We start from the raw sequence: 55,037 nt of genomic DNA, 5'->3' as shown, positions 1-55,037 counted from the left end.
CTGTGGTTCGTGCCCTACTTCGACGGCTCCAGTTGGGACGGGCCGGCGTGGTCGATCAGCGCGGAGTGGCTGGCCTATCTGCTGTTCGGCGGTCTGATCCTGGTGATCTTCCGCATCGCTCGGTCGACAAGGGCGAGGGGCCTGATCGCGCTGGCCTTCGTTGCCGTGATGCCGCCGATCCTGCTTCTGCTGGCGTCGGGGCAGTTCTATACCCCGTGGAGTTGGCTGCCGCGGATCGTCATGCAGTTCACCGCCGGCGCCCTGATCGCAGCGGCGGTGCGCAAGCTCGACCCAAGCGATCAGGCTCGGCGCGCCGCCGGGTACGCCGCACTTCTGCTCGGCGCCGCGATCGTCGCGATCCTCTACCGACTCGATGCACACCCACTGCCCAAGATCGTCGACGGTGCCGGCCTGGTCGACGTGCTGTTCGTGCCGCTGCTGTTCACCCTGGCCATCGGCGCCGGATCGCTGCCCTGGCTTCTTTCGCTGGGGCCGGTCGTGTACCTCGGGCATGTGTCGTTCTGCCTCTACATGGTTCACGAGTTGGTGCACACCACCTGGGATTGGATGGTGCAGCAATTCGGGCTGACGCTGTCATCGGACTTCACGGGCAAGCTCATAATGGTTGCCTTGCTTGGCACCGCGCTGATCGGCGCGGTCATGCTGTACCACTTTGTCGAGGAGCCCGCCCGGAAATGGATGCGCAGCATGCTGAACGGCCCCACCGCGTCGATCCCGGATGCGACAGGCAGGTTGCACACCGTGTCGCGCCCGCGCGAAAGGTCCGAGGTGATGACGGCCCGCGCCGGGTGACGACGCTTCTCGCGCCCGTGTTCTCACGGTCGTACGCCGGCGCGGTGAGGAGCGCACTGACCGTCGCGGTGGCGATCGCCATTCTCGTGGTCACCGGTTATCAGCATCCGAAGCCGATGGAGCACAAGGAAATCGACGTGCTCAGCTTCGCGCTCAACCGCATCGCGGTGATCGGCGACTCGTACACGACCGGAGGCCCGGAAGGCGGGCTCGGCGAGAAATCCTGGACCACCCAGGCCTGGCAGATCCTGGCCGAGCAGGGATTGTCGACCACAGCGGTCGTCGGCGCCGAGGGTGGAGCCGGCTACGGCACCCGTGGCAACCGGGGCAGCCTCTTCGAGGATCTGACCGCCGCGACGGTCAAGCCCGACGACACGCTGGTGGTGTTCTTCGGTTCGCGCAACGATCAGAACGTCGACCCGACACAGTTGTCGGTGCTGGTCTACGGCACGTTCCTGTTGGCCCGGCGGATCGCGCCGTCCGCGCTCTTCCTCGTGATCGGGCCGCCGTGGCCGACGGCCGACGTTCCCGCCGCCGTCATGCGCATCCGTGACACCCTCAAATATCAGGCCGAACTGGCGGGCGCGACGTTCGTCGACCCGATCGCCGCCCGGTGGTTCGTGGACCGGCCCGAGCTCATCGGCCCCGACGGCGTGCACCCCACCGACGCCGGTCATACCTACATGGCGGAAAAGATTGCGCCATTGATCGGCGCGCAACTGCCGCGACGGGTCTGATCCGTCCTATCGTTGCTGATCGTGCGACTCGGTGGACGCCTGTACCAGCTGCTGACCCGCGTGATGTCACTGCGCATCATCGTGATCGTCGCGGCGCTGTCGGTGGTCGCGTTGGTGATCACGCTGGGCGCGTGGGTGTGGTTCGGCGTCACCAACGACCAGTACAGCCAGCTGGACCGTCGCCTCGACTCGGTGAGCAGCCTCGGCGACATCAGCGAACTGCTGCGCACCGCGCAACAGGCCGACGTCAACCCGCCCATCCCCGACGGCGGCCTGGTCCGCACGGCCCGCGTCGACGAGATCACGGTCTCCATACCGGAGAACATCGTGTTGCCGCGGTTCGACGTCGGTTACGCCGACACCACCATCGACGGTGTCGAATACCGGGTCCGGACGTTCACCGCCGGCGACGCGTTGATCGCGATCGGCGCACCGCTCGCCGAGACGCAACGCCGCATCGACGAACTGCACCGACGGGTGCTGCTGATCTGCGGGGGCGTGATCGTGGGCACCGTGCTGGTCGGGTGGGTCATGTGGTCGATCATGATCAACCCGTTCCGCTTGCTGGCCCAGCAGGCGCGCGCGATCAACGCCCAGTCCAAACCGGAAGAGGTTCAGGTGCGCGGCGTTCAGGAGGCCGTCGAGATCGCCGAAGCCGTCGAGGGGATGCTCGCCCGGATCGGTGATGAACAGCAGCGCACGCGTGCGGCACTGGAGTCGGCGCGGGATTTCGCCGCGGTGGCCTCGCACGAACTCCGCACACCCCTTACGGCGATGCGCACCAACCTCGAGGTGCTCTCCACGCTTCAGATGCGTGACGAGCAGCGCCAGGAGGTGATCGCCGATGTCATGCGCACCCAGAGCCGGATCGAGGCGACGCTGACGGCGTTGGAGCGACTCGCGCAGGGCGAACTGACCACCGTCGACGACTTCGTCCCCGTCGACATCACCGAATTGCTGGACCGTGCCGCACACGACGCGATGCGCAACTATCCCGGGCTGAAGGTGTCGCTGTCGTCGTCGACGACGGTGCTCATGGTGGGCCTGCCTGCCGGGTTGCGCCTCGTCGTCGACAACGCGATCACCAACGCGATCAAGCACGGCGACGCCACCGAAATCCAGCTCGGCGCGGTCGCTTCCGGTGAAGGCGTGCAGATCACCGTCGACGACAACGGTTCGGGGATCCCCGAGGAGGAGCGCGCCGCCGTGTTTGAGCGGTTCTCCCGCGGCTCGACGGCGGCGCGATCCGGGTCGGGGCTGGGGCTGGCGCTGGTCGCCCAGCAAGCCGAGTTGCACGGCGGCACGGCCGCGATGGAGGCCAGCCCACTCGGAGGGGCCCGGTTGGTGTTACGCCTGCCCGCGCCGAGCTGAACTGATTACGATCCGAAGATGGCCAAACTCGAGTTGTCGCGTCAGCTCACGTTGACTCCGCAGGAGGCATGGGAGCACGTATCGGATCTCAACTCGTTGGGGGACTGGATGGTCATGCACGAAGGCTGGCGCAGCGAGCTGCCCGACGAGCTGACGGTCGGCACCACGATTGTCGGCGTCGCGGGGGCCAAGGGGTTGCGCAACCGCGTCACGTGGACCATCAAGCAATTCGACCCGCCCAAGCTGATCGAGGTCACCGGAAAAGGTGTCGGCGGCACCAGGTACGGGCTCACGATGACGGTCGCCGAGGTCGACGCCGGTTCGGCGTTCACTCTCACCATGAACCTCGGGGGAGCGCCGCTGTTCGGGCCCATCGGCGCGACGGCGGCCCGCGCGGTCAAAGGCGATATCGAACGTTCGATCCGCAAATTCGAAGAGCTCTACGGCTGATCACTCCGGGCCGCCAAGCCGCGGCGCGTGGCGCGGTTGACCACGATCGCAGCGGGTACCACTCTTCGCGTGTCGCAGACCATGGAAATGACCGTTCTGGACCCCCGCACTGGCGACGAAGTCAGCAGGATTCCGATCACCGATCCTCGAGCTGCGTCCAAGCCGTGGGACGAGCCCGCGCAGCCGCGCCGGGGTGGGCGCGCACCCCCGCCGCCGAACGCGCGGCCGCGCTGACCAAGGCGGCCGCAGCGGTTCGAGCCGCGGTCAACGAACGTGAGACCGGCAAGACCCGCGACGACGCGTTGGGCGGAGTCGACGCGGGCGCGGGCACGCTGGTGCAGTACGCCGAACTCGGCCCGCGGCATCGCGGCCGCAGCCTGCACGGCTCCTGGTCAGCAACCGATCTGATGGTCCCGAACCGGGCGGCGTCGTTGCGGTACTCACCCCGTGGAACGATCCGGTCGCTGTGGCGGCCGGCCTGCTGGGCGCGGCGCTGGTGACGGGAAATACGGTGGTGCACAAGCCAAGTGAGCGGTGTCCGGCGACCGGTCGGCGGTTCGCCCAACTGTTGGCCGAGCAACTTCCCGACGGCGTGCTGGAAATCCTCGACGGTGACGGATCGGTCGGCGGCCAGCTTGCCTCGGCGCCCGACGTCGACGTGGTGGCGCACGGTTCGTTCTACCCGCCGACGGTGCTCGCCGACTGCACACCGGAGATGTTGGTGTTCTCTGAGGAGACCTTCGGTCCGGTGGCCCCGGTACGAGTGGTTCCGGACTTCGACACCGCGTTGCGTGAAGCGGCCGACGACCGCTACGGCCTGGCCGCGACCGTTCTGACCGCAGACATGGGGCACGCTCAAGAGGCGTGGCGAGCTCTACCGGTGGGCACCGTGAAGATCAACGATGTGTTCGGCGGAGCGCCCGGCGGGGCATCGCAACCGCGCCGCGCGAGCGGTAATGGCTTCGGCTTCGGCCCGGAACTGCTCGACGAGATGACCGCGATGAAGGTCGTACACATCTCGCCGCCGAACACCTGGGGCACTCTCGCGCGGCCCACCTCACAGCGAAACATTCTCCCAGGGCCCAGCTGTCAGCATCACCTTCGATGCCCACCTCACAGCGAAAAATTCGCTCCCAGCGACTTTTTCGCTGATAGGTGGGCGCTGCGCCGACCGAGTCCGCGAGAGGGCAAGGGTCCGCTGCAGGTCCGCGCGAGAGGGCACCGGTCCGCGGCCCCGCGGGGGGTCAGCGGCCCTAATCCTCCTTGCGGATCAACCGGCCCAGCGCCTCGCGATCGGGGGCCAGCAGCTCCTCGATCCTCGGCTGGTTGATGTCGGCCACGATGATCTCGCCGACCTCCTGGTACACGTCGGTGAAGATGCCGTGCGACTTCATCTTCTCGGTCTGATAGATGTTGTCCTCGGTCGGCGTGACGTAGTACATGATCTCCGGCTTGAACCGGTGGATCAGCCACAGGTGCACCACGCTCATCAGGCGCTTCTGGCGCAGCTTCTCGGCGAACGTGTTCTGGTCGCGCACCGTCAGGATGCTGCGGCCGTGCCGGTCCTTGATCGGGTCGACGATCACGTTGGCGAGTTTCTCGTCCTCACCGTCACGCTCACCGAAGATGCCCAGTTCCAGCACGTCTGACCCGGGCCGGGTCGGGCGCAACTGCACCCGCAGCCGCTCGTCGAGTTTGTAGTGCTCACCCCACATCGCCAGCCACTCCTCGAGCAGCTTCTTGGGCACCTCGGTCTGCACCAGATGCTGGTGCTGGGTCGAACCCTTGCCCATCGCCTTGGTGGTCGCCAGGCGGCCCGACGACGCGGCAAGCGCGGCATCGCTGCGCGGCCCGCCGACGAGCGTCTGCGGTGTGCGGTAAGGCGATTCGACCAGGCGCATCTTGCGCTGCAGCCGCGCAAGCGCGAGCATGCCGTCCTGGCGCAACGCGGTGGCGAACTCCTCGGACGCGACACCGTCGACCTGATGACCGCCGTAGGTGATGAAGTTGAAGACGAAACCCATCTTTCCGAGTTCTTCGGGAAAGACCCGCATCTCGTCATCCGTCATGCCGGTCGTGTCCCAGTTGAACGAGGGTGACAGGTTGTAGGCCAACATCTTTTCCGGGAACTCGGCGTGAATCGCCTCGGCGAACTCGCGTGCGTCGGCAAGGTCGGCGGTCTTGGTCTCCATCCACAGGATGTCGGCGAACGGCGCGGCGGCAAGCGATTTCGCGATCGCGTAGGGGATACCGCCGCGAACCTGGTAGTAGCCTTCCGGCGTCTTGGCCAGCTCGCAGTCCCAGCCGACCGCCGCCCCGATCTCCCTGGCCTTCTCGCGCGCGGTGTAGAGAGGGGCGCGCTCGGCGAACGCCCGCCACTCCGCGACGCTCATGTCGAGTTGCTCACCCTCGCTCTCGCGGAACTCGAGCAGCTCGGCGACCGCCTCGCCGTAGGTCATCAAGCCGGCGTCGAGCTGCCAGGCGTCGACGGCCTTGGATTCGACCCGGTCGAAGATCGCGTCGATCTCACCGTCGGGGCGGTCCCGGTACTCCGATGCGGCCTCGGCGACCGCATCGCCGATGCCGTGGTGATCGAGCCAGGCGTTGGCGGTGACGTACTCACCTTCGGGCAGCGCGTAGAGCAGATGGCCGTTGAGTTCGGTGACGCCCGCCTCGTAGAAGCGCCGCATCATCGCCAGATAGCACGACTTGTACGACGGCACCTTGAGGTTCGTCACGCCGAGCAGGAACGGCTGGTCGCGCTCGTCGGCTCGGCTGTCGATCAGGTTGGCCGCCTCGGCGTCGGTGCGGGCCACGATGATGCCCGGCACCCGCATGATGTCGAGCTGGAACCGCGCGGTGTTGAGCCGTTTGATCTGCTCGTCGGAGGGCACCAGCACCTTGCCGCCCTGATGGCCGCACTTCTTGGTGCCCGGCCGCTGGTCCTCGATGTGGTAGCCGGGCACCCCCGCCTCCACGAAGCGACGAATCAGGTTGCGCACGTGCGGATCTCCGCCGTGGCCGGTGTCGGCGTCGGCGATGATGAACGGGCGGAAGTCGACGGGAGGGGGCGCTGCCGCGAGTTGTTCGCTGGTCATCTGCAGCCGCAGGTACTGCTGGTTGCGGTCGGCGGTGAGCAGCGCTCGGACCAGCCCCGCCGCCTCCTCGGGCACCTGGCTGAGCGGGTAGCTGGCCAGGTCGGGGCCGGGGTCTTCGGTCGTCGACCCCTTCGCCGACGTCGCCCAGCCGCCGAGGTAGATGCCCTCGATGCCCATCCGCTTCATCGTCACGGCCTGGCCAGGCGAGTATGGGCCGAACGTGGTGATGCTCTTCTTCTGTGCGAACAGTTCGCGCAGGCGCTCGTAGAAGGCCGTGGCGGCCTCGCGCGCCACGATGTAGTCGGAGGGGATCGTGCCGCGCTGCTCGGCGACCTGACGGGCCGAGTAGAGGCGGATGATGCCGTCAAATCTCGGGCTGTCGAAGTACCGCTGCGTGGCAGCGACCTCCTGGTCGAACGGGGTCTGAGGCGCGGCGTCCGTTTCGATGATGGCCATGCCCCCACAGTACGACCCGGCCTTTGCCGGGGATGGCGTTATCAGCAGGGAGGCGTCACGTCGACGCCTCAAAGGTGTCCGCGATGCGCTCGGCGATCGCCAGCGCCGAGGTCGCCGCCGGTGACGGCGCATTTCGGAGCACCACGACGCGGCCGCGCACGCTGATCCGGAAGTCGTCGACCAGACCGCCGTCGGGGTCGAGGGCCTGGGCCCGCACGCCGGCGGTGCCGGGCACCACGTCCTTGTCACGCAACGACGGCACGTAGGCCCTGGCGGCAGTGATGAATCGCCGCTTGGACAGCGAACCGGACACCTCGCGGACACCCGTGCGCCAATGCCGCCTGGCGAACCGCCAGAAAGCGGGCGTCGAGGCGATCGCGCTCAGATCGCGCAGCGACACCGTGCCCCAGGTGTAACCCTCACGTGCCAGCGCGAGCACCGCGTTGGGTCCGATGAGCACCTGACCGTCCACGCGCGGGGTGAGGTGCACACCCAGAAACGGATAGCGCGGGTCGGGCACGGGATAGACCAGACCGTTGACGAGATCGCGCCGGTGCGGTTTCAGCGCGTAGTACTCGCCCCGGAACGGCATGATCACCGGATTCGGGCCGTCCCCGGCCATTTCGGCGAGCCGGTCGCTCTGCAGACCACCGCACACGACGGCCCGGTCGAACCGGGCCTGGTCGCCGATTCCCTCCGCACGGGTGCTGACCACCACGTCGGAGTCGCCCACCCGTAGGCCGGTCACCTCGTGTCCGAGAAGGACTTTCGCACCGGCATTCGTGGCGTCGGCGGCAAGCTCCCTGGTCACCTCCGCATAGTCGACGATCGAGGTCGACGGGGAGTGCAGCGCGGCGATGCCACGCACATTGGGTTCGAGCTCAAGCAGTTCCTCAGGTCCGATGATCCGCACCCCGGGGACACCGTTCGCCGACGCCCGCCGTTCGATGTCGGCGAGTCTGTCCTTCTCCTCGTCGGTGAGCGCGACCAGGACCTTGCCGCACGCGATCCGGCGGATGCCACGCTCGGCGCAGAACGCTTCGAGCAGGCCCACCCCGCGACGACAGAGCACGGCCTTCTGCGAACCGGGTTGGTAGTACAGACCCGCGTGCACCACCCCGCTGTTCCGGCCGGTCTGGTGCGACGCGAGACGGTTTTCCTTCTCGAAGAGCGTGACATCGGAGTCGGGACGACGCCGCACGATCTCGCGGGCCACCGCGACACCGATGATGCCGCCACCGACCACTGCGATCCGTTCGGTCATCGCCGGGCGCCACAACAAAGGGAGGTAATCACTGTTCGGTTACGGTACTGCATCTCATTGACGCTGAGCCAGGCGCGAATTGGCGTCACGAGCAAACCACGCGTACAAGTGATTACAGCGCCATCGGTATGCGCGCAGACGAAGAAAGAGCAACGAACCATGAGACGCATCTACGCCTTGGTGATCGGTGTCGCCCTGTTGGTGGCCATCCCTGGGGTGGCGGTCGCCGCACCATCCTCGCGGTCCGCGGCGAACCAGCAGGCGGTCGACCTCGTGATCGCGCGCGGTCTCGCGCAGCGCGGCGTCCCCTTCTCCTACGGCGGGGGAGACGCCAACGGGCCGACGAAGGGCAGCGGCACGCCCGAGAACGTCGCCGGACTCGACCGCGAAGGCCACATCGTCGGCCTGGATCCCGCGCTGAGCACCGTCGGTTTCGACGCGTCGGGCCTGATGGTCTATTCGTTCGCCGGTATCGGAGTCAAGCTGCCGCGGTCCTCGGGCGCGCAGTACAACGTCGCGCAGAAGGTGTTGCCGTCCGAGGCGCTGCCCGGTGACATGATCTTCTACGGCCCCAACGGGAATCAGAGCGTCGCGCTGTTCCTCGGCAACGGGCAGATGCTGGAGACAGCGGACACCGGGGTGACGGTCTCCCCGGTGCGCACCAGCAACATGGCGCCGTACCTGGTCCGCATCATCAAGTGAGCGATCGGGGCTGACCGCCGGCGATAGCGCGCAGCTTGTCGGGATTTGCGATGTTGTGGATGGTCGCGATGCGGCCGTCGTCGTCGAGGTCAACGGTGAGCGTGGCGATGATGCGTCCAGCGCCGCTCAGTACGATTCCGGGGCCGCCATTGATCTCCACGACTTCAGCTGTCATATCGGCGATTTCGATGCCTTCATAGGGGCGCTTGGCGGTGCCGGCGAGCCAGCGGGCGACGTTGGCCGCGCCGATGAGCGGTCGCAGCGCCTGGCGGACCTTGCCGCCGCCATCGGTCCACAAGGTCACCTCCGGCGCGAGCATCTCCAACAGCGCGTTGATGTCACCGCCGACGCTCGCGGCGAAGAATCGCTCGGTGACTTGCCGCTTCTTGGCCCGGTCGGCCTCGAACCGCGGTCGGCGGGCCTGGACGTGCTCGCGTGCGCGGTGGGCGGCCTGTCGCACCGCCGACTCGGAACGTTCGACGGCTTCGGCGATTTCGGCGTAGCTGAAGTCGAACGCCTCCTTGAGAACGAACACCGCGCGTTCCAGCGGGCTGAGGGTCTCGAGCACGACGAGCATCGCCAGCGAGACCGAATCGGCGGTGACGGCGTCGTCGGCGGCATCGGACGCGGTCAGGATCGGCTCCGGAAGCCACGGCCCCACATAGGTTTCGCGCTGCCGCTGTGTCGAGCGCAGCCGATCCATCGATAAGTTCGACACGATGCGTGACAGGTAGGCTTTGGGGTCGGATACCTGGGAGCGGTCGTCCGCCGACCACTTGAACCACGCGTCTTGGACCACATCCTCGGCATCGGCGGCCGAGCCGAGTATGCGGTAGGCGATCGCGAACAACAGGTTGCGGTGATCGGCGAACGTCTGCTGGTCATCGGTCACTTTGTCAACCTGCCCCCGCGGCGCCACATGGCGGCGCCGAACGCCGGGATCAGCTTCAGCAGGCGGTAAGTCGTCCAGGGGCTGGAGCTCACCGCCTCTTTATACGCGACGGCGAACCGGCCGGCCAGATAGAACCATCCGGGGCTGTCGTCGGCATGGGTGAACTGGATGACGGCGTCGTCACGTCCCAGGCTGACCGGCTGGTGGATGTAGCCGAAGCGGAATCGCTTGGGGCTCTTGCCCTTCAGCTCACGTGCGATCGACGCTGCGGTGTGCACACCGGTGGGGATGCCGCTCTGGCAGGTGCCGTGAATGATGCCGTATCCCTGCTGCACCGCGGCCGCGTCGCCGACTGCGTAGACGTTCGGGTGGCTGACGGAGCGCAGCGACTCGTCGGTGACGATGCGTCCACGCTCGTCGACCGTCAGCCCCGCCGTCGCAGCCATTGGTGACACCCGCACCCCGGTCGTCCACAGCACAGCCTGCGCCGGGACCACCTCGCCGTCGGCCAGCGCGACGCCGTCGGCCATCACCTTCACGATCTCGACGCCGGCGCGCACCCGGACGCCGAGGCGTTCCAGCCCGGCGTGCAGTCGTGCCCGCGCCTTCTCGCCCATCATTGCGCCGGGAAACTGGCGGCTCAGCAGAACAATGTCGAGCTCGGGATGTTGTTCGGCGATCTCGGCCGCGGACTCGACGCCGGTGAGCCCGGCACCGGCGACCACGACGGGGCCGTCGCCGATCCGCTTCAGGTGCTCGGCGAGCAGTTGGGCGTCCTGGGCGCTGTTGAGGGTGTAGGCGAACTCGTCGACGCCCGGGACGCCGTTGCTGTCGGCGACGGCGCCCAGCGCGTAGACCAGGGTGTCGTAGCGCAAGATCGTGGCGTCATCGATGCGAACGGTCTGCGCGTCGGCGTCGATGCCGGTCACCCAGCCGTGGACGAACTCGATGCCGGTGCCGGTGAGCCGGTCGGGTATCGGCAGGTTGTTCAGCTCCTGGCCGGAGGCGACCTGGTGCAGCCGCAGCCGCTCCGTGAAGCGGGTCTGCGCGTTGACCAGCGTGATGTGCACGTCGTCGCGGCGCTTCAACCGGCCCGCCAGCGCCGTGGCCGTCGCCATACCGGTGTAGCCGCCGCCAAGGATCACGATGTTCTTCATGGGTTGCTGCCTTTCTCGTCTGTCCTCACACACCCCAGACGTATGCAGCGACCGGATTTGTGACATCGGATCGCCGACAACTGATAGAGAAGACGGATGACCTCGACGTTGGAGACCTCGGCATCGGCCGGTGACATCACGGCGAAAGCGCGCGGGCTCCGTGATCTCGTCGCCCGCGAGGCCGGCGAGTCGGAGCGGTTGCGCACACTGAGCCCGACCGTGGTCGAGGCGATGTGGGACACCGGCCTGATGACGGCGTTCAACCCCGCTGCCGCCGGCGGCAGCGAACCGTCGTTCGCCGAGATGATCGAGACCTGGATCGAGATGGCGTGGCAGGACGGGTCTTTCGGCTGGATCGGCATCGCCAACCTGCCGTCGTCGTTCGCTGCCGCCGCGTACTTGCCGGACGCGGGCTTCGCCGAGGTGTTCACGGCCCACGAAAACCGGGTCACGATGGGCGGGCAGTTCTTCCCGAACGGTCAAGGCGCCGCCGTGCCCGGTGGTTACCGGCTGACCGGGTCGTGGAGCTTCGGTTCGGGGATCGGGCATGCGCAATTTGTCGCCGCGGGGTTCCTGCCGATGGACGGGACCGAGATGCGCTGGGTCAGCGAAGGTGTGCCTGACATGCAGATCGCCATCCTGCCGCGTCAGCAGGTCAGCTTCAACGACGGTTGGCACGTGCAGGGGCTCAAGGGGACGGGTTCCTACGACTACAGCGTCGAGGACGTGTTCGTTCCCGCCGAGCGCACGTTCGCGTTGTTCACTCGTGAGCCGTTGCGCGGATCGTCGCCCGCGACGCAGATGGGGATGATGCCCGTCACCGCCGCCGGGCATGCGTCGTGGGCGCTGGGCGTCGCCAAGAGCATGCTCGACGATGTCGAAGAGCTGGCCGCCACGAAGTTCCGGATGAGCGACATGGCGTCGCTGGCGAGCCGGCCGACCTTCCAGAAAGGGCTGGCCCATCACGTCGCGGCGTGGCGGGCGGCGCGGCTGCTGGTGCTCGATGCGTTCGCAACGGCAGAAGCCAGTGTGGCGGCGGGGGAGGACCTCACGCCGACCCTGCGCGCGGACATGAGGGTGGCCGCGGTGTACGCCACCGACGTGGCTCGTCAGTGCGCGGAGTGGGCACATCTGGCCGCGGGCACCAGTGCGATCCGCGAGGGCAGCCGCCTGGAACGTGCGTTCCGCGACATGTACACCGGCACCCAGCACGCGTTCATCAGCGAGAAGGTGGCGATCGACGCGGCTCAGGTGTGGCTCGGCATCATCGACGACCAGTTTGGGCTCTGATCACCCTGTGCGGGCGATGAATTCGGTGATGATGCGGCCGAGTTCGTCGCCCCGCTGCTCCTGAATGAAGTGGCCCGCACCCGTGACCGTCGTGTGCGGTTGGCCTTTCGCGCCGGGAACGTGTTCGGCGAAAATTTTGTCCCAACCGCGCGTCGCCGGATCGCCATCGGAGTACGCGGTGAGAAACGGCCGGCGCCACTGGCCGAGCGCGGCCATGGTCTCGCGACCGATCACGGCCCCGGGATCGTTGCGCGTCAACGGAATCAACGCGGTCATTTGGCGTAGGCCTGCGGTGTACGAACGGTCGGGGAAGGGTGCGTCGTAGGCGGCTCGCACGTCCGGGCTCAATGGACCGGCCACCGCGTCGAGGAAGAAGCTCGGAACGAGTTCCGGTGAGCGTTGGTAGTACGCCACGTAGTCGAGGAGGGTCTCCTGAAGGATGACCTGACCGTCGCCGACGGCGTGATGCGCCCATTCGAGCTTGCCCGCCAGGCCTGGGTCGCAGGTGTGCAGGATCGTATTGGTGACGACGACGCGGGCGAAGCGGTCGGGTTCGCGCGCAAGCACGCTGAGCCCGATGGGCCCGCCCCAGTCCTGTACGACCAGGGTGATATCGGTGAGATCCAAGCGGGTGATGGCACTGTGGATCCAGTCGACGTGCCGCTTGAAGGTGTAGGCGGTCGGGTCGGTCGGCTTGTCCGAGCGGCCGTAGCCGATGTTGTCGGGCGCGATCACGCGCAGACCCGCCCCGCACAGCACACCGATGACGTGCCGGTACAGATAGGACCAGGTCGGTTGACCGTGCAGCAGCACGACGACGGGCGTGTCGGACGGCCCCGCATCGACGTAATGCATTCGTAGCGGGCCCATTCCGCGTGTCTGCACGTCGACATAGCTGGGGGCGAACGGGTAGTCGGGCAGCGCGGCGAAACGGTCGTCCGGTGTTCGCAGGACATCCATCCCAGTCACCGAACAACCGATTCGAGGACGCCGTCGACGATCATGGTGCTCAGCGTCCTGCGGTCGAACTTTCCGCTGGGCAGGATCGGGATCTGGTCACTGGCGGCCAGCACCCAGCGGGTCGGCACCTTGTATGTCGACAGGTGCGCGCGGGCGTGGGCGGCCAACGTGTCGATGTCGACGCGTGCGGCGGCGGGCACGACGACTGCGCACACCTGCTCCCCGCGTAGGGGGTCGTCGATACCGAGCACGAGACACTGTGCCACGGCGGGGGATTCCTCGATGACCGCCTGGACCTCGAGCGGTGAGACGTTGGCCCCGGCGGCCTTGATCATGTCGGTGGTCCGGCCCACGTAGAACAGCCGCGGATCGCCCGGTCTGCGGTAGACGCGATCGCCCGTGTGGTACCAACCGTTTTCGTCGAAGGTCTCCGACCGTTCGCGTTTGTTGTAGCCGGCCATCACGCCGATGCCGCGGATCAGCAGTTCGCCGACCTGCCCGTCAGAAACCAGTGCGCCGTCGTCGTCGACGATGCACATGTCGGTGTATGCGAATCCGCCCGCGGTCTCGGACATGGTGCGATGCACGGGATATCCGTCGGGTACGTCGACCATCGCGATGTCGAGCGGGCCGTCGCGCAGCATCGGCGCGCAGGATAGATCGCGGCCGGGAAAGCTCGGATGCTCACGGAGCCGCTGGGTGAACGCGGGCCATCCGACGACTCCAGCGGCCCGCTCGCGTTCGATCAGATCGAGTGCGCCCTCGGCGTCCAGTTTCGGCATGACGAGCACCGTGACGGGTTCGTGCAACGCACCGGTCGCCGCGAGCAGCCCGCCGACCCAGAAGAACGGCATCGCACACAGAATCCGCACTGCACCTTCGCTTTTGGATACCGCGCGGATCGCGTTCGGCCATGTCGATGTCTGTCGCACGAGGGTGCCGTGCGTGTGCATGACGCCCTTCGGGTCCGCTGTCGAGCCCGACGTGTGGATGACAACGGCCAGATCGGCGGGGCTCACCTCGGCCTCCGCGGCGGCCAGCAGCTCGTCCGGTAGGCCGTCGGCGTCGCCGTCAAACCGCGTGGCCCAAGGGGGAACCGGGCCGTCGACGAACACGATCCGACGTAGGTACGGAGCGCCCGTCATGGCCAACTTTCCGCCCCGCTGGGTCGTCAACTCCGGCCAGGCCGCTTCGAACCGGTCGGCGACATCGATGCTCAGCACGCGCCGGGGAGCGACGATCAGCGCAACGTCGGCCAGCCGAGCGACTTTGGCGATCTCGGCCGGGGCGTAGAGCGTGCTCAGCGGCACGACCAGCGCGCCGATGCGGGAGGCCGCCAACCACCAGAGCATCCAGTCCACCCCGTTGGGAAAGAACAGGCCGATGCGGGTTCCTTTGCCGACGCCTTGCCCCAGCAGCCACCGCGCAATGCGGGCCGAGCGCTCGTGCGCCTCACGGTAGGTGAGTCGGTCCGTCGGGGTGACCAGATAGGTGTGGTCGCCGAATTCGTGGCATGCATGCGCCAGGAGCGCGGGAACGGTCGGTCGCGGCTGCTGCGTCACCCCGTGATTGTCTCCAACGCGCACTGGGCGACCGCACGAGGCGGTCGCCCAGCGGCGTCAGCGAGCTCAGGCGCCCAGCGTGGCCTGGATGTCGCCCTTCATCGCGGCCAGCTGCGAACCCCAGTAGCCCCATCCGTGGGTGCCGTTGGCGGGGAAGTTGAACGTGCCGTTGCCTCCACCGGCTGCCTGGTAGGCCTGCTGGAAGCTCTTGTTGCTGTCCAGCGTGATGGTTTCGAGGAACTGGCCGGCGATGTCGCCGCCGCCTCCGAGTTCGGACGGGACGCCGTTGCCGCAGTACACCCAGATGCGGGTGCCGTTGGCCACCAACTTGCCGACGTTGACCGTCGGGTCGTTGCGCTTCCAGGCCGAGCTGCCCGGCGGGCCCCACATCGCCGTGGCGCTGAATCCGCCCGCATCGCGCATCGCGACGCCGACCAGCAGCGGCCAGATGCCCTCGGAGAGGTTGAGGAAGCCCGACAACGATGCCGCGTAGCGGAACTGGCCGGGGTGGTAGGCCGCCAGGATCAGCGCCGCGCTGCCCGACATGGACAGGCCGACCACCGCGTTGCCGCTGGGCGAGACGCCCTTGTTGGCGGACAGGTACGCCGGGAGTTCAGACGTCAGGAAGGTCTCCCACTGGTAGGAGTAGCGCCCGCCGTTGCCGACCGCGGGTCCTTGCCAGTTGGTGTAGAAGCTCGACATGCCACCGACCGGCATCACGACCGACAAACCGGATTCGAAGTAGTTCTCGAACGCGGCGGTTTCGATGTCCCAGCCGCTGTTGTCGTCGCGCGCCCGCAAGCCGTCGAGCAGGTAGACCGCGTGCGGGCCACCGCCCTGGAACTTGACCGGGATGTCGCGGCCCATGGCGGCCGATGGGACCATCAGCGTTTCGACGGGAAGGCCCGGTCGTGAGTATGCCGCTGCGGTGGACGTGCCACCCACCGCCGCGACCAGGCCCGGTATGAGCAGGGCCGCCAGCGCGCCGGCCATCATGCGGCGCGCCCAACTGTGTCGCAATGTCATCGCTGTGAACTTCCTGGTCGAGGGATACCGCTGAGCGGTCATCGCGGATGGGCGGACCGGAGCCGGGTCAGGGCTGCCGGTTCAGGCGCTGCTGCTTCACACCTGCCGCGATACGGGACACCCGCCGCGCGTAGCCGCTGCTGACGGTTATGTCGGCACCGGCAGCGGTGCCGTTACCAAAGCGTGGGGTGCGTCACGGTTCCGCGGGCGGGCCGCGGTGGTGCCTATTTGCCGTTGGTCGACAGGCGCTTGCGGACGTAGGTCTTGAGTTCGGCAGACAACGCGTCGGCCGCGAGCAGCTGTGGAAGCAACGACGCGTCGGACATCCTTGCGCGGAACGCCAACTCGACGGTCACCTCGTGGTCGGGGCGGTACTCGACGGAGATCTCGTCGCCCGCGCCCACCGTTCCCGGTGAGATGACGCGCAGGTACGCACCGGGTTTGGCGGCCGTGGTGAAGGTCTTCATCCAGCGGTCGATCTGCAGGAAGGCCGCGAAGGTGCGGCACGGTGTGCGCGGCGCCGAAACCTCGAGCAGGAGACCGTCGGTGCCGACGCGCCAGCGTTCACCGATTCGCGCCTGTGTCACGTCGACGTTCGTCGTGGTGAGGTTCTCGCCGAACATGCCGTTGGTCAACCGGCGGTCCAGTCGACTTTCCCAGTCGTCGAGGTCTTCTCGCGCGTATGCGTAGACGGCTTGATCGTCACCGCCGTGCAGCTTCTTATGGCCGATGGTGTCGCCGACGAGTCCGCTGCCCAGGCCGCCGCGCATCGGTCCCGGCGCGCGCACCGCGACCCGGTCCGCCACGGCGACCTTGTCGATGCCCGTCGACCTCGAGGGCGCATCGGGATTGACCCGCACTCGCGCAACGTTCACCGACAGCACTTCTGCCACCCGGACAGGTTAGCCACGGAGCGGGCGAGCCGCCTGGCGGGATTTTGCACTCGACCCCTTCACAAAGTACTACTACCGAGCGTAGTATTTGCCGAGGTATCGACAACCAGAAGGGTGTCACCGTGAAGTGGAGTTTCGCCCAGGTCGGCCTGCTGGTCATCGCCGCGTTCCACGTCATACAGGCGGTGATCGGCTTCATGGTGGAGCCGAGCTTCGCCACGGGCCCGGGCGCACCGACTGCGCAGGTACTCGGAATGGATTACAACGGCTGGCACGCCGTCGCCGGTCTCGCCCTGTTCGGACCGGGACTGGTGTTCGCGTTTCGCAAGTCGTGGTCGGTGTTGTATCTGCTCGTCGCGGCGGTGGCGGGCGCGTTGCCGGGCATCTGGGCGTTCTTCTCCCGCCAGGTGGCGTACGTGTTCACGTTCCCCAACAACATCACCGACGCGATCGTGCATCTGGTCACCTCAGCGGTAATGCTGGCGGTGGCCGGTATTCAGATCCGCATGGACGGCGGTGTGCAGAACTCGCTTGCTGATCTGCGCAGGGGGTCGTGACCCGGCACCGCCTCCGCTAGTGTGCCGGCGGCGCTAGTTAGCTCCGTCCTTGTCGTCGGCCGAAGGGATTCCCTCGGGCGGCGGCGACGAATACGCGGGAGCCGTCGGCGGGACGCCTTGCTCCGCGCCCTCACCCTGGTTCGCATCGTCGGAGGCTTGTTCGGGTGAGCTCATCAGTTCTCTCCTAGTCCACGATGGTCTCGCCGAGCGATACCCGAACCCCTTGTCACGGAAACCGCGGAGTTGGGATCGGTAGCCGACCGAATTTCGTGTACTTGCCTCGACGACGGCCATCGAGCGCCGCACCGAGCAAGAGGGCGAAACATGACCACACCTCACACATCGAAGCGAATCCTCGGCGCGGCATTGATGTCGTTCGCGATCACGAGCGCCGGCTTCGGGTCGCTGGCGGACACGGCCCAAGCGCTGCCCGGCGGGCCGGCGCCGCAGCAAGCGTGGCCCGGATGTCCGGACGAGAATCCGTCGGGGCCCTGCCGGTGGTGCCCGGGTGATCCGCCGGTGCAGACCGGGAATCTGCGGGTGAATCCGGTGGTATGGGACAACAGCGTGTGCCACACGTATTGGTACGTCTACCACGGGCAGGGCAACGTGGCGCAGAACATCTTCGAAGGCGAGGCGCCACCACCACCGCCGCCACCACCGCCCGGCTTCACCCCGCCCCTTCCGCCGGGCTGGTGCTGGTCGCTGTTCATCCCCGGGCCGTGCCCGTAAAGCAGGATTCGCCCGGAGCTAGTATCGGCCGATGGGTGAGCCCCAGCTGACCGATGACGGCCACTTCCTCGTCATCAACGGTCGCCGGTGGCGCGCCACCGATCCGGCCATACCCGAGGATCGGCGCGCGGAGTTGACCCGGATACTCATGGCGTGGCGCCGAGAAGTGCGCCGCACCAAGGGAACTGCAGACGAGCAGACCGCGCGGGCCGGTGTGCACGCGGTCAAGGTCGCGTTGGGTGAGCGGGGCTCGCCGCCGTGGTGGGAGCAGACCGACGAGCAGCGACGCCGGCGGTGGCAGGCGAACGTAGCACCGCCAGAAGACGGCTGACACGGTCGTCCGTCAGGCGCGTCGCACCCCGGAGACCGCCGAGCGCGGCAGCCGTCCCGCACGCGAGTGACCGGTCAGGTGGTCGCCGTGCACCTGCACATCGAACTCGAGTTTGAGCCTCATCGGTTTGGTCACCGTCTGCCGCCATGTGACCCGTTGTCCGTCAACGTCTTCGACCAGAGTGATGTCGCTCAGCGGCACGCGTTCTGAGTTGCTCTGCGCGGTGCCGGTGATCGCACCGTTTTGTTCGACGAAGCTGTACACCACTTCCAAGGTTCCGACCGGTGTTTTGATGCGCACATCCCAGTCGCCGACGACGCTCGTCATGCCGAGGCTTTCGGTGCGCGCCCGGTGTCGGTCCAGACGGTGCCCCGCCGCTCGTAGGCGAACAACTCCTCGACGGCCAATGCGATGCGCGGACCGTAGCTTCGGTCGAGCAGATGGAGCGCGAGGTCCAGCCCCGACGTGACGCCGCCTGCGGTGACCAGGTCATCGTCGTCGACGACCCTGGCCGCCACCGGAATTGCGCCTGTCGCGTGGAGCACGTCCACACCGAGATGGTGGGTGGTGGCGTGGCGGCCGTCGAGCAGGCCCGCCATCGCCAGCGCGAGCGACCCACCGCATACGGTCGCGACCGTGATGCTCGGATTGGCGAAGGCTTTACGCATCATCGGCACCGCGGCGGTCTCGCCGAAACGGGCGAGCAGGACGGGGATGGTCGCGACGCCCTCATCGGGGTCGCCGTCGGTAGGGCCTGCCGCGCCGGGCACGATCACGAAACCCGGCTTGGCGGGGTCGAGTCGGGCGGTCGCATTCAACGTCAGCCCCCGCGAACCGCTGACTACCGGCCGCGGACCCTCGGCCGAGACGAACTCGACTTCCAGTTCGCCTGCGACGAAGTCGCTGCCCGCGACGAGCACTTCGTACGGGGCGACGGCGTCGAGTGGGTCGAAGCCGTCGAACAACACGATCTGTGCATGCATCGGCGTCATGGGATACTCGCGTCGCCGCGCAACGGCTGATCGCCCCACCCGGACGCGCGCACGAAATCGAAGAACGAGAACGACGACCCGTTGATCAGTTCGTGCAAGTGCGCGGGAAACGAGAACGGGGGAGCCTTCATCGGGTTGAGGCGCACATCGCGGGCCACGGCGTCGGCGATCGCGTACCCCAGGTCGTGACGTGGCCACGCGGCATGGACCCGGTCGGCGAAGCCGGGGGAGAGCAGGTGTGTGTCCATGCCGTTGATGTCGAGGGCGATTCCGTTGAAGACCACCGCCTGCTCGGGCCCGAACCGGTTCGCCAACCCGGCGCTGGTGTGAAGTGCGATCGCCTGCCACACCGTCGTGATCCGATCGCCCGAAAGCCCGTGTCGGCGAAGGAAGTCCGCCGCCGCATCGGCCCCCTCCACCTCGAATCGCTGATCACCCCTGCCGGCATCCGTGACACCCAGGTCGTGCAGGAGACAGGCGAGGAAGACGAGTTCGTCGTCGTAGTCGGTACCGCTGCGCATACCCTGGCCCGAGGCGATCTCGCGCGCGAACAGATAACTGCGGACACAGTGGTTGATGAGGAAATCCGGGGAGACGTCGATGACGTATCGCATTGCTTCCGAGCAGATTTCGGTATCGGGTAGGGCCCAGCTGTCCGTGTCGGCTTTCGCGTCGGCCAGCGTGGCCATGTCTTCGGTGCGCATGCCTTGACAGTGCCCGGTTCCCGACATGCCCGACTAGTGGCAAAGTAGCCAAGATTCAACGGAATCTGGCCACTCCTGCCTGACGGGATGGTCGGTGGCTGCCGACAGAATACGGCTGTGGCACAGACAGATACGCTCAGTTCGCTTCGCCCGCACCATGGGTGGCTATCGTGAGTTGGATGCAGGGCTGGACCGCCGCGGCGGCCTTCGGACGCTCGGACTGCGAGCGCATTGGCGACGCGATGCTTGGCCAACCCGTCCTCGCTCTCACCAGCCTGGCGTACGTGGCCGTGGGGATAGCCGTCCTGTGCTGGGCCCTAGGCGGTAGAGCGGTGCTGGCGGGAGCCGCAGGAGTGGCGCTGGTGGCTGTCGGCTTCGGCAGCTTCGTCTTTCACGGACCTCAACCGCACTGGGCGGGACCGGTGCACTACTGGCCGATTGTCGGCCTTGCGGCGGTGTGTGTGATCGGGGTGGTCGGCAGCGCGCGAGGGCGGCGCTCGGTGTGGGTCGCGGCTGCAGTGGTCTTCGCGCTCGGCCTGGCCGCCTATGCCGCCGGGCGCACGGGCTCGCCGCTGTGCCGGCCCGACAGCCTGTGGCAGTACCACGGCCTCTGGCATGTGTTGTCGGGCGCCGCAGCGGGATTAGCCGCCTGGGCCATGATGCCCGCTCGTCAGTATCGTTCACGTCGATGCCGTTAGATCGAACACCGCGTGGCCGCGTCCGCCGCGGCTTACGCAATGCGCTGCGCGGCCCGCGCGATCCGGCGCCGGTCGCGGGTCAGCGGCGCCGCCGTTCCGACGGGATGGGCGACCTGCACACCCGCAAGGTGCTCGATCTGACGATCCGCCTCGCCGAGGTGATGCTGTCTTCGGGCTCGGGCACCGCCGACGTCGTCGCGACCGCCCAGGACGTCGCCCAGGCATATCGACTGACCGACTGTGTCGTCGACATCTTCGTCACCACCGTCATCGTGTCCGCTCTGCCGACCGCGGACAGCCCACCCGTCACCATCGTTCGAGCAGTGCACGCCCGGTCGACGGACTACACGCGACTGGGAGAACTCGACCGGCTGGTTCAGCGGATCACCTCCGGAGGTGTGACGGTCGATCAAGCTCACGAGGCGATGGACGAGTTGACCGAGCGGCCGCACCCCTACCCACGGTGGCTCGCGACCGCGGGCTGGGCGGGTTTCGCTCTGGGCATCGCCATGCTTCTCGGTGGTGGCTGGTTGACCTGCATCCTGGCCGCAGTCACGTCGGGGGTCATCGACCAGGTGGGGCGACGGCTGAATCGCTGGGGTACGCCGTTCTTCTTCCAACACGTCGCTGGCGCGGCGATCGCGACCTCGGTCGCCGTGGCGGCCTTTTTGTATGCCGATATCGGACCGACGGTCATGGTGGCCACCGGCATCGTGGTGCTGCTGTCAGGTTTGACGTTCGTCGGCGCGATGCAGGACGCGGTGACCGGCTACATGCTGACCTCGCTCGCCCGGTTGGGCGAAGCGGTGTTGCTGACATCGGGGATCGTCGTGGGCATCCTCGCCGGCCTGCAGATCGCGGAGATCGCCGGCGTGACCATCTCGCTGCATGTCGATGCGACCGAATCGTTCATCGCGCCGAGCGGGGGGGTACGGATCGCGGTCGCGGTGTTCGGCGCGGCGCTGGCGGGCGCCTGCCTGACCGTGGCGAGCTATGCGCCGTTGCGGGCCATCCTCACCGCAGGGCTTGCAGCCGGACTCGCCGAGGCGGTCCTGATAGCCCTGGGCAATGCGGGGTTCGGTCAGGTGTTCGCGAGTGGTGCCGCGGCGGTGGGTGTCGGTCTGGTCGCCACGTTGATCTCGATCCGTCGGCAAGCACCTGCCTTGGTGACGGCCACCGCGGGGATCATGCCGATGCTGCCGGGCCTGGCGGTGTTTCGCGCGGTATTCTCCTTTGCCGTCGACGGCAACTTCGACAACGGCCTCCGGCAGATGATGTCGGCGATCGCGATCGCGCTGGCCCTGGGCAGTGGCGTGGTGCTGGGTGAGTTCATCGGCTCGCCGCTGCGCTACCGGGCCGGCCGGATCGGCGACTTCGTCCGCAAGGAAGGGCCACCCGGGCTGCGTCGTGCTGTCGGGCGCGTCGTGCACCTGCTGCCGGCCGAGGATCAGCCGTCGGAGATCATCCCGCGGACGCGCAGTGTCGCGCTGCAACCGAAGCCGACGGGGGACACACAGGAAGAAACCGAGGACAGCGACGCGTCGGACCGCGACGAGAGCCGCGAGCCGTAGTAGATACAGACACGCCCTGGGTTTGGCCGCAGCAAATGCTGGCTATAAATTCGAAGCATCGGATTCGCGACTACCGCTGGAGGCATGCTCATGAGGTTTTCCAAGACCACGCTGGCTGCCATTGCAGGCGGACTGACAGCGGCGACTCTAGGCCTGACCGCTCCGGCAAGCGCCCAGCCGTCTCCACCGCCGCCCCCACCGCCGATGCTGGCCGCGGAGGCCCCCAATCCTTATGCACCGCCTCCGCCCGGTGTGGCTCCGCCGCCGGCGCGGCCGATGGCCGGGGAACCGGTTCCGTCGTGGGCACCGCGGAAGCCCGCTGAGTTCTGGCTCGGCGAGCCCGTCGTGTGGCACTCGGGCTGGGGCGGACGCTGGGGCGTGTGGAAGAACGGCGCCTTCATCCACCTGTCGAAGAACCCGGTCACCGCCGGCGGCTGACCGCTACGGGTCAGCTCGAGGCGTCGAGGATCTTGATGGCGAAGATGAGTGAGTCGCCGGGTTGGATCCCCGCGGCGGGCTGACCTTCGGGGTAGCCGTCGGCAGACGTCATCGCCACGGCGACCGTCGACCCCACCTTCTGTCCGGCGATAGCCTTCTGGAAGCCGGGCACGACCCCGTCGAGCGGGAAGTCCACCGGCATGCCGCGCTCGTAGCTGTTGTCGAACACGGACCCGTCGCGTCCGTTGACGCCCATGTAGCAGACGAAAACGGTGGCCGTCTCGGAGACGACCGGTCCGTCACCGGGCTTCAACGTCTGCACCTGGGTCTCGGACACGCTGAACGGCGGCTGCACGTTGATCAGCGGTGCCGTCGAGTCGGTGGATCCGGTGACGGCTACGCTGCCCGTCTCGCCATTGAGGGTCCACTCGGGAGTGCCACCGAACTGCGGCGGGGCCGTCGGGCACATCGCGCTGGCGGGATCGCCCGTCTCGACGGGTGGGGGGATGAACTCGTCGGCCAGAGAGGACGTGCTCGTCGAGGACGTCGTAGTGGTCGATGACGCTTCCGTGTCCGAGCCGCACGCCGCAAGAGCCAGAACCATCGATGCGGTGCAGGCGAACAGTCCGACGGGAAGAGACACACGCGAGGATTTCACGGTCGCCACGCTACAGACAGCGGCGCTGACGGTGCTCCGGTGGTGCTTGGGGGTCTGACCGCGGATGTGCGTTGTGATACGGCTGGCACTGCGCGTCGCGGATGAAACGGCACTCTCGGCCGCTCTCTGTGCGACGGTAGGGATACAGCCTGCCGAAGAGGGGCGCGATGGCGACGCGAGCAGCGGTCGTGTGTGGAGCGAGCATCGGGGGACTGCTCGCTGCGAGAGTGCTGGCAGACGCGTACGACTCGGTGACCGTCGTGGAACGCGACAAGCTGCCCGTCGACGTGTCGCATCGGGCGGGCGTGCCTCAGAGTCACCACCTGCACATGATGACGAGTGCGGGTTTGAAGATCCTCGAGGAGATGCTTCCCGGCGCTACGACGGAGTTGAAAGCGGCGGGCGCACCGATCATCGACACGCACACCCTGTCGGCGGTGTACGTCGAGGTCCGTGGGCATGCGCTGTGTCGGACGGCGGCATTGGCCGACCCTGACGCCATGCCTGTGCAGCCGGCCAGCAGGCCGCTGCTGGAATCAGTTGTCCGCGAAAGGGTTCACGCACTGCCCAACGTCACGGTGCTCGACGGCCACGACGTCGTCGAGCCCGTGTTGAGCGATCGTGCGGTACGCGGTGTTCGTATCAGCGACCGGGCTGGGTCACGGCGGCAGACGTTGCCCGCCGATCTCGTGGTCGACGCGTCGGGGCGCTCGGCGCGTACACCGGCCTTCCTTGCGGCGCATGGCTTCACACGTCCCGTCGAGCGGTCGTATCGGGTGCAGCTCAGCTACGCCAGTCAGTTGTTTCACATGACGCCGGGGGCGCTGGACGACAAGGTGGTTTTCGTCAGCCCGACGCTGCAACGCCCAACTGGCGTCGGAATGCTCGCCTACGAGAACGACACGATGATCGTGACGCTGATAGGTGTCGCTGGGCACAGGCTGCCCACCGAGCTGCCGGAGGTGTTGGCCGCTGTGGCCGAATGCGTGCCCCCGCATATCGGCGAAGCGCTTCACGACGCCGAACCGCTGGGGGAGACGCATCATCGCCAGTTTCCGACCAGCGTATGGCGCCGCTACGACAGGGCGTCCTCATTTCCTCAGGGGCTGTTGGTGATTGGGGACGCGGTATGCAGCTTGAACCCGATGTACGGCCAGGGCATGACATCGGCGCTGATGCAGGCTCGCAGCCTTCGACAGACCCTTGCCTCCAACGGTGAACCGTCGAGTCAAGACTATTTTCGCGATGTTGCACGGCGGCTGGCTCCTCTTTGGTGGGCCAACCGGCTCAACGACTTCGGCTTCACCCCGGCGAGCCGATGGAGGTCATGGCCGCAGCGTGGGTTCAACAGCTACACCACCGCCTACATGGCCGCCGCATCGACTGACATGGCGCTCACCGAAACGTTCCTGCGCATGCTGCAAGGCGTGGACCCCGGGACGAGCCTCGTGCGCCCCAGACAAGTCGCGCGGGTCGTCGGTCACGCACGGCGGCGCTCTCGTCAGTAGTCCCACACGGTGGGCACGCACCGGAAGACGTCGCCGGCGGTCGCTACGTGGCAGACCGACGGGAACGGCAGGTGAGTGGCCACCAGGGACTCACCGGTCGCGGCCAGTTCCCGGAGAAGTTCGATCCGTACGCGGGCCGACTCTTCTGGGTCGTGTTCGAAGCCGTTGTGCCACTCTGGGTTATCGAAGCCCGGGGCGAAGACGGCGTCGCCGGCGAACGTCAGCCGGTCACCGCCCGAGTCGAGGCGGACGATGGCATGACCCGGCGTGTGACCTCCCGTGCGGGCGACGAGCACTCCGGGCGCCAATTCGTACTCCGACTCGAAGGTCCGCATGTGACCGCGGTACTCATCGAGGAACCGCCCGGCGATCGACCGGAGCGCGTCCGGAACGGGAGCGGGCATGTCGGTGTGGGAGAAGTCGGGCGCCTCCCAGAACTCGGCCTCGGCGGCCGCAACGTGGACCTGCAGGTCGGGACGCAACCGTTCCTTCAGGCCCTTCGTGAGCAGCCCGCCCACGTGGTCCATATGCAGGTGGGTGAGCACCACGTCGGTCACCGCCGAGGGGTCGATACCGGCGGCTTCCAGACGATGGACGGTCTGCCCGGCCCGCGGAAAGTCCGGGAACTCTACGCCGAGCCCGGCGTCGACCAGGATGGTCCGACCAGCGGTGCGCACCACGACAACGTTGAGGGGCCAGGCGAGGACGTCTCTGGGAAGGAACCGGTCGTCGAGCCAACTCCCGAACTCGGTCGGGTCGGCGTTGGTCGCCATCGTCCTGGCCGTGATCGGGAGCACCCCATCGCTGATCACCAGCACCTCGATGTCGCCGACCTGCACCGCGTACCGCGATGGAACCAACTCGTCGAAGTTCGTCGTACCCAAGTCCGAGATGCTGTCCACGCTCATGGCTGTCCTCCTGATGGCGTTGCCGATGACAAGGCGGATGACCTGTCTGGGTTATGGAACGCTTCACGACAGCGGGATTTATCCATGCCGAGTAGCCGGCCGAGTTCTTTGGCGAGCGCGGTGAGGCCGAACGCCACCCGCTACGCGCCGCAGCTGTGTTCGATCACAAAATCGCGAATGCAGGCGTTGACCTGATCAGGCACCTCGGCGGGCAGGGCGTGTGACGTGTTGAGCCACAGGCGGTACTGCCAATGGGGAACGACCGAGCGGATCCGCTGAACCGCCTTGGTCGAATCGTGAACTGTGTCGCTGGCCAGGAGGACCTGTACGGGAACGCGCACGGCACGTAGCAGACGGTCGCTCGCGAACCTCAACGCCGGTGTGCGGACCGGCGGTCCAAAGGTGGCGAAGCCAGACGCGAACAGCCCGGCGAGCGTGTCGATTGGGCTTCCCGGTTCGGCGTGGCCGGTCACCCATACTGCAGCACGTTGAGCGCGCACAGAGTTCGGCCGCCCCAGCAGGACTGCGAGGTTCCGCCAGAACTTCGCGGAGAGCCGTGCGACCGTGCTAGCCGGATCGACCAGCGTGACCGTCGCGACCCGAGACGGAAGTCGTGCGGCAGTATGCGTGGTGAGCCAACCTCCATACGAGTGACCCACCAGATGCACATCATGCAATCCCAGCCCTTGCAGGACCGCGTCGATGGCGAGTGCGCAATCCGCCGGTGTCAGCATTGTTTTCGACTGAACGCTCGCGCCGGGTTGGCCCAGCATGTCGATCGTGTACACGGAGAAGTCATCTGCCAACGGCGCGACTTGTTCCCACCACATAGCCGAGGTGAGGTAGAAGCCGTGGATCAAGACGACGGGTACACGGCCGCGCGAGCCATGTTGGTACACCCGCACGGTGCCGAATGGTGTCCACACATCGTGAACCCCTTCCGGACGCGGGCTCAGGGCACGGGCGTCGTCGTAGACCGCAAGATAGCGTCGCCGCGCATCCGCGTTCCTGAATCCGGCGTCCACCAGAGTCAAGAGAATAGGGATCAGCGCGGTGCGGTGACGACGAGCTCGTGATCGCCTGCCGCCCAGGCAGATTCGAATACGTCGGTGGTCACATGCTCGCCGCGCGTGTCGTCGCCGCCACTGTCGCCGAGATAGACGGCGTCGTTGTCGTAATCGATGGCGGCGACGGTGACCAGGTGACCGCATCCTGTCCGGTCACCGTCTCCATCCCAGATGGTGGTGGAGTTCACGCACACAATCGCCTGTCGCCCGTCGCCTAGATAGTCCGCCAACGCGTCCATACCGGTGGCGAGTCCACCCTTGGCGGCCGTGTCGTCGTTGGTGTAGTCGGCTTTGATCCCGTAGTGCTTGAGCAGGAGCAGGAGGTCGGTCGTGCAGGTGCCATGGCCGACACCGCCATCACTGGGATCGATGCTTTCGTCATACACCGGCTCACCCGGGTCGCAATCGCTTGGCGTCTTAGCGGCGAGGTCGATGATCTCCCGCTCGGTGGGCGGCGCCCCGGTCAGCTCGCCGACCACCATGCGGGTGGCCATCAACCCGCAGTCGCTTTCGGTTTGTTCCTCCCAATAGTGCAGGGCGGCCGCAGGATCTCCGTAGACGCCGCCGGTGATCTCGGGCTGGCCATCGCCGTCCTCGTCTTTGACGATCGGTTGAGCCTGTTGATCTTCTGGATTCGCCTCAGCTTGTCGAGCCGCCGTTGATTCGTCGGCCGTTGCCGCCGGGGTCTCCTCGGGCTCGGTTCCACCACCGCAGCCGGCCCCGGCAACGATGGTCAAACTGGCGATAACGGTTGCGGCGAACGCCTTCCGGCTTCGCGCGCGTTGCTGGCGAAGTTGCACTTCGCGAAGCTAGCAGATGCCTGTGAGTTTCCTGGGCATTATTGACGTGCCTGTTGCGGACCTCGAGGTAACCATCCGCAAACGGCAACGTACCTATATCTGGTCGTGTCTCGCGGAAGAGGTGGAAGTCATCAGGCTGTTATCACGAAGACGACGTGCGCCCTCGGGCTTCACCGCGCCCGCCCGACGGGGGTCGACGATCGTCCGTCGACAGCGCCGTGATTCGTGGATAGAGGATCGCTGGGCCAAGCCATCGAGCTACGAAGCCACGCAGTGCGGCACCCTTACGAATCGGCTGCCCAGGATCGGTCAGCATGGACTGCACTGTGCGCAAGGTCATCTCGGCGAGATCTTCAAGAACGGCGCTGTCAAAGCCGTGAAGCTGCCAGTCCACATCGAGCCGGCGAAAGAATGACAGGCAGAATGCCTTTGCGGTATCGGAGGTCAACGAGGTGACAGCTTCCCCGTCCTGCCGCCGGCTCAGTAGGTTTTCCAGCTGGGGATCGCCGGTGAGGGTTTCGACCGCGAACGACACGCATTCGACGAGTGCCGTGACGGGGTCGTTGACACCGCTGACGTGCTCGACAACCTGATCGATGAATCCGTCGACGGCACGCATCGCGCTGGCGATGAGTAACGCGTCAGCATTGGGGAAGTAGCGGTACACCGTTTGGCGTGTGACCCCGAGCCGGCGAGCGACGTCGGCAAGGCGTATCGCTGGTCCGTGCTCAGCGACCACTTCGTCGACCGCGTCCAGGATTCGGGCAATCGCTTCCTCGTCTGAGCTGGGTGTCGCGCCTGCCCAGCCGCGGCTACGCATGCGCGGTCGCAATCCTTGCGCTGGTGAATTCGATCTGAAGCGTTAGCGGACCAGTCATTCCCAACAAGGATTTCCACGGCGCCGGACCAACGCGGCGGGGTGCATCGAGACGGCGGGTGAGGACCACAAGTGCCTCCGCCAGCTCACGGCGCGCAAGATTGGCCCCCAGACAATAGTGGGCACCGCCGCCAAAAGTCAGAATTGGCGGTACGTCTCTGCGGGTGATGTCAAACCGCTCAGCATCGCGATAGATCGCTGGGTCACGATTGGCTGCAAAGGTATTCACCAGTATGAAGGTCCCTGCCGGGAACAGGTAGCCGCCAAACTCGACATCCTCGGTCGCGGCCCGCGGCACGATACTGGCCGCCGGTGAGTGGCGCATGCTCTCCTCGACAGCCTGCATCGCGAGCTCCGGTTGCTCACGAAGCGCCATCCACTGATCGGGGTGCTCGCAGAGCACCTGGACCGAGGCGGCCAGTTGATTGCGCGTGGTGTCCGTTCCCGCCATCAGGAAGCCGGCCACCAACATCCGGAGTTCGTCGAGATTCAGCCGGTCTCCGTCGCTTTCGGCGCGAATGAGTTCGGAGAGCAGATCATCGGTGAGGCTGTGTCGACGGGCGGCGACCATGTCGTCGACGTAAGCGTCCAATTCGCCCCACGCCCGCATGATCGCGGACTCGTCGAAGTTGGCGTCGGGCTGGAAGGTGAGGGCCTTGAAAACCTCTTCAGTCCAATCTGCGAACAGGTGCCAATCCTCCCGAGGTGCACCGATGAGCGCGCACATGATCGGAGTGGGGTAGGGACGCGCAAGGTCGGTCACGACGTCGCAGTGTCCGGCGTCCGCCACCCGGTCGATCAGCGCGTTCACCACCTCCTGGATGGTGTCTTGAAGCCGCGACGTCGCGCGCGGAGTGAACGCTTTCGACACGAGTTTGCGTAGACGTATATGAGGTGCGCCGTCCAGTCCCAGGAGGCTGTTCGCCATCTTGTCGAACAAAGGACCCGACGTGATGCCCTGTGAGGCCAGAGTGATGCCGGGCGGAAGCCGAAATCTGCTGTCGCGCAGGATCTCGCGGGAAAGTTCATATGACAGGATTTCCGGCCCGAAGGGACCGATGGCGATGGGTGCACGTGCCTGCGCCGCTCGGACATCGTCGAGGATGTCGTGCGGCGTGGCAGTGAGACCGTAGCTGAAGGCGGGAAGGGCCGCGTCGAAGACATTGGGAGCGCTGGTCACGGTCATCAGAAGCGACTTTCCCGAGTTCTGGACGTTTCGCCCCAAAGCGTATGACCATTAACGGGCCGGTGTCAACGAATGGGGGCAAAATGCGAGGCAGATAGCGACTCCGAAATAGCTAGATCATACGAATTAAACGCAAACGTACGCAGCGCCCAGCGGCGGCAGGCTCTCCAAATGGCCTACAGCCACTGACTCGAAAGACGTGTCGGCAACCTTGCGTAAGCGGTCACGATTTTCGCCCATGGGCGGACAATTGATCCATGTCCACTGCGGTTTGGATCGCGATTGCAATATTCGCAGTCGGGGCTGTCGTCGGCGGGTTGTTGCGGATTCGCGCCTGGCTGCAGAAGCCGGCACCACCCGAGGTGATCGAAGCCGCACACCGTGACGACGACGAAGGCGACTGAAGGTCACGACTCAAGCGAATCGGTCGCGGCTGTCCGAGGCCAGTTCGGTGGAACACTGCGGCACGAGTGGGACCGGCTTATTTCAGGATCGCCCGCGCTGCGCGCTCTGCGATCAGCATGACCGGCGCGTTGGTGTTCCCGGACGTGATGGTGGGCATCGCCGACGCATCGGCCACCCGTAGGCCCGCGACGCCACGCACGCGGCAGTCGGTGTCGAGCACCGTGGCGGCCGACCGTGGCAGACCGCGTGTATCAAAGGCACCCATCGCGCAGGTGCCCACCGGGTGGAAAATGGTGGTACCCAATTCACCCGCCGCCGCCAGTAGGTCTTCGTCGCTCACCAGTTGCGAGCCGGGAAGCATTTCTTCCGGACAGTAGCGGGCTAGGGGAGGGGCGGCCATGATCTGCCTGGTCATCCGAAGGCCGCGCACGGCGACTTCACGGTCGGCATCAGTGGACAGGTAGTTGCAGATGATCTTTGGGTGGGTCAGCGGATCTGCACCGACCAGGCGCACGTGCCCGCGCGAGGTGGGTCGCAGGTTGCAGACCGAGGGAGTGATGGCGCCGAAGGGGTGCAGGGGTTCCCCGAATTTCGGCAACGACAACGGCTGCACATGCCACTCCATATCCGGGCTGGCCAGCGCGGGCTCGCTCTTGGCGAAAGCCCCCAGTGTGGACGGCGGCATCGTCATGGGTCCCGATCGCAGCAGCAGGTACTGAATTCCCATGCCCGCCCGGGTGATCCAATTCCGGTACAGCGTGTTGACGGTTCGTGCGCCCCGAATGCGGTACACCGTTCGAAGCTGCAAATGGTCCTGGAGGTTTCCGCCGACTCCTGGCAGATCAACGACCACCGGCACGTGATGCTGGGTGAGCAACCCGGCCGGGCCCAACCCCGAAACCTGCATCAGATGAGGCGAGCCAATGGCGCCGGCGCTCAGGATCACCTCCCGACGGGCTCGAACGTCGACGATCTGGCCGTCTTTGAGCAGCCGTAGGCCGGTGACGCGGTGCTGCGCCGCGGTCCAGGCGCCGCGACGCTGATCGTTGCTGACCTGATCGTCCATTAGCAGCTGGAGAGCCTGAGTCCGCGTGTAGACGGTGAGATTGGAGCGGTGGGTGACGGGGTGCAGGAAGGCATCGGCCATCGACCAGCGCCGGCCGCGTCGTTGATTGACATGAAAGTAGGCGCTCCCGGAGTTGTCGCCCCGGTTGAACTCTTCGATCGGCGCAATACCCAGTTCGGCTGCGGCGGCCTGCCAGGCGTCCAGAATTTTCCAGCGCACCCGCGGTCGCTCCACGCGGATCTCACCGCCGGCGCCATGCCACTCGTCGGCTCCGCCGAAGTAGTCTTCCAACTCCTTATAGATTGCGAGTGTTTCGCCTGGACCGTCTGGGCCGCCCCAAAGCCAGCGCTCGTCTGCGGTGGCTTGCGCCCACAACTCGTAATCGCTTGCCTGCCCGCGCATATGGATCATGGCGTTGATCGACGAGCAGCCGCCGATCACGCGACCCCGCGCGTAGATGATGCTGCGGCCGGCCAAGCCTGGGTCGGGCTCCGTCGTGAAGCACCAGTCGGTGCGGGGGTTGCCAATGGTGTACAGATAGCCGACCGGCACCTTGATCCAGAACCAGCTGTCCTTTCCGCCGGCCTCGATCAGGAGCACCCGGTGATCGGGGTTGGCGCTGAGCCGATTGGCGAGCAGGCAGCCCGCGCTGCCCGCTCCCACGATGACGAAGTCGAACTCGGCATCAAGTCGAACTCCTTGGTGGCCCCAGGATCTCACCGCTACCACATTAACGGGCAAGGTGATTTTTTCGCCCTCATCGTCGGGCATGGCCGCGTTGTCCTTGCGTAGCGTCAAATTGGTGCGCTGACGGATGGTGCCGCGGCCTTAGCCTTGAGTCACGGGCGAGAGGGCAGTCAACGGTTCATTGCGACGGACCTACGAGGCGGTGGTCTCCGCCGATGTCGGCCCGTTCCGACGCGCACGCGGCTTTGGCATATCGGACTGCAGTTTCAAGCGGGAGCGGGGGCCGCTCTACGACATGATCCACCTTCAGCCCGACTGGCACAACGGCACGAGGTCGTGGCACGGGTTCTTCGTCAATGTCGGTATCGGATCAGTCGAGGTCGACGCCGCATGTCCTCGATACGAGCGAGTGAGACATCCGCTCAAAGGTTCGCTGCTGCAACGTCGTTGGGAGCACTTGGTACCCGATCTGCCATACGAAGTGCGGTTCGACCGTCGCACCGAGATGCGGCAGTTCGCCGGCGCGCTCTGCGACGGCTTCGACTTGGTACTGGTCGAGCTGGAACGAATAAGCACCACAGAGCAATTGGTGCGATACGCAGTCGACAACAACTTGCTCATCGAATATGACAAGACCTGCCGGTACCTGGCTGCAACTGGTGACATCGACACGCTGACGGAATACGTGACAAGGCTGCACGATTGCTTCGGACATCAAGACCGTTGGTCGATCTTCAGCGGCAACATCAGCGCGGCTGCTGGGTGCTGGGCGGAGGAACTGCGGAAGCGAGGATTGCTGCACCCGATTACCTCCAGTGGCGGGCATGAGCTGTCCTGATGGCGGCGGTCCCTCTGGAACCAGCGGTTGTCTTACAAAACGTCGTACACTGTGGCTATGGCTGACACGATCACCTTCCGGCCGGACGACGACACAGCCAAGGCGCTGGAGGTTTTGACCAGGGACGGCACGGCTGTGTCCGCAGCCGTTCGATCTGCCCTCATCGATGCCGCACGTCGAAAGGCCAATGCGGCGATTCGCGCCGAGGCGGAAAGGCTCGCCGACGACGAATCCGACCGCGCTGAGGCCACGCAGGTACTGCGCGACATGGAGACGCTGCGTGCGTGGTGAAGTCTTTCGGTTACACGCCCCGCGGGGGAGTCGCGGTCACGAGCAGTATGGTTCCCGATACGCCGTAGTAGTCCAGTCAGATCACGTGCCGCTGTCGACCTGGCTGGTTGCACCGACGTCCACGTCGGCTCGTGCCGCCAGCTTCCGACCCGAGGTTGAAATCGCCGGCGTGAACACCCGAGTACTTGCTGAGCAGACCGCGGCGGTCGACCCGGGTCGGCTTGGCAAGAGCGTCGGGTTCCTCAGCTTCGACGAAATGCGCCGCGTTGATGCGGCCCTACGTGTCGTTCTCGGTCTATGAGCTCTGCGCCATCACCCTAATCAAATAGTAGGCGGCGCAAGTGAAGACGCCGCCGACGAAGCACGACGAACTTACTGGTAACCCGCCATAATCGATCCTGCGGTATTCGTCCCGGGTGAGGAAACGGCATGATGGCGGAAGCGTTGGGACGGTTGTCGAACCGCGTCGGCGCCGACGCGTCCTACGCGGTATTCGACGAAGTATGGGCCTGCAAGTACGAGATGGCGGCACTTAGCCGCTGCGGGTTATCACCAAACGCACCGAGACCTGCATTGCATGACGGACAGAGAAGCCCCCGGATTTCGCCGGTGATGTGATCATGATCTACGGCGAGCGGAACCTTCGCCAGTGGCCTGCCGTCGCTGCGAGGTCGACCACCGACTCTGTTCAAGTCGATTTTGATCTCGTCGCGTCCGCAGATTGCGCAGCGATAGTCCTGCGTTGCCCGCAGTAAATCGTACTGCTCGGGCGTGATTCGATACTTCGCCCACAGGTTGGCGCGCCGGATCTCCGCCGGATCTTGCTTGAGCCTGCGAGCCCGCTGGTAGCACGCCATACACAATGGATCGCTCTCTCGTGTACGCGCGATTCGACTTCGCGGTTTGACTTTGCCGCACCCAACGACCGGAGAACAGCGCAGCATTTCTGGCTCGGACGAAACCGTCGACGGGGGCTGATCCACAGGGAGAGTCTGGCAGTACGGTACGACATCCAACTTGACATAGTGTGGCTTATCGGCGTTTTACTAACCAGGCCGATGCTTGCCGGGTCGATTACTCGCTGCGGCCGGCGTCCCGGAGCACTCCCGGCGGACCGCTCCGTTCCGGCCAACACGCCGCGCGGCGACGCCTTAACTGGTTGATACCACGCGCCAGGTGCGTGCGATCAACCCGTTAGCGATGTCCACACCAGGCCCGGTCATCGCGCCGCTTCGTGGCGTCGTCAGATAGGACGGCTCGGACCTCCATCGGGTGTCTCCCGGCTTCCCCGCCGCGCGATGTCATTTCGTCACTGTGACGATTTCATGCCGCCTAGCCGGACCTGGAAAGCACTCGCTCCGAGGCGATTTCGAGCATGCGACCCGCCAGACTGATAGCAACCAAAAAGTCGGCCATCGGCACACATCCAGAAGGGCGCGCGTCATCAGGCTCGTGCTATCGCCGGCGCCACCAAAACAGCGACCTCGCCCCCTGGGCCCTCCCCGCCTCTCCCCGCGGAACGACCATCGTTATGTCACGTGACGATTTGCGCACTCCCCGCCTGTCCATCGCGCGAATCGTTCGTGGCAAATACCGGACAATGCGGTCACCGTGCGGGATCGTTGTCACATGAGCCCCAAGGTTCCCACCCCTAAAGAAATCAGAGAAGCGGCGCAGGCGGCCGCTGAGACCGCCCAGACGGTCGCCACTGAGGCGATGCGCATCCCACCCGCATCGCTACAGATGATGGCCCAAGTGCCGGACCTCATCGAGAACATGGCCGCGGCGACGGAGCGCCTCAATGCGGCGATCGACCGTGCGGAACGCTATCTCGCACTGGCCGATCCGATGATCCGGACCATGGACGCGATCGTGCCCCAACTTGAGGCGCTGATCGCCACCGGCAACGACGTCTACAACGCCGTAGGCCGAATCCCCGGCGTTGCGACGGTGGGCCGGTTCGCGTCTCGGACCTCGAACCCGCCGGCAGACAAGAAGCCCTCCGGTGGACGCACCCGCAAGAAACCCTGACGCAAGCCGCCGAGTGATCACTCGTAGTTGACTTCACCGCGCGGAAACGGCCGCCCTCGGAAGTCGATCTGCGCGGTCGGGTTCGCCACCGCGGTCACCATGCCGGACCCGAAGGCGCCCTGCCGGTCGAACAGCGTCGCTGTACCGACCGAGATTCCGTCAGCCACCCAGTGCGAGTCCCCCTGCACGAGAATCCACTCGTCGAGCGGCAAGCGCGACAACGATACCGTGAGGTCACCGTTGATATAGCCGATCCCCTCGGTGCCCAAATTGGTCACCAAGCTCGTCGACTCTGCTACGTTGACGGCTCTGATGAAGGGTGAGACCGGCTCTCCTGCAATGATATTCGGGCTCGTATAGAAGAACCGTTTGCGGGAAGTGTTTTGGTGAGCCTCCGGCGACCGCGTCCAACCGCCATCATCGCTGCCGATGAACGGTACGAGATCCCCATCCGGGGTCGGCAACTGCGGTGCATCGACCGGCGCGATCCACTCCTCACCGGGCGGCGCAGCCGATCGTCGGTACTGCACCAGCGTGGCACGTGCGACCGGCCGACCATCCTGCACCACTTCGCATTCCGCATTGCGTACGCGCCGACCGTCACGGATCACCCGCACCTCAACGGTCGTCGGCAGGTTGCGCGCCGCCCGGAACAAGTCGACGGTGATCCGCGTCGGCATGAAGTCCGGCGAACCGCACTCCTTTTCGAGCGCCTGCGCCGCCAACCCGACGATGGCCGGTCCGTTGAGATGATCATCACCCCAATGGCTCTGGGCGAAGATCGACGGCATGAATGCGCCGTCCGCCGTCGGCGTGAAATACGCGGGGTCAGTGCTCATCTGCGGATCTTCGCACAGGACGCCAATGGCGCTTCGGCTAGGTGTTGCGACCGCCGTTGACGCCGATGATCTGACCGGTGATGTAGCCGGCTTCCTCCGAGACGAGAAACGCGCACGTGGCCGCGATGTCCTCGGGCTTACCCATGCGGCGCACAGGGGTCGCGTCGATGGTGGCCTGAACGTCGCCGAGGTAGCCCCGCGCCTCTGCCGCTCGCAGCATCGGCGTGTCGATGAAGCCCGGCGGCACGGCGTTCACGGTGATGCCTGCCGGACCGTATTCGAGCGCCAGCGTCTTCGTCAGCCCGTTCACCGCCGATTTCGCCGCCACGTAGTGCGACATGTACGGCGCACCGGAGTGTGTGCTCGACGACGAGATGTTGACGATCCGACCCCAGCCGGCGTCCACCATGTCGGGCAGTACCGCCTGCACACAGTGAAAGACGCCGTTGAGGTTGACGTCGACCACGCGCTGCCACTGCTCGAACGTGATGTCGCCGAACCGCGAGAAGCCGTCCAGGCCCGCAGCATTGACCAGAATCGCCACCGGTCCGAGCTGGCTACGGACGGTCGAAAGCGCGGCGTCGACCTGACCGCGATCAGTGACGTCGGCGGTGAAGGTGGACTCCTCGTCGCTCGGCGCCAGGTCGAGCGTGGCGACGCGAAAGCCGTCGGCGCGCAAGCGCTTCACGATCGCGCGTCCGATCCCCGAGCCGCCGCCGGTGACGACCGCTGTCTTCATTCACTTATCCTTTCGTAATCTCTTGTCAGAGAACGCGTTATGCCGATCAGTGGAGCATCCGCAGACCAAGGAGTTCTGACGCGCGTCCTAAAGGTCTAGCAGACGCGCACTCGGCGCCGGAGGTCGACCGCGGCCTCAGGGACGACGGCCCAAGACCGCCCACACGTCGCGCCGTCCCGCCTTGTGCGCGCCGACCGTCACGTCCGCAAAGCCCGAAGACCGACACAGCTCCGCGAACGCGTCAGCCTGCTGGCGTGTCCACCCGTGGCTGGCCAGGCCCGTCGCACCCGGCTTCGTCTGTCGCTCGACAGCGAGCAGGCGGCCACCGGGGACCAGCAGTCGGGCCGCCTCGTTCAGCCCCGCATCCACGTCTTGCCAGTGGTGCACGGTCGCCAGCGACCACACCACGGTCGCCGACTGGTCCGAGAGGGGCACGCGCTCGGCGGTGCCTGTCGTCCACGCAACGGAACCGTCGGGGGTGAACATGCGGGCGAGCCGCAGCATCACGGGCGCCGGATCAACGCCGGTCGCGGCCGCACCGCGACGGACGGCCTCCCGGACCGCGGACCCGGGCCCACACCCGATGTCGACGACGGTGTCCGCGGCCGACACACCGGTGAGGTCCGCCGCCAGGCGGGCAGTCGGCCGCCCCATGAGCATCAAGACCAGCCCGACCAGCGCGCCCATCGGGCCTGCGAAGCCGGGATGGTCGGCGTGGTGGTTGACGGGCAGATTCTCGGCGGCGCTCACGACCACTAGCTTGCCGCTTCAAGTCGGCTTGAAGTCAAATGGCGGCATGGACGCGATTCCCATCGGCGAAGCGGCCGCCCGGTTGCAGATGGCCTCATCGACGTTGCGCTACTACGACGAGCGCGGTCTGGTTCGTCCTCAGAAGCGGCTGGACGGTCGGCGCATGTACGGCAACGACGACCTGCGCCGCCTGGCGCTGCTGAAGATCTTCAACAAACTGGGGCTGCCGCTGGACACCGCTGCGGCCGTCCTCGACGCCCCCAGCCCCCAGTGGCGCGAACTCGTGCGCCAGCAGATCGGCCAGCTCGACGAGGTGATCGCCCAGGCGCGCGGGGCTCAGCAGTTCCTCACGCATGCGCTGCTCTGCCCCGCCGACCACCCCGCCCGCCAATGCCCGACGATGACCGGGGCGTTGGACCGGCTGGTCGACGGCGCGTCGGTCGAGCAACTTGCCGCCGAACACGCCGATCCCTGACCGTGCGAGCAATACGTGCGGCTCGATCCGGGTATATGAGGCCGTACCGGGGAGGGACCACACTCATGACTGAGATGAACTATCTGGAGTTGCACGGCGACCGCGTCGCGTACCGAGACGTCGGCAGCGGTGCAGAAGCGCTGCTGCTGATCCACGGGATGGCCGGAAGCTCCGAAACGTGGCGGGCGGTGATCCCCCAGCTGTCGCGGCGATATCGCGTCATCGCGCCCGACCTGTTGGGGCACGGCCAATCCGACAAACCCCGCGGCGACTACTCGCTGGGCGCGTTCGCGGTGTGGCTGCGCGACCTGCTCGATGAACTCGGCGTGTCCAAGGCCACCGTCGTCGGCCAATCGCTGGGCGGCGGGGTGGCCATGCAGTTCGTCTACCAGCATCCCGACTACTGCCAACGCCTCGTGCTGATCAGCAGCGGCGGGCTGGGACCCGACGTCGGCTGGACGCTTCGCCTGCTCTCGGCGCCGGGTTCGGAATTCCTGCTTCCGCTCATCGCGCCCCGAGCCGTCTTGGCCGCGGGTAACCGGCTGCGCAACTGGTTCTCCACCGCGGGCATCCAATCGCCACGCGGCGCGGAGATGTGGAGTGCTTATTCCTCGCTGGCCGACGCCCAGACACGCCACGCCTTCCTTCGGACGCTGCGCTCGGTCGTCGACTATCGCGGCCAAGCCGTCAGCGCCCTGAACCGGCTGCACGTCGCATCGGAGATGCCCATCATGGCCATCTGGGGTGACCAGGATCGCATCATTCCGGTCGGTCACGCGTACGTGGCGCAAGAGGCACGTCCCGAATTCCGGCTGGAAGTGCTGGAAGGCGTCGGGCACTTTGCGCATGTGGAACGCCCCAGTGAGGTGGTGGACCTGCTCGACGATTTCATCACCACGACCGCGCAACCGACCGGGCAACCCGTCACCCACAGCGAGTCGTAGCCGCGTCCCCTGCACCGCCCGGTACAGGTACCTCCGGAACGCGCAGACATAATCGACGAAACGGAAGGTCATCTAAGGATCGGAGCGGCTGTGGTCGGGACCGGTGCGGCGCAGTCGCCGGCGATCGGTCGCGAACGCTCCCCTCGCCTCCTGGTCGCCGGGCTGTCCATCGTCGTGCTGACCGTCGCGGTACTGCAGACGGCCGTGGTTCCGGTTTTGGGCATCATCGCCGACCAACTCGACGCATCCATTGTCGGCGTGAGCTGGGCGGTCACCGCGAACCTGCTGGCCGCCGTCGCGGCCACGCCGCTGCTCGGCCGGCTTGCCGACCTTCACAGCAAGCACCGAGTGCTGCTCGGCGTGCTTGTCGTCGTGCTGGCCGGATCACTGCTCGCGGCCGTCACGTCGTCCCTCGAACTGCTCATCGTCGCCCGCGTGCTTCAGGCCGCCTCCTTCGCCCTCTACCCGATCAGCATCGCGATCCTGCGCGAGGAACTGCCTCCCGACCGTCTGATGTCGGCGATGGCGGTGTTGTCCGGGACGTTGGGCTTCGGCGGCGGAACCGGCCTCGTCGTGGTGGGCCTGCTGATGACCGGTGACGCGGGCTATCACCGGGTCTTCTGGTTGACGACCGCGTTCACGGTCATGGTGATCGCGATCGTGCTCCTGGTGGTGCCCCGACGGCCGCGCCACGTCGCCGGATCGATCGACTGGCTGGGAGCGGCCGGTTTGGCGGTGGGGTTGTCGGCGCTGCTGTTGGCGATCAGCCAGGGCCAGACGTGGGGTTGGGCATCGCCTGCCACCGTCGGCTGCGTCCTCGGTGCAGTGGCGGTGCTGGCGGGCTGGTGGTGGTGGGAGCGTCACATCAACCGCCCGCTGGTATCGACGGCGATGCTCACCCGGCGCCCGATCCTGCTCACCAACGTCGCCACGATCTTCGTTGGCATGGGCCTGTACTTCGCGTTCCTCGGGTTGACGCTCTTCGTTCAAATACCGCGTGAGGCAGCGGGTTACGGCTTCGGCGCGACGGTACTGGAAGCCAGCGTCGTCTATCTGCTTCCGGGTGCGTTCACCGGGTTCATCGTCGCCTTGGTCAGCGGTAGGTTCATCGACCGCTTCGGCGCCCGGCCGGTGCTCCTCGTGGCGGCGGTCGCCGGTATCGCCGGCTTCCTGTTCGTCGCGTTGGCGCACTCGCACACGTGGCAGATCATCGTCGCGAGCATCCTCGCCAACGCCTACATCAGCCTCGGCTACGGCGCGCTGCCCGCGTTGGTCGTCAGCGAGGTGGACGCCGGTGAGACGGGCGTGGCCACGAGCATGAACGCGATAGCCCGCACCATCGGCAGTTCGATCGCGGCTGCGGTCGTCGCCATGTTGCTCAGCCGGTCGGTGCCGGGAACGGGCGTGCCGATGGAGAACAGCTTCTTCGCGATCTTCCTGGGCGGCGCGATCACGTCGATGCTCGCGCTACTGCTGATCGCCATGTCGCGTCCGTCGTCACGGCCGATGGATTCCGTGGAAGCCCGCTACGAAACGCGTGCCATGAACCACGAATGGGGCTGACGCCGCCCAGCCAGCGACGTCCGTTGGTCAGTGCAGCGCGGCCAGATTGCTGACCGACTTGCGCACATCGGATTCGATCACCTTGGCGACCAGATTGCCGATGCGCGTGTTCAACAGCCCGCCAGACAGGTCGGCGACCACCTGAAACGTCGACCCCGGATTGTCGGCGCGGACGCACAGCGTCAGCCCGATGCGAATGCCCGGGCGGCCTCGGCCGACCATCTCGACGACTTTGGGCTCGTCGTAGCGCGTGACTTGCCAATGGATGGTGTTGCGGAATCCCTTGACCTTGATCAGCGACGAGACGCATGTCCCGACCTCGATGTTGGCGGGCACCTCGCTGCGCCACCCGCCGAAGATCGTCAGCCACTCGTCGAACCGGCTCAGGTCCGAGGCCAACTCCCACGCCTTGTGCGGGGTCAGGTCCGACGACACCGCAACGTCCACTGCTGCCATGACTAGTGCCGTACCCCCCGAACCGGGGCAGGTAAACGGCGTTTCGCCCGATCATGGCGGCGCCGACTGCGAAACTGATCACGACACCGGTTCAGCGTCGGCGCCGCCTGCGGTCTGCCGGCCGAGCCGACGACTGCGCCGGTGACGCGAATCTGGTGCCCGGCATCACATCAGACGAAGGATTCCATTGTGAATATGTAAATTCCCTGCGGAATCGCTTGCGAACGACCGCTCGATCCGCGATTGTTTTACCCACAGCTCAGGGGGCTGCCCGTAGGAGGATCCGCACTGACCGGCACACACACCACCGCCGTCGACCGATCATCGGGACACAGCGAGGCGGCCCGCCCGTCGGGCGCCCCGGTCATCGAGATCGACCACGTCACCAAACGCTTCGGCGACTACGTCGCCGTGGCCGACGCGGACTTCTCCATCGCCTCGGGCGAATTCTTTTCGATGCTCGGACCGTCGGGGTGCGGCAAGACCACCACCCTGCGCATGATCGCCGGGTTCGAAAGCCCCACCGACGGTGCGATCCGGCTCGAAGGTGTCGATGTTTCGAAAGTTCCGCCTCACAAACGCAACGTCAACACGGTGTTCCAGCACTATGCGCTGTTTCCGCACATGTCGGTGTGGGACAACGTCGCATACGGTCCCCGAAGCAAGAAGCTGGCCAAAAGTGAGATCCGTAAGCGGGTCGACGAGCTCCTCGAGATCGTCCGGTTGACCGATTTCGCCGATCGCCGTCCGGGCCAGCTCTCGGGCGGGCAGCAACAACGCGTCGCGCTGGCGCGGGCTCTGGTGAACTATCCGAGCGCGCTGCTACTCGACGAACCGCTCGGCGCGCTGGATCTCAAGCTGCGTCAGGTGATGCAGTTCGAGCTCAAACGCATTCAGCGCGAAGTGGGGATCACGTTCATCTACGTGACCCACGACCAGGAGGAAGCGCTGACCATGAGCGACCGCATCGCGGTCATGAACGCCGGCAACGTCGACCAGATCGGTACGCCGACGGAGATCTACGACCGACCCGCCACCGTGTTCGTCGCGAGCTTCATCGGGCAGGCCAACCTTTGGGCGGGCCGCCAGACCGGAAGGGCCAACCGGGATTACGTCGAGATCGAGGTGCTGGGCTCGACGCTGAAAGCGCGGCCGGGCGAGACGACGATCGAACCCGGAGGCCACGCGACGCTGATGGTGCGGCCCGAACGGATCCGCGTGTGCATGGATGCTCCCACCGGTGATCTCGTCGGCGTGCGCGCGACGGTCACCGATCTGACCTTCCAGGGTCCGGTGGTTCGGCTGTCGTTGGCTGCGCCGGATGACTCGGCGATGATCGCCCACATCGGCCCCGAGGAGGATCTGCCGCTGCTGCGCCCCGGCGACGAGGTCCACGTCTGCTGGACACCGGACGCCTCACTCGTGTTGCCTGCAGCCGACATTCCCACCGCCGAGGATCTCGAGGAGATGCTCGACGATTCCTGATCGTCACCCGTGGCGATCCGGCACCGCCCCGAGCGGCGACTCGGAAGTTGTCGGCCCCTCCCCTCCCTCCGACGAAAGGCACAGCCGCCCATGCCCTACGAGATGGATCCCCGCCTCTCCCGCTTCGCCGCCAACCGCACGTCGCGCCGCCGCTTCATCGGTGGAGGCGCCGCTGCGGCCGCCGCCGTGGTGCTCGGCCCGTCGTTCCTCGCGGCGTGTGGATCAGACAGCAGCACTTCCGACACCACCACCCAAGAGGGCGGACCGGCGAGCGGCACACTGCGGATCTCGAACTGGCCGCTGTACATGGCCGAGGGGTTCATCGCCGCCTTCCAGCAGGGCTCGGGTATCACCGTCGACTACAAGGAAGACTTCAACGACAACGAGGAATGGTTCGCCAAGGTCAAGGAACCGTTGTCGCGCAAGCAGGACATCGGCACCGACCTCGTGGTGCCCACCTCCTTCATGGCGTCACAGATCCGGAAGCTGAACTGGGTCAACGACTTCAGCGAAGACGGCATTCCGAACAAGAAGAATCTGCGACCCGACCTGCTCGACGCGCAGATGGATCCGGGCCGCAAGTGGAGCGCGCCCTACATGACCGGCATGGTCGGCCTGGCCTACAACCGCGCCGCCACCGGACGTGACATCACCACGATCGACGATCTGTGGGATCCGGCGTTCAAGGGCCGCGTCAGTATGCTTTCCGACTTCCAGGACGGCCTGGGCATGATCATGCAGTCCCAGGGCGGAGACCCCGCATCGCCCAACACCGAATCGGTGCAGAATGCGGTGAACCTCGTCCGCGACCAGAACGACCGAGGCCAGATCCGCCGGTTCACCGGCAACGACTATGCCGACGACCTGGCTGCGGGCAATGTCGTGGTCGCGCAAGCCTATTCGGGCGATGTGGTGCAGCTACAGGCCGACAACCCCGACCTGCAGTTCGTGGTACCGGAGACCGGTGGCACCGACTTCCTCGACACGATGGTCATCCCCTACACCACGCAGAACCAGAAGGCCGCCGAAGCGTGGATCGACTTCGTCTACGACCGGGCCAACTACGCCAAACTCATCGCCTTCACGCAGTTCGTTCCGGTGCTCTCGGACATGACGGCAGAACTCGACCGGATCGACCCGAATCTGGGCAAGAACGAGCTGATCAATCCCCCGCGATCCACCCTCGACCGGATCAAGGCCTGGGCTCCGCTCGAGGACGAGCAGAAGCAGCAGTACGCCACGATGTACGCCGAAGTCACCGGCGGTTGATAGATGGCGGGAGTCGCCAGTAGCGGCCGACAGCGCAGCAGGATCGCACCGTATCTGATGATCCTGCCGGCGATGGCGTACTTGGCGGTGTTCTTCGTCATTCCGTTCATCTCCCTGGCGCGGATGTCTCTGTCGAAGGCCAGCGGCTCGATTTTCCTTCCGACACTGACGTTCTCATGGGACTTCGGGAACTACGCCGAGGCGTTCAGCAAGTATCAGGAGCAGATACTGCGGTCGTTCGGCTACGCGACCACCGCGACGGTGCTGTGCGTGCTGCTCTCGTTCCCCTTGGCGTATGTGATCGCTTTCAAGGCCGGGCGTTTCAAGAACCTCATCCTCGGACTGGTGATCCTGCCGTTCTTCGTGACGTTCCTGATCCGCACCATCGCGTGGAAAACCATTCTGGCCGACAACGGTTGGGTGGTCGGCGCGCTGGACGCGATCGGGCTGCTGCCCGCCGACGGGCGGCTGTTGTCGACCAGTTGGGCCGTCATCGGGGGCCTCACCTACAACTGGATCATCTTCATGATCCTGCCGCTGTACGTCAGCTTGGAGAAGATCGATCCCCGACTCATCGAGGCCTCCAAGGACCTGTACTCGTCCAACACCCGCAGCTTCACCAAAGTCATCCTGCCGCTGTCGCTTCCCGGGCTGCTGGCCGGCAGCCTGCTCGTCTTCATCCCGGCCGCGGGTGACTTCATCAACGCCGAGTATCTGGGCAGCACCCAAACGACGATGATCGGCAACGTGATTCAGCAGCAGTTCCTGGTCGTCAAGGACTACCCGGCAGCGGCGGCGCTGAGCATGGTGCTGATGGGCATCATCCTCGTCGGTGTCCTCCTTTACACCCGGGCATTGGGCACGGAGGAACTCGTATGACCGTCCAGGCGATGGACGCCGCGACCAGCCTCACGCCGGCCAAGAAAGTCAAGGGATCGCCGCGATGGGGTGATTGGCTGCTGCGGGCCGTCGCGGGACTGGTGCTGCTGTACCTGTTCCTGCCCATCTTCGTGATCGTACTGTTCTCGTTCAACGACCCGAAGGGCAAGTTCAACTACAGCTGGCAGGGTTTCACCCTGGACAACTGGGCCGATCCGTTCAAGTATCCCGCGCTGACCGAGGCGCTGAAGCTGAGCATCAACGTCGCCGCTGTCTCCACCGCGGTTGCATTGGTGCTGGGCTCGCTGGTGGCGATAGCCCTTGTGCGCCAACGGTGGCGGGGCCAGCGCGCGGTCGACACATTTCTCGTGCTGCCGCTGACGGCACCCGAGGTGGTCATGGGTGCGGCGCTGTTGGTGCTTTTCCTCGACCTCGGCTGGGCCACCGGCTATGTGACGATCGTGCTGGCGCACATCGCGTTCGAGGTCAGCTTCATCGCGATGACAGTGCGCGCCCGGGTGCGCGGATTCGACTGGACGCTCGAGGACGCGTCGATGGACCTCGGCGCCAGTCCGACGCGGACCTTCTTCCGGGTGACGCTGCCGCTGATCGTCCCCGGCATCGTCGCCGCGGGGATGCTGTCGTTCGCGTTGTCGCTCGACGATTTCATCATCACCTACTTCGTCAGCGGTTCGACGGTGACGTATCCGCTGTATGTCAACGCGGCGGTGAAGGCCGCGGTGCCGCCGCAGATCAACGTTCTCGCCACGGCGATCCTGGTGATCAGCCTCGTCCTGCTGGCAGCGGGAACCCTGTACCGGCGCAAGCGGATCGACGTCTAGCGCACGCTACGCGCCCGGGTGCGCCGAGTTCTGCACCAGGGCTGCGAATCCGGCGTAATCACGACCCTCGTGCAGAACTCGGCGCGAACTCACGCGCCGACCTCGGCGGGCAGCGGGGGCTCGCGAGCCCCGGCGCGGGCGGCGCCCATGCCGGCGGCCACGACGAAGCACATCCCGAGCACTCCGAGTGGCCTGGGCACCTGATGCAGGATGATGAGGCCGATGGCCATTGCGAAGCCGGGTTCGAGAGCCATCAGCGTGCCGAACGCCGCGGTCGTGAGTCTGCGCAACGCCAGGAGTTCCAACGCGAACGGCACGACCGGCAGCAGGATCGCCAGTCCGATACCGATCAGCAGGATCTCAGGAGACATTCGAGGCAGCACCAGATGGCCGACGGCGAGCGTCGCCACCAAACCAGCGACCGGCATCGACACCGCCAAACCGGACATGCCCACCACCTCGTCACCGACCCGCTGGGTCAACAGGATGTACGCCGCCCAGCAGGCGGCCGACGCCAGCGCGTAAAGGACGCCGACCGGATCGATCTCGCCGGCCCACGGTTGTGTGAGCAGCACGACCCCCGCCGCGGCCAACCCCGGCCACAGGAGGCGGGTCCTTCCGGTCCCGTGCGCGACCGCGACGGCCAAGGGACCGAGGAACTCGATCGCGCTGGCAGTGCCCAAGGGAATGCGGGCGAGCGCCGCCATGAACAATAAGGTGATGGCGGCAGTGACGACACCGAGCAGCACGCACATCCGAAAAGTCGCCCAGGTGAACGCGCTTGGTCGCGGCCGCACGATGACGAGCATCAGCACACCTGCCCATGCCAGCCGCAGCCAGGCCGCGCCTTCGGCGCCGATACGGTCGATCAGCGTCACCGCGACCGCCGCGCCAGTCTGCACGGACAGCATCGCCGCAACCGCCATCAGCACCCCGCTGCGGGTACGGCTCACCATTCCTGCATTGAACGGGATGTGGAGCGGTCGCGTCCACGGTATTTCGTTCGGCAGCCAGCCGTGGCTCTGCTACAGGCGAGCGAGGCTGAACGGGTAGGTGATGGTCCCGCCCGGCGCGCCGTCACAGCCGGTCGCGAACGAGGACTCGAGGATGCCCGATCGGGTCACGGCGTCCCATGAGTAGACGTCGCGGGTCGGGATCACCGGACCGTAGTAGACGTTGCCGCAGCGCAGCCCGTCCGGAACGTCGACGGTAAGGGTGTACCGGCCGGCTGCCAACTGGGCGTCCCCGCTGTACGCGAACGCCTTCGCGATGGGTTGCGGGATGGCCTGTACGTGCACACATTCGCCGGGGCAACGCGACACTGCCCACAGCCAGGTGTGGAAGTCGTAGCGCCCGTCGATCACCAGATGGAAGTTTCCGTACACGGTCTCGGCACGACCGACTCCGGGGACGGTCAGCAGCGGGAGGGCCAGCATCACCACCACCAGCGCGGCGCGAACGCTGACCCCGGAGCGACGTTGCGCAGGCACGTCTCCTTGATACGTGATGTCGGCGACGGCGGGCCGCGGCGGTGCCACTCAGCGGGATCGCCTGTTCCACTGAGCGGGCGTTACCCGATCTCGGTGCCAGAACCGATTTAGGTTGACCTCGCCACGATCGTGAAGGAGTCGGCGATGCGGATACCCGGTGTCGCGGGATGTGTCGTCATTGTCGCTGTGACAGGGATCGGGTTCGCCGGTGCCGCCAACGCCACCGAGGACCAGTGGGGACTCAACGGCAGCTATACCGCCACCTCGAACGGTGAATACGCCAAGACCAACGAGGTGTTTCGCGACGAAGCCAGCTTGCGAAGCACGTGGACCATAACGACGACGTGCAGCTACCCGACCGAGTGCACGGGCACCGTCCTCAGCGATTTCGGTTGGACGGCGCCGATCTACAAGACGGGTGGCGTCTGGTACGTCAAGCACACGGTCCAGGACTGGATTCCATGTCCTGACGGCACCACGGCCCCGGGCCTCCAGGTATTCCGGTTCGTCCCCGTCAACGAGGACGGCAGCATGACCGACCCCGCGTCGACGACGTTGGCCGGTGAGGATCAGACGACCGGCCCGAGCGGCGCGTGCGGCGTCAGCAAACCGGTGTTCATCACCATGCCGTTCAAGCTCGTCAAGAACGGCGACTGACCGAATCACCCACTCGGGACCAGGAGGTCCTGCCACTTCCGCGCACCGGCGGGCGCCACCAGATCGGCTTGCCGGAACACCTGCCCGTCGGGTGTCGCGTACTGACCCGTCTGCGGGTCGTAGGGGGCGAAGGCGACGGACGGCCCGCCACCGGAGCTCGAGGAACTCGGGGCCGCGGCGGGACCTGGACCGCCGGACAGCGGCGGCGCAGCTTCGCCTGGTTGGGCGGGCGGCATCGGCGTGCCCTGCACCGGACCGTAGATCCGCTCGTCGAAGTCGACGCGGTCGTCGGGCGCGACGCCCTGGGCGATCAGGCCCGGATCGATCGGGTACGGGCCCAGCGGATGCTGGCGCATCGCCAACGGCGCGAACGGCTTGTCGCTCTGGCACATTTCGACGGTCGGCGCGCGCTTGCCCGGTTGCGCCAGGCACGGATAGTTACGCGCACCGCGCACCCCGATCGGCGAATCCTGCGGCAGTTTGCAGTACAGGCCGTCGGGTGTGTCGACGATCGTCTCGTCCTCTGGTGAGCGCCACTGGTTCGGCGGTAGGAATCCGACCGTACACGCGGGCGGGTCGCTGATCACCAGCGTGAAATCCCCCAGCGCCATGCCGGTGGGGTTGTTGCGCGCCACGCCGACGGTCTGCGTGGCCGCCACGTAAGGGGGAAACAGTACCAGAAGTTGTTCCAGCGCAGCATGATACGTCACACCGACCTCGCCGACCGATGTCAGGTTGGCCAACAGCACGGGCAATGTGGCCTTAACGTCGTTGAACAACCGCGAGGCCTCGTCCGCCGCGCCGGGACCGGTCTCCAGGATCGTGCGCATCTGCGCGTCATCGGCCTCCAGTTGACCGGTGATACCCGCCACGCTGCGCGCCCAACTGCGGATGGCGTCGGCCGATTGCGCCTGACCGTCGAGCAGCGGGAGGCTGTCGTCGATCAACGCCCGCGTCCTGTCGGCGATCGCGTTGCCGTCACCGACGATTTTCGCCGACGAGTCCATCAGCGAACCGAAGTCGTATCCGGCCCCGTCCAACGCCTTGAACGACTCGTCGAGCAGACCGCTGATCTTGTCCTTCGGAATGCTGTCGACCAGTGCGCTGACCTGATCGAGCATCGGGCCGACGGCTTGCGGTACCGAAGCCTTCTCTCGGGAAATCACCGAGCCGTCTTGCAGGAACGGTCCGTTCGTGTCATCGGGAACCAGGTCGACGTACTGTTCTCCGACCGCGGACACGCTGCGTACCGCCGCCCGGGTATCAGCAGGAACCTTCGGCGCGGTGTTCAGAGACAGCGTCGCGACGGCGCCCTCGCGGGTGGCGCGCACGTCGAGGACCTTGCCCATCTGGACACCGCGGTAGGTCACGTTCGAGAACCGGTACAGACCTCCGGTGCCGGGCAGTTCGAGCTGCACTGTGATGCGGCCGATGCCCAACAGCGTCGGCACCTGCATGTAGCCGAACACCATCGACGCGATGCCGATCACCGAGGCGATGGTGAAGATGATGAGCTGATTACGAACGACGCGCGTCAACATCAGTTGTCGCCTCCGCCGGCGACCGCTGCGCCGTCCGTCGCGAGACCTGATCTGTGTTCGACGGTTTGGTCGGAATCGTCTTGCCCGTCAACGCTTTCGAACAGCAGCGGTGGCTCGGCGACCTCGGTGGGCGCCGGCGTGATCGGCGCGTTCAACGGGTCCAGAGTGTAGGTCAGATACCAGGGATCGCCCGGGGCGGGCACCATCGGCGCGCCCTCCTGCCCCCATCGGGTGCCGAGGAACAACCCCCGCTTGAGCCGCGGAATGGTGAAGTCGAAAATGATGAACTGGTTCATGTAATCGCCGCGGATCGCACGGTCGATGAAACTCTGCGTGTAGGGGAACGTCGGCGCGTAGGCGAGGACGGTGCCCAGACTCGGGCCGACGTCGGCGAGCGCGTGCAACGTAGGTTCGAGGTTGGCGAGGTTGCGCACGATGTCGTCTTTCGTGTCGTTGATCAGCCCGGTCGCCGTGTCACTGAACCGTCCCAGGCGCTCCAGTGCCTCGGTGATGCGCGGCCGTTCCTTGATCAGGACATCGAGAGCGGGCGGAATGCGTTGCAGTGCATTGGTGATGACGTCGCGTTCGGCGGCGAACGTGCCGGACATGCGATCCATCGCGGTGATGGAGGCGTTGATGTCGTCGCGTTGGGTGTCGAGCATCCCGATGAAATCGTTCAGGCGGACCAGCAGGTCCCTGATCTGGTCTTCGCGTCCGGTGAGTGCGGCGTTGAACTCGCGGACGATGTCACCCATCTGCCCGAGGCCGCCGCCGTTGACCACGACCGACAGCGAGGACAGCGTCTGCTCGGTGGACGGGTACGTCGACGACCTGTCGAGTCCGATGGTCGATCCGGGTTTCAGTGTGCCGCTGGGCGCCTGTCCCAGAGGGGGATCCAGCGCCAGGTGCATCGACCCGAGGAGGCTGGTCTGCCCCACAGTCGCCACCGCATTCGCCGGTATCACGACGTCGGGCCGCACCGACACCTCGATGTCGGCGTGCCAGTTCGTCACCTTCATCTTGCCGATGCTGCCGACGACGACGTCGCCGAGCATGACCGGTGAATTGGGTTCCAGGGATCCGACATTGGCGATCTGGACGTGATACACGGCGGCGCCCTCACCCCGTCCCACCGTGCCCGGGAGCGGCAGCGAGTTCACGCCTTCGAACGTGCACCCGGTCATCGCGAGGGCGACGCAACACGCCACGACGAGGCGACGGATCGAGCGGCGCGTCATGACGGCCCCATCGGGGTCGCCGGCGGCGCCGGTGCCTCGGCGGGCATCAACATCTCCTCGAGAGTCGTCGGCTGCGAGGCCGTCGTGGGTGGGCCCGGAGGAACCGGCGCACCCGGGAACAGGGCGGGTTGCGGCGCGGCCGGCAGTCCGTGCGGTGCGTAGGCGCCGGGCAGGCCCGGCGGAGTGGCCCACCCCGCCGGCGGCGGCACGTCACCGGCGCCGGTGTACGCCGATACCGCCGGCGCGGCTTCTGGGGGTACCGGAGCGCCGCCGGCTCCCCCGGGTGCCAGCGCGGGATCCGAATAGATCAGGTTGTCCGGGCTCGGCGACTTCTGCAGGTAGGCGTTGAAGGGCATCGGCAGATAGTTGAAATTGAGCAATCGCAGTGCGGGCCCGAGGTATTCCGCGCATGCCTTCGACGCCTCGGGCGCCGTGGCGTTCTTGACCGCCCCGATCGCCGAGCACACCAGTTGCACCGGGTTGGCGAAGTTCGCCAACGCGAAGCCGCCGATCATGGTGCCGGTGTCGGGGTTGTAGATGTTGTATCCGTTGCCGATCGCGTTGGGCGCGACGTGGAGCACGTTCTCCAGGGCCAGTCGATTGTCGGCGAGATTCTGTGTGACGGCGCCGAGGCGCTGGATCTGTTCGGCGGTCTGATCTCTGCTTCCCGCGATGAACCGCTGCACCTCGCCGACGGCTTCGGCGAGATAGGTGAGAGCGGCGTCGAGATCGGACCTGCTCGAATCGACGACGCTGCTCACCGTGGCGAGGCGGTCCTGGAACTGCACGATCTGCGCGTTGCTGTCGCGCAGTGCGTTGACGAAGGTCTGGAGGTTCACGATCACATCGACGATGTCGCCGCTGCCATCGGCGAGGATCCGGCCGACCTGTGCCAGCTGGGTGATGGTCTCGCGGAGCTTGTCGCCGTTGCCGTCCATAGCGTTGGCCGCGCTGTCGATGAAGCGGCTGACCGAGGTCGTCGAGATGTCGCCGCTGGGGCCGAGATCCGTTGCAAGCCGCGTCAGTTGCTCCTTGACCTCGTCCCACTCGACGGGCACCGCGGTCCGGTCGACGCCGATGACGGCGTCATCGGGGAGCGTCGGGCCGCTGGTCTCGTAGGCGGGGGCGAGCTGAACGTAGCGCGCCGACACCAGGTTCTGCGCGACTATCACCGCCTTGGCCTCGGCCGGGATCGGCACGTCACGGTCGACGGACAGCCGCATACGGGCTTGTGCTCCGTCGGGCTCGATCGACTCGATGGTGCCCACCCGCACCCCCGCGACGCGTACCTCGTCACCCGGATAGATCGCGGTCGCGGAGGCGAAGTACGCGGTGATGGTCCTGGGACCGAAATACGACTGCCGAACCACCACACCGGTTCCGGCGACGAGCAGGCCCACCAGGACCACCAGCAGCGTAGTGGTCAGGGGTTTGCGACCGATCATCGCGACCCTCCCGGAATACCGTTGTACGGGAACGGGAATTCGGCTCGTGGCCCCGCATTGTCCGGCGGCTGACCGGCGTTCACCCCGCGGCGATAGCCGAGCGCATAGTCGAGGAACGGTTGCAGCGACTGCGCGGGCAGGAGGTTGCCGACAAACGCGTTGTAGTAGAACCCGTTGTTGACGGCCTCACCCTGAGTCACCTGGTACTTGGCCAAGCCGGACAGGGCCTTGGCGATGTTGTCGCGGTTGCGCTCGAGCATCTCATAGACCGCGTTGAGCTTCTGCAACGTCGGCGCCAGTTCCTGCTCGTTGTCGTGCACCAGACCGGTCAACTGCTGGGCGACGGCCGAGGTGTTGGCGAGCAGGCTGACGATCGCGTACCGACGGTTCTCGAGAACACCCATCAGGTCGTTGGCGTTGAGGATCAAGGTGTTCAGCTGCTCGCTGCGCTCGGACAGCACACCCGTGACGTCGGCGGCGCTCTTGAGTAGCCGGCCCAGCGACTCGTCGCGTCCGTTCAGTGAGCGTGACAGCCGGCTCAGCCCGTCGAAGGTTGGTCCGAGTTGCGGCGCGATCCGGTCGATCGTGTCGGCCAGCGTGTCGAGGGCCTGGTTCACCGACGCGGTGTCGGTGTCGGTCGTGTTCGCGGTGAACTCGCTGACCGCCTCGGTCAGCGAGTACGGCGAAGAGGTCCTCGACAGCGGGATGACGTACAGCGGCTTCACCCGGTCATCGCCCGCCGGTTCCAGGGCCAGCGTGCGCTCCCCCAGCAGAGTGCCGGTGCGGATGTGCGCGGTGGTCTGGGATCCGACGCGGACCTTTCCGTCGACGGTGAACGTCACGAGCGCCTTGCCCTTGTCCAGGGACACATCGGACACCGAGCCGACCGTCATACCGGAGACCTTCACGTCGTTGCCCGGTGTCAGACCGCCGGCCTCGGTGAACAGCGCCTGATATCTGACGGCGGTGGCCCACGACCACAGCCGCTCCGGTTGCAGCCCCACGGCGATGATCAGGACGATAACCACAACGCCGATGAATCCGGCTCGAATCAGCGAGGGGGCACGGTATTTCAGCATCAGGGCTCCCCGCATCTTCCGTTGTTCTGCAGGATCCACGGGAAGTGCGCGGTGCGGCCCTGGAGGTCGGTGACCCTTACCGATATTCCGCACAGGTATTGGTTCAGGAAGCTTCCGTATGCGCCGAGACGCACGAGCTTCTTGTAGTTCTGCGGCGTCTTCTGCAGGGAGACATCCAGGAGCGGTATGTCCTTCTCGAGCAGCGGAGCGACGCGGTTGAGCTGATCGACGCTGCCGGCAAGTGGTGGCCGGGCCTGGCTCATCAGATCGGCGAGCGATGCGGTCCCGCTGTCCAGTGCGGTGATCGCCTCCCCGATCGGGTCGCGGTCGGCGGCCAGGCCGGTGATCAGCTTCTCGAGACGGTCCACCGCGCCGGAGAACTTGTTCCCGTCCTTGGCGATGGTGGCCAGTACCGCGTTGAGGTTGTCAATCAGGTTCCGCACGGTCTGGCCGTTGTCGGCGATCGAGTTCGTGAAGGATGCGGTCTTGGCGAACAGCGATTCGAGGTTTCCGCCCTGCCCCTGCAGGATCTGGATCAGCGAGCGGGTCAACGCGTTGACGTCGTCGGGGTTCAGGCCGCGGATCACGGGCTTCAGCCCGCCGAGAAGGAGGTCCAGATCCAGGGCCGGCTCGGTGCGGTCGGCGGGGATCTGCGAGCCGGGGCCGGCGACCCTCGTAGAGCCGGGCCCGTCGAGGAGTTCGAGGTACCGATCGCCGACCAGGTTGAGGTAGCGCACCGCGGCTTTGGTCCCGGTGGTGAGCACGATGTCGGGCGCGGTGTCGAAGGTGACCACGACGGTGTTGTCCGGTTGCAGGGAGACGTCGTGGACGGTGCCGACGCGGATACCCGAAACCCGCACCGAATCCCCGGGTTTGAGGTCGGAGACATCGGTGAACACCGCGGAGTAGTCGTGTGCGGACCCGGTGCGGTACTGGCCGAAGATCGCGAACAGCGCTCCGGTCAACAGCAGCATCACCGCGCCGAAGACGCTCAGTTTGATGGCTGTTCCCACGCCGCTCATCCCGGTTGTCCGATCTGCGAGGTGTTGCGGGGCGGACCGTCGATCGGGCCGAACAGCGCCTGCTTGAGCGCATCGGAGTTCAGCAGGATCCCCTGGTTGCCGTACTGCGCGCGGCTGGCGTCGATGTCGCTGACGACATAGGGCGCCCGCGTTTCGTAGCCGACGTCGGGCAGTCCCGCGCACTGGGGTCCTCCCTTGGCCGCGACCTTGGGCAGGTTCTGAGGATAGCGGTAGCGTTCGGAGCCCAACACGAAGGAGTCGAGCAGCAGCACTCCGGGGACCGGCGAGGGTGCAGCGGTGGCCAGCGGGACCATACCTGCCAGAACGCAATTCAGTGCCGGGTGGTACTGGTTGGTCAGGTCGGTCGTGGGCACCAGAAGGTGGACGACGTCGGTGATCGCCTTGCGGTTGCCGGTGAGCACTTCGTCGCCGATGTCGGCCAACCCGATCGTGCTGAGCAGCAGGGTGTCGAGGTCCTGCTGTTTGTCGACGATCGTGTCGCTGATGCTGGTGGCGTTGTCGACGATGGCCAGCAGGTCGGGGCTGGCGTCGGCGTAGGCCTCGAGAACCTGTGGCATGACCGCGATGTCGTGACTCAGATTCCCCAGGCTGGGATCGATCTTCGCGAGCATTGCGTCCAGATCGGACAGCGTCTGCCCGAACTTCTCGCCCCGCCCGCTCAGACCCGAGGCCAGCGTCCCGAGCGTCTCGTTGAGCTTGGCGGGCTCGATGCGGTTCAACACCGAGACGAGTTGTTCGAAGATGGTGTTGATCTCGACGGTGACGTGGTCGGCGTCGAGCACCTGACCCGCACGGAGCCCCTGCGGGGACGGGTCCGCGGGCGGCACCAGTGCAACGGATTTCGCGCCGAACACCGTCGACGACGAGATGTCGACACGCACGTTGGCCGGTATCAGCTCCATCGCGGAGGGGTCCATGGCGAGGTGGATCGCGGCACGGCCGTCGGGCAGAGGCTCTACCGACGCGACAGTGCCCACTTGAGCGCCGTGCAGCTTGACCCTGGCGTCGGGGTTCATCACCAGGCCGGCGCGGTCGGTGACGACGGTGACCGGTTCGGTTTTGGTGAAGTCGCCGCGGAAGAGCGCGACGGCGATGGCGACGACCGCGACGACCGCGAGGACAGCGATGAGTCCCGCTGCCGGTCTTGCGTATTCACGTGGCTGCGCGGGCGCCGACGTCTGCTGGTTGGTCGTCAAGGTGCCACTACCCGGACAGGTTGAAGTTGCCGTTGGAACCGTAGACGGCCAGGGATACCAGCAGGGTGACCGACACGACGATCACCAGCGA

At 66.2% G+C, this 55,037-nt stretch carries 59 protein-coding genes and 1 pseudogene (1 of these 60 running past the window's edge); 28 read left to right on the top strand and 32 right to left on the bottom strand.

The window, feature by feature from the left end; genetic code table 11:
- The 6 genes and pseudogenes from A5790_RS00415 to A5790_RS26450 all read left to right on the top strand — a co-directional run.
- Positions 1–813: the 3' portion of an acyltransferase gene (locus A5790_RS00415; RefSeq protein ID WP_064418580.1), read on the top strand. The gene continues 405 nt to the left of window position 1, outside the view; the window shows 813 of its 1,218 coding nt (coding positions 406–1,218); the start codon falls outside the window, past its left edge; its stop codon occupies positions 811–813.
- A 44-nt stretch (positions 814–857) separates the two neighbouring features.
- On the top strand, positions 858–1,550 hold the full coding sequence (locus A5790_RS00410) for a GDSL lipase (protein WP_066840587.1): 693 nt from the start codon (positions 858–860) through the stop codon (positions 1,548–1,550).
- Positions 1,551–1,613: 63 nt separating this feature from the next.
- Entirely contained in the window at positions 1,614–2,921 is a 1,308-nt protein-coding gene (locus A5790_RS00405) for a sensor histidine kinase KdpD (protein WP_082694195.1), read from the top strand.
- An 18-nt stretch (positions 2,922–2,939) separates the two neighbouring features.
- A complete protein-coding gene (locus tag A5790_RS00400; RefSeq protein ID WP_066840483.1) occupies positions 2,940–3,371 on the top strand; it encodes an SRPBCC family protein in 432 nt (143 codons plus the stop codon).
- Positions 3,372–3,535: 164 nt separating this feature from the next.
- Positions 3,536–3,978, top strand: a pseudogene (locus A5790_RS26455) (aldehyde dehydrogenase family protein); the annotation flags it as partial.
- A 108-nt stretch (positions 3,979–4,086) separates the two neighbouring features.
- Positions 4,087–4,701, top strand: a complete 615-nt coding sequence (locus A5790_RS26450; protein WP_369829749.1) for an aldehyde dehydrogenase family protein — start codon at positions 4,087–4,089, stop codon at positions 4,699–4,701.
- On the opposite strand, the gene aceA is transcribed toward A5790_RS26450, so the two are convergent.
- Positions 4,625–6,925 carry an isocitrate lyase ICL2 gene (gene aceA, locus A5790_RS00385; RefSeq protein WP_066840477.1) on the bottom strand — a complete coding sequence of 767 codons (2,301 nt, stop codon included), beginning with the start codon at positions 6,923–6,925 and terminating at the stop codon, positions 4,625–4,627. The two genes, A5790_RS26450 and aceA, sit on opposite strands and share 77 nt — an antisense overlap.
- A 55-nt stretch (positions 6,926–6,980) precedes the next feature.
- Positions 6,981–8,189, bottom strand: a complete 1,209-nt coding sequence (lhgO, locus tag A5790_RS00380; RefSeq protein ID WP_066840475.1) for an L-2-hydroxyglutarate oxidase — start codon at positions 8,187–8,189, stop codon at positions 6,981–6,983.
- 159 nt (positions 8,190–8,348) lie between these two features.
- Here lhgO and ripD point away from each other — a divergent pair, with 159 nt between their 5' ends.
- Positions 8,349–8,891, top strand: coding sequence for an NlpC/P60 family peptidoglycan-binding protein RipD (gene ripD, locus A5790_RS00375; protein WP_066840467.1), 543 nt, complete (start codon positions 8,349–8,351; stop codon positions 8,889–8,891).
- Here ripD and A5790_RS00370 read toward each other — a convergent pair.
- Both A5790_RS00370 and A5790_RS00365 read right to left on the bottom strand, forming a co-directional pair.
- On the bottom strand, positions 8,884–9,783 hold the full coding sequence (locus tag A5790_RS00370; RefSeq protein WP_156656254.1) for an RNA polymerase sigma-70 factor: 900 nt from the start codon (positions 9,781–9,783) through the stop codon (positions 8,884–8,886). The genes ripD and A5790_RS00370 overlap by 8 nt on opposite strands.
- Positions 9,780–10,940 (bottom strand): NAD(P)/FAD-dependent oxidoreductase, encoded by a 1,161-nt coding sequence (locus tag A5790_RS00365; protein WP_066840456.1) that lies wholly within the window; start codon positions 10,938–10,940, stop codon positions 9,780–9,782. The genes A5790_RS00370 and A5790_RS00365 overlap by 4 nt, the downstream gene beginning before the upstream one ends.
- A 96-nt stretch (positions 10,941–11,036) precedes the next feature.
- Between A5790_RS00365 and A5790_RS00360 the strand changes: the two genes are divergently transcribed.
- The gene (locus tag A5790_RS00360) at positions 11,037–12,230 is read left to right on the top strand and encodes an acyl-CoA dehydrogenase family protein (protein WP_066840453.1); all 1,194 of its coding nucleotides are present in this window, start codon (positions 11,037–11,039) and stop codon (positions 12,228–12,230) included.
- On the opposite strand, the gene A5790_RS00355 is transcribed toward A5790_RS00360, so the two are convergent.
- The 4 genes from A5790_RS00355 to A5790_RS00340 form a co-directional block, all read right to left on the bottom strand.
- The gene (locus tag A5790_RS00355) at positions 12,231–13,190 is read right to left on the bottom strand and encodes a haloalkane dehalogenase (RefSeq protein ID WP_066840452.1); all 960 of its coding nucleotides are present in this window, start codon (positions 13,188–13,190) and stop codon (positions 12,231–12,233) included.
- A 5-nt stretch (positions 13,191–13,195) separates the two neighbouring features.
- A complete protein-coding gene (locus A5790_RS00350) occupies positions 13,196–14,752 on the bottom strand; it encodes a class I adenylate-forming enzyme family protein (RefSeq protein WP_082961506.1) in 1,557 nt (518 codons plus the stop codon).
- Between the two features lie 66 nt (positions 14,753–14,818).
- Positions 14,819–15,778 (bottom strand): esterase family protein, encoded by a 960-nt coding sequence (locus A5790_RS00345; protein ID WP_066840449.1) that lies wholly within the window; start codon positions 15,776–15,778, stop codon positions 14,819–14,821.
- 224 nt (positions 15,779–16,002) lie between these two features.
- Positions 16,003–16,662 carry an MOSC domain-containing protein gene (locus A5790_RS00340; protein ID WP_197696683.1) on the bottom strand — a complete coding sequence of 220 codons (660 nt, stop codon included), beginning with the start codon at positions 16,660–16,662 and terminating at the stop codon, positions 16,003–16,005.
- Positions 16,663–16,793: 131 nt separating this feature from the next.
- On the opposite strand from A5790_RS00340, the gene A5790_RS00335 reads away from it, so the two are divergent.
- A complete protein-coding gene (locus A5790_RS00335; protein WP_066840445.1) occupies positions 16,794–17,228 on the top strand; it encodes a DUF4383 domain-containing protein in 435 nt (144 codons plus the stop codon).
- A gap of 33 nt (positions 17,229–17,261) precedes the next feature.
- On the opposite strand, the gene A5790_RS25645 is transcribed toward A5790_RS00335, so the two are convergent.
- The gene (locus A5790_RS25645; protein WP_156616962.1) at positions 17,262–17,402 is read right to left on the bottom strand and encodes a hypothetical protein; all 141 of its coding nucleotides are present in this window, start codon (positions 17,400–17,402) and stop codon (positions 17,262–17,264) included.
- 150 nt (positions 17,403–17,552) lie between these two features.
- Here A5790_RS25645 and A5790_RS00330 point away from each other — a divergent pair, with 150 nt between their 5' ends.
- Both A5790_RS00330 and A5790_RS00325 read left to right on the top strand, forming a co-directional pair.
- Entirely contained in the window at positions 17,553–17,960 is a 408-nt protein-coding gene (locus A5790_RS00330; protein ID WP_231987558.1) for a hypothetical protein, read from the top strand.
- A 31-nt stretch (positions 17,961–17,991) separates the two neighbouring features.
- Complete coding sequence (locus A5790_RS00325) at positions 17,992–18,291, top strand: hypothetical protein (RefSeq protein WP_066840441.1); 300 nt, start codon at positions 17,992–17,994, stop codon at positions 18,289–18,291.
- Between the two features lie 12 nt (positions 18,292–18,303).
- On the opposite strand, the gene A5790_RS00320 is transcribed toward A5790_RS00325, so the two are convergent.
- From A5790_RS00320 to A5790_RS00310, 3 genes are read right to left on the bottom strand one after another with little or no spacing between them, the layout of a single operon-like run.
- Positions 18,304–18,618 (bottom strand): hypothetical protein, encoded by a 315-nt coding sequence (locus A5790_RS00320; protein WP_066840439.1) that lies wholly within the window; start codon positions 18,616–18,618, stop codon positions 18,304–18,306.
- Positions 18,615–19,274 (bottom strand): DJ-1/PfpI family protein, encoded by a 660-nt coding sequence (locus tag A5790_RS00315; RefSeq protein WP_066840583.1) that lies wholly within the window; start codon positions 19,272–19,274, stop codon positions 18,615–18,617. Before A5790_RS00315 ends, A5790_RS00320 begins: the two co-directional genes overlap by 4 nt.
- A 5-nt stretch (positions 19,275–19,279) precedes the next feature.
- Positions 19,280–19,987, bottom strand: coding sequence for an HD domain-containing protein (locus A5790_RS00310; protein ID WP_231987557.1), 708 nt, complete (start codon positions 19,985–19,987; stop codon positions 19,280–19,282).
- Between the two features lie 179 nt (positions 19,988–20,166).
- Here A5790_RS00310 and A5790_RS00305 point away from each other — a divergent pair, with 179 nt between their 5' ends.
- From A5790_RS00305 to A5790_RS00295, 3 genes are all read left to right on the top strand, one after another.
- Positions 20,167–20,685: a hypothetical protein gene (locus A5790_RS00305; protein ID WP_066840579.1), complete on the top strand. Its 519-nt coding sequence runs from the start codon at positions 20,167–20,169 to the stop codon at positions 20,683–20,685.
- Positions 20,676–22,256, top strand: coding sequence for a threonine/serine exporter ThrE family protein (locus A5790_RS00300; RefSeq protein ID WP_066840437.1), 1,581 nt, complete (start codon positions 20,676–20,678; stop codon positions 22,254–22,256). Before A5790_RS00305 ends, A5790_RS00300 begins: the two co-directional genes overlap by 10 nt.
- A gap of 90 nt (positions 22,257–22,346) precedes the next feature.
- Positions 22,347–22,694: a hypothetical protein gene (locus A5790_RS00295; protein WP_066840577.1), complete on the top strand. Its 348-nt coding sequence runs from the start codon at positions 22,347–22,349 to the stop codon at positions 22,692–22,694.
- Between the two features lie 10 nt (positions 22,695–22,704).
- On the opposite strand, the gene A5790_RS00290 is transcribed toward A5790_RS00295, so the two are convergent.
- Positions 22,705–23,337, bottom strand: a complete 633-nt coding sequence (locus tag A5790_RS00290; protein ID WP_369816235.1) for an FKBP-type peptidyl-prolyl cis-trans isomerase — start codon at positions 23,335–23,337, stop codon at positions 22,705–22,707.
- Positions 23,338–23,519: 182 nt separating this feature from the next.
- Between A5790_RS00290 and A5790_RS00285 the strand changes: the two genes are divergently transcribed.
- Positions 23,520–24,860: an NAD(P)/FAD-dependent oxidoreductase gene (locus A5790_RS00285; protein WP_066840436.1), complete on the top strand. Its 1,341-nt coding sequence runs from the start codon at positions 23,520–23,522 to the stop codon at positions 24,858–24,860.
- On the opposite strand, the gene A5790_RS00280 is transcribed toward A5790_RS00285, so the two are convergent.
- The 5 genes from A5790_RS00280 to A5790_RS00260 all read right to left on the bottom strand — a co-directional run bounded on the left by A5790_RS00280 (position 24,854) and on the right by A5790_RS00260 (position 29,698).
- Positions 24,854–25,768 (bottom strand): MBL fold metallo-hydrolase, encoded by a 915-nt coding sequence (locus A5790_RS00280; RefSeq protein WP_066840434.1) that lies wholly within the window; start codon positions 25,766–25,768, stop codon positions 24,854–24,856. The genes A5790_RS00285 and A5790_RS00280 overlap by 7 nt on opposite strands.
- Before the next feature lie 140 nt (positions 25,769–25,908).
- Positions 25,909–26,793 carry an alpha/beta fold hydrolase gene (locus A5790_RS00275; protein WP_231987556.1) on the bottom strand — a complete coding sequence of 295 codons (885 nt, stop codon included), beginning with the start codon at positions 26,791–26,793 and terminating at the stop codon, positions 25,909–25,911.
- A 20-nt stretch (positions 26,794–26,813) separates the two neighbouring features.
- Complete coding sequence (locus A5790_RS00270; RefSeq protein WP_066840430.1) at positions 26,814–27,635, bottom strand: hypothetical protein; 822 nt, start codon at positions 27,633–27,635, stop codon at positions 26,814–26,816.
- A gap of 142 nt (positions 27,636–27,777) precedes the next feature.
- Positions 27,778–28,455 (bottom strand): TetR/AcrR family transcriptional regulator, encoded by a 678-nt coding sequence (locus A5790_RS00265; RefSeq protein ID WP_066840429.1) that lies wholly within the window; start codon positions 28,453–28,455, stop codon positions 27,778–27,780.
- Positions 28,448–29,698, bottom strand: a complete 1,251-nt coding sequence (locus A5790_RS00260; protein ID WP_066840573.1) for a cytochrome P450 — start codon at positions 29,696–29,698, stop codon at positions 28,448–28,450. The genes A5790_RS00265 and A5790_RS00260 overlap by 8 nt, the downstream gene beginning before the upstream one ends.
- Positions 29,699–29,955: 257 nt before the next feature.
- Between A5790_RS00260 and A5790_RS25640 the strand changes: the two genes are divergently transcribed.
- Positions 29,956–30,102: a hypothetical protein gene (locus A5790_RS25640; protein WP_156656252.1), complete on the top strand. Its 147-nt coding sequence runs from the start codon at positions 29,956–29,958 to the stop codon at positions 30,100–30,102.
- Positions 30,103–30,179: 77 nt separating this feature from the next.
- On the opposite strand, the gene A5790_RS00255 is transcribed toward A5790_RS25640, so the two are convergent.
- Positions 30,180–31,940, bottom strand: a complete 1,761-nt coding sequence (locus A5790_RS00255; protein WP_231987555.1) for a GMC family oxidoreductase — start codon at positions 31,938–31,940, stop codon at positions 30,180–30,182.
- 118 nt (positions 31,941–32,058) lie between these two features.
- On the opposite strand from A5790_RS00255, the gene A5790_RS00250 reads away from it, so the two are divergent.
- Genes A5790_RS00250 through A5790_RS25245 form a run of 3 tightly spaced genes read left to right on the top strand, consistent with a single transcriptional unit; the run spans position 32,059 to position 33,286 of the window.
- Positions 32,059–32,694 (top strand): DUF4304 domain-containing protein, encoded by a 636-nt coding sequence (locus tag A5790_RS00250; RefSeq protein WP_066840427.1) that lies wholly within the window; start codon positions 32,059–32,061, stop codon positions 32,692–32,694.
- Between the two features lie 57 nt (positions 32,695–32,751).
- Complete coding sequence (locus A5790_RS00245; RefSeq protein WP_066840425.1) at positions 32,752–32,985, top strand: hypothetical protein; 234 nt, start codon at positions 32,752–32,754, stop codon at positions 32,983–32,985.
- Complete coding sequence (locus tag A5790_RS25245) at positions 32,975–33,286, top strand: type II toxin-antitoxin system PemK/MazF family toxin (protein WP_082961503.1); 312 nt, start codon at positions 32,975–32,977, stop codon at positions 33,284–33,286. Before A5790_RS00245 ends, A5790_RS25245 begins: the two co-directional genes overlap by 11 nt.
- Positions 33,287–33,467: 181 nt before the next feature.
- Here the strand turns inward: A5790_RS25245 and A5790_RS25240 are convergent, their stop codons facing one another.
- The gene (locus A5790_RS25240; protein ID WP_197696678.1) at positions 33,468–33,842 is read right to left on the bottom strand and encodes an endonuclease VII domain-containing protein; all 375 of its coding nucleotides are present in this window, start codon (positions 33,840–33,842) and stop codon (positions 33,468–33,470) included.
- Positions 33,843–34,614: 772 nt separating this feature from the next.
- Between A5790_RS25240 and A5790_RS00240 the strand changes: the two genes are divergently transcribed.
- Positions 34,615–35,016, top strand: coding sequence for a hypothetical protein (locus A5790_RS00240; protein ID WP_066840423.1), 402 nt, complete (start codon positions 34,615–34,617; stop codon positions 35,014–35,016).
- A gap of 17 nt (positions 35,017–35,033) precedes the next feature.
- Here the strand turns inward: A5790_RS00240 and A5790_RS00235 are convergent, their stop codons facing one another.
- The 3 genes from A5790_RS00235 to A5790_RS00225 form a co-directional block, all read right to left on the bottom strand.
- On the bottom strand, positions 35,034–35,855 hold the full coding sequence (locus tag A5790_RS00235; RefSeq protein WP_066840421.1) for a thioesterase family protein: 822 nt from the start codon (positions 35,853–35,855) through the stop codon (positions 35,034–35,036).
- A gap of 37 nt (positions 35,856–35,892) precedes the next feature.
- On the bottom strand, positions 35,893–36,594 hold the full coding sequence (locus A5790_RS00230) for an SDR family NAD(P)-dependent oxidoreductase (RefSeq protein ID WP_066840420.1): 702 nt from the start codon (positions 36,592–36,594) through the stop codon (positions 35,893–35,895).
- A gap of 135 nt (positions 36,595–36,729) precedes the next feature.
- Positions 36,730–37,344: a class I SAM-dependent methyltransferase gene (locus tag A5790_RS00225; protein ID WP_231987553.1), complete on the bottom strand. Its 615-nt coding sequence runs from the start codon at positions 37,342–37,344 to the stop codon at positions 36,730–36,732.
- 46 nt (positions 37,345–37,390) lie between these two features.
- On the opposite strand from A5790_RS00225, the gene A5790_RS00220 reads away from it, so the two are divergent.
- From A5790_RS00220 to A5790_RS00210, 3 genes are all read left to right on the top strand, one after another.
- Positions 37,391–37,819 (top strand): MerR family transcriptional regulator, encoded by a 429-nt coding sequence (locus A5790_RS00220; protein ID WP_066840418.1) that lies wholly within the window; start codon positions 37,391–37,393, stop codon positions 37,817–37,819.
- A 65-nt stretch (positions 37,820–37,884) separates the two neighbouring features.
- Entirely contained in the window at positions 37,885–38,763 is an 879-nt protein-coding gene (locus A5790_RS00215) for an alpha/beta fold hydrolase (RefSeq protein ID WP_066840416.1), read from the top strand.
- Positions 38,764–38,853: 90 nt separating this feature from the next.
- On the top strand, positions 38,854–40,326 hold the full coding sequence (locus A5790_RS00210) for an MFS transporter (protein WP_066840415.1): 1,473 nt from the start codon (positions 38,854–38,856) through the stop codon (positions 40,324–40,326).
- Positions 40,327–40,353: 27 nt separating this feature from the next.
- Here A5790_RS00210 and A5790_RS00205 read toward each other — a convergent pair whose 3' ends face one another.
- Positions 40,354–40,782 carry an SRPBCC family protein gene (locus A5790_RS00205; protein WP_064393840.1) on the bottom strand — a complete coding sequence of 143 codons (429 nt, stop codon included), beginning with the start codon at positions 40,780–40,782 and terminating at the stop codon, positions 40,354–40,356.
- A 456-nt stretch (positions 40,783–41,238) separates the two neighbouring features.
- Between A5790_RS00205 and A5790_RS00200 the strand changes: the two genes are divergently transcribed.
- From A5790_RS00200 to A5790_RS00185, 4 genes are all read left to right on the top strand, one after another.
- Positions 41,239–42,267: an ABC transporter ATP-binding protein gene (locus tag A5790_RS00200; protein ID WP_369829748.1), complete on the top strand. Its 1,029-nt coding sequence runs from the start codon at positions 41,239–41,241 to the stop codon at positions 42,265–42,267.
- 90 nt (positions 42,268–42,357) lie between these two features.
- Positions 42,358–43,536, top strand: coding sequence for a spermidine/putrescine ABC transporter substrate-binding protein (locus A5790_RS00195; protein WP_066840413.1), 1,179 nt, complete (start codon positions 42,358–42,360; stop codon positions 43,534–43,536).
- A gap of 3 nt (positions 43,537–43,539) precedes the next feature.
- Entirely contained in the window at positions 43,540–44,415 is an 876-nt protein-coding gene (locus tag A5790_RS00190; protein ID WP_064425540.1) for an ABC transporter permease, read from the top strand.
- Positions 44,412–45,257, top strand: coding sequence for an ABC transporter permease (locus A5790_RS00185; protein WP_066840411.1), 846 nt, complete (start codon positions 44,412–44,414; stop codon positions 45,255–45,257). The genes A5790_RS00190 and A5790_RS00185 overlap by 4 nt, the downstream gene beginning before the upstream one ends.
- An 89-nt stretch (positions 45,258–45,346) precedes the next feature.
- Here the strand turns inward: A5790_RS00185 and A5790_RS00180 are convergent, their stop codons facing one another.
- Positions 45,347–46,213, bottom strand: a complete 867-nt coding sequence (locus tag A5790_RS00180; RefSeq protein ID WP_066840409.1) for a DMT family transporter — start codon at positions 46,211–46,213, stop codon at positions 45,347–45,349.
- Positions 46,214–46,282: 69 nt separating this feature from the next.
- Positions 46,283–46,693, bottom strand: a complete 411-nt coding sequence (locus A5790_RS00175; protein ID WP_156656260.1) for a hypothetical protein — start codon at positions 46,691–46,693, stop codon at positions 46,283–46,285.
- Between the two features lie 198 nt (positions 46,694–46,891).
- On the opposite strand from A5790_RS00175, the gene A5790_RS00170 reads away from it, so the two are divergent.
- A complete protein-coding gene (locus A5790_RS00170) occupies positions 46,892–47,404 on the top strand; it encodes a hypothetical protein (protein ID WP_066840564.1) in 513 nt (170 codons plus the stop codon).
- Between the two features lie 5 nt (positions 47,405–47,409).
- On the opposite strand, the gene A5790_RS00165 is transcribed toward A5790_RS00170, so the two are convergent.
- From A5790_RS00165 to A5790_RS00140, 6 genes are read right to left on the bottom strand one after another with little or no spacing between them, the layout of a single operon-like run.
- Positions 47,410–48,945: an MCE family protein gene (locus A5790_RS00165; RefSeq protein WP_066840407.1), complete on the bottom strand. Its 1,536-nt coding sequence runs from the start codon at positions 48,943–48,945 to the stop codon at positions 47,410–47,412.
- Positions 48,945–50,183, bottom strand: a complete 1,239-nt coding sequence (locus A5790_RS00160) for an MCE family protein (protein WP_082961501.1) — start codon at positions 50,181–50,183, stop codon at positions 48,945–48,947. The genes A5790_RS00165 and A5790_RS00160 overlap by 1 nt, the downstream gene beginning before the upstream one ends.
- Positions 50,180–51,628 carry an MCE family protein gene (locus A5790_RS00155; RefSeq protein WP_066840405.1) on the bottom strand — a complete coding sequence of 483 codons (1,449 nt, stop codon included), beginning with the start codon at positions 51,626–51,628 and terminating at the stop codon, positions 50,180–50,182. Before A5790_RS00155 ends, A5790_RS00160 begins: the two co-directional genes overlap by 4 nt.
- Positions 51,625–52,707, bottom strand: coding sequence for an MCE family protein (locus A5790_RS00150; protein ID WP_066840563.1), 1,083 nt, complete (start codon positions 52,705–52,707; stop codon positions 51,625–51,627). Before A5790_RS00150 ends, A5790_RS00155 begins: the two co-directional genes overlap by 4 nt.
- Positions 52,707–53,729: an MCE family protein gene (locus A5790_RS00145; protein ID WP_066840404.1), complete on the bottom strand. Its 1,023-nt coding sequence runs from the start codon at positions 53,727–53,729 to the stop codon at positions 52,707–52,709. The genes A5790_RS00150 and A5790_RS00145 overlap by 1 nt, the downstream gene beginning before the upstream one ends.
- Positions 53,726–54,946 carry an MCE family protein gene (locus tag A5790_RS00140; protein WP_066840402.1) on the bottom strand — a complete coding sequence of 407 codons (1,221 nt, stop codon included), beginning with the start codon at positions 54,944–54,946 and terminating at the stop codon, positions 53,726–53,728. Before A5790_RS00140 ends, A5790_RS00145 begins: the two co-directional genes overlap by 4 nt.
- Positions 54,947–55,037 lie beyond the last annotated feature (91 nt).

Source organism: Mycobacterium sp. 852002-51152_SCH6134967 (assembly GCF_001667105.1).
In the GTDB taxonomy this organism is placed as follows: Bacteria; Actinomycetota; Actinomycetes; order Mycobacteriales; family Mycobacteriaceae; genus Mycobacterium; species Mycobacterium neumannii_A.
The sequence above is the reverse complement of the archived record's forward strand: the minus strand, read 5'-3'. Positions and strand labels throughout refer to the sequence as shown.

Excerpts from the sequence above, each read along its gene's own strand:
- A5790_RS00405 (WP_082694195.1), top strand. The coding sequence starts at position 1,614 with ATGTCACTGCGCATCATCGTGATCGTCGCGGCGCTGTCGGTGGTCGCG.
- A5790_RS00400 (WP_066840483.1), top strand. The coding sequence starts at position 2,940 with ATGGCCAAACTCGAGTTGTCGCGTCAGCTCACGTTGACTCCGCAGGAG.
- A5790_RS26450 (WP_369829749.1), top strand. The coding sequence starts at position 4,087 with ATGTTGGTGTTCTCTGAGGAGACCTTCGGTCCGGTGGCCCCGGTACGA.
- aceA (WP_066840477.1), bottom strand. The coding sequence starts at position 6,925 with ATGGCCATCATCGAAACGGACGCCGCGCCTCAGACCCCGTTCGACCAG.
- lhgO (WP_066840475.1), bottom strand. The coding sequence starts at position 8,189 with ATGACCGAACGGATCGCAGTGGTCGGTGGCGGCATCATCGGTGTCGCG.
- ripD (WP_066840467.1), top strand. The coding sequence starts at position 8,349 with ATGAGACGCATCTACGCCTTGGTGATCGGTGTCGCCCTGTTGGTGGCC.
- A5790_RS00365 (WP_066840456.1), bottom strand. The coding sequence starts at position 10,940 with ATGAAGAACATCGTGATCCTTGGCGGCGGCTACACCGGTATGGCGACG.
- A5790_RS00360 (WP_066840453.1), top strand. The coding sequence starts at position 11,037 with ATGACCTCGACGTTGGAGACCTCGGCATCGGCCGGTGACATCACGGCG.
- A5790_RS00355 (WP_066840452.1), bottom strand. The coding sequence starts at position 13,190 with ATGGATGTCCTGCGAACACCGGACGACCGTTTCGCCGCGCTGCCCGAC.
- A5790_RS00345 (WP_066840449.1), bottom strand. The coding sequence starts at position 15,778 with ATGACATTGCGACACAGTTGGGCGCGCCGCATGATGGCCGGCGCGCTG.
- A5790_RS25645 (WP_156616962.1), bottom strand. The coding sequence starts at position 17,402 with ATGAGCTCACCCGAACAAGCCTCCGACGATGCGAACCAGGGTGAGGGC.
- A5790_RS00330 (WP_231987558.1), top strand. The coding sequence starts at position 17,553 with ATGACCACACCTCACACATCGAAGCGAATCCTCGGCGCGGCATTGATG.
- A5790_RS00325 (WP_066840441.1), top strand. The coding sequence starts at position 17,992 with ATGGGTGAGCCCCAGCTGACCGATGACGGCCACTTCCTCGTCATCAAC.
- A5790_RS00320 (WP_066840439.1), bottom strand. The coding sequence starts at position 18,618 with ATGACGAGCGTCGTCGGCGACTGGGATGTGCGCATCAAAACACCGGTC.
- A5790_RS00315 (WP_066840583.1), bottom strand. The coding sequence starts at position 19,274 with ATGCATGCACAGATCGTGTTGTTCGACGGCTTCGACCCACTCGACGCC.
- A5790_RS00310 (WP_231987557.1), bottom strand. The coding sequence starts at position 19,987 with ATGCGCACCGAAGACATGGCCACGCTGGCCGACGCGAAAGCCGACACG.
- A5790_RS00305 (WP_066840579.1), top strand. The coding sequence starts at position 20,167 with ATGCAGGGCTGGACCGCCGCGGCGGCCTTCGGACGCTCGGACTGCGAG.
- A5790_RS00300 (WP_066840437.1), top strand. The coding sequence starts at position 20,676 with ATGCCGTTAGATCGAACACCGCGTGGCCGCGTCCGCCGCGGCTTACGC.
- A5790_RS00295 (WP_066840577.1), top strand. The coding sequence starts at position 22,347 with ATGAGGTTTTCCAAGACCACGCTGGCTGCCATTGCAGGCGGACTGACA.
- A5790_RS00285 (WP_066840436.1), top strand. The coding sequence starts at position 23,520 with ATGGCGACGCGAGCAGCGGTCGTGTGTGGAGCGAGCATCGGGGGACTG.
- A5790_RS00280 (WP_066840434.1), bottom strand. The coding sequence starts at position 25,768 with ATGAGCGTGGACAGCATCTCGGACTTGGGTACGACGAACTTCGACGAG.
- A5790_RS00265 (WP_066840429.1), bottom strand. The coding sequence starts at position 28,455 with ATGCGTAGCCGCGGCTGGGCAGGCGCGACACCCAGCTCAGACGAGGAA.
- A5790_RS00260 (WP_066840573.1), bottom strand. The coding sequence starts at position 29,698 with ATGACCGTGACCAGCGCTCCCAATGTCTTCGACGCGGCCCTTCCCGCC.
- A5790_RS25640 (WP_156656252.1), top strand. The coding sequence starts at position 29,956 with ATGTCCACTGCGGTTTGGATCGCGATTGCAATATTCGCAGTCGGGGCT.
- A5790_RS00255 (WP_231987555.1), bottom strand. The coding sequence starts at position 31,940 with ATGCCCGACGATGAGGGCGAAAAAATCACCTTGCCCGTTAATGTGGTA.
- A5790_RS00245 (WP_066840425.1), top strand. The coding sequence starts at position 32,752 with ATGGCTGACACGATCACCTTCCGGCCGGACGACGACACAGCCAAGGCG.
- A5790_RS25240 (WP_197696678.1), bottom strand. The coding sequence starts at position 33,842 with ATGGCGTGCTACCAGCGGGCTCGCAGGCTCAAGCAAGATCCGGCGGAG.
- A5790_RS00240 (WP_066840423.1), top strand. The coding sequence starts at position 34,615 with ATGAGCCCCAAGGTTCCCACCCCTAAAGAAATCAGAGAAGCGGCGCAG.
- A5790_RS00235 (WP_066840421.1), bottom strand. The coding sequence starts at position 35,855 with ATGAGCACTGACCCCGCGTATTTCACGCCGACGGCGGACGGCGCATTC.
- A5790_RS00230 (WP_066840420.1), bottom strand. The coding sequence starts at position 36,594 with ATGAAGACAGCGGTCGTCACCGGCGGCGGCTCGGGGATCGGACGCGCG.
- A5790_RS00220 (WP_066840418.1), top strand. The coding sequence starts at position 37,391 with ATGGACGCGATTCCCATCGGCGAAGCGGCCGCCCGGTTGCAGATGGCC.
- A5790_RS00215 (WP_066840416.1), top strand. The coding sequence starts at position 37,885 with ATGACTGAGATGAACTATCTGGAGTTGCACGGCGACCGCGTCGCGTAC.
- A5790_RS00205 (WP_064393840.1), bottom strand. The coding sequence starts at position 40,782 with ATGGCAGCAGTGGACGTTGCGGTGTCGTCGGACCTGACCCCGCACAAG.
- A5790_RS00200 (WP_369829748.1), top strand. The coding sequence starts at position 41,239 with ATGCTCGGACCGTCGGGGTGCGGCAAGACCACCACCCTGCGCATGATC.
- A5790_RS00195 (WP_066840413.1), top strand. The coding sequence starts at position 42,358 with ATGCCCTACGAGATGGATCCCCGCCTCTCCCGCTTCGCCGCCAACCGC.
- A5790_RS00190 (WP_064425540.1), top strand. The coding sequence starts at position 43,540 with ATGGCGGGAGTCGCCAGTAGCGGCCGACAGCGCAGCAGGATCGCACCG.
- A5790_RS00185 (WP_066840411.1), top strand. The coding sequence starts at position 44,412 with ATGACCGTCCAGGCGATGGACGCCGCGACCAGCCTCACGCCGGCCAAG.
- A5790_RS00180 (WP_066840409.1), bottom strand. The coding sequence starts at position 46,213 with ATGGTGAGCCGTACCCGCAGCGGGGTGCTGATGGCGGTTGCGGCGATG.
- A5790_RS00175 (WP_156656260.1), bottom strand. The coding sequence starts at position 46,693 with ATGCTGGCCCTCCCGCTGCTGACCGTCCCCGGAGTCGGTCGTGCCGAG.
- A5790_RS00170 (WP_066840564.1), top strand. The coding sequence starts at position 46,892 with ATGCGGATACCCGGTGTCGCGGGATGTGTCGTCATTGTCGCTGTGACA.
- A5790_RS00165 (WP_066840407.1), bottom strand. The coding sequence starts at position 48,945 with ATGTTGACGCGCGTCGTTCGTAATCAGCTCATCATCTTCACCATCGCC.
- A5790_RS00160 (WP_082961501.1), bottom strand. The coding sequence starts at position 50,183 with ATGACGCGCCGCTCGATCCGTCGCCTCGTCGTGGCGTGTTGCGTCGCC.
- A5790_RS00155 (WP_066840405.1), bottom strand. The coding sequence starts at position 51,628 with ATGATCGGTCGCAAACCCCTGACCACTACGCTGCTGGTGGTCCTGGTG.
- A5790_RS00150 (WP_066840563.1), bottom strand. The coding sequence starts at position 52,707 with ATGCTGAAATACCGTGCCCCCTCGCTGATTCGAGCCGGATTCATCGGC.
- A5790_RS00145 (WP_066840404.1), bottom strand. The coding sequence starts at position 53,729 with ATGAGCGGCGTGGGAACAGCCATCAAACTGAGCGTCTTCGGCGCGGTG.